Below are 55,283 nucleotides of genomic sequence, written 5' to 3'. Positions count from 1 at the left end.
GTGTTGATCAGGTGTTGAAGAACAACGGGTTCTGATCTGAAATCCGGGTATTCCCATCGCGAGCAGGTTCGCTCCTGCGAGTCCTGCGCGCGATGCGTTGTTTTAAGGGTGAGTTAAGTTGCAGTGGATAATCTGAACCCACTTCAACAGAACACGCACTTAAACAAGCAAGGAACGAACTCATGAAAACTTTGACTGCCCTGTTTACCGCCGCTGCCCTGACCCTCACCGCTGGCCTGGCCCAGGCTGATGTCCGCGTCGACCAGATCCCGCAACTGGTCAAGGAAGGCAAGATCAAGTCGCTGGAATCGATGAACGCCGAAGCGCTGAAACTGTACCCGGGTGCGACCATCACTGACACCGACCTGGATAACCACTTCAACGGTTATGAGTACGAAGTTGAACTGAAGACCGCTGACGGTAAAGAGTTCGATGTGGACTTTGATGCAACTACCGGCAAAGTGCTGAGCAACAAGCAAGACACTTGATTGAACGCACCGCCAAGAGCCGCACGATTGAAAGATCGTGCGGCTTTTTTGCGTTCGGCTTTTTTGATTTGGTGTCAGTGAGATTTTCTCCCCCTCACCCCAGCCCTCTCCCCCAATGGGGGCGAGGGGAAAGGGAGCCGATCGGGGGCTATTCAAGACCTGAGTTCGACTCGCAATCTTGATGCCGACAAGGAAACACCAAGGACCTGAGTGCGCCTCGAAATCTCAGGTCGGCGTAGCTCGAATAGTCCCCGCGGTCAGTCCCCTCTCCCTCCGGGAGAGGGCTAGGGTGAGGGGAAAAGGCATCACACCGAGGTGCTGACCAACGAACCCGAAGTGCTCGAGTCGGAATCTTGCAACGCCTGCAACAGCGAGGCCGTTGCAGTTGACAGGGAGGCCGAGGTGGCAGTGATCTGCGCCTGTGCGGCGCCTACTTCGACAGCCTTGGCATCCGAACTTTCCTGCTTCGCCTGCGCCGCTTGCAGCGCTTGCTGCTCCTCCTGCAATTGCTTCTGCAACTCGGCAATCTGCTTGCGCAGTTCTTTTACCGAATCCGACTCTTCACTGCTGCTGGAGCTGCTGTCACCCGCCGGAGCGGCCCCACCACCGGCGCCGACTTTACCGGTATCGGCCGTCGCGCCCGTGCTGGCGGTTGCTGAGGTAGATGTGTCGTCACCAACGTCACTGATCGACGTTTTGCTGGTGGGTGTGCTAACGGTCTGATTGATCGAAACAGACGTGATGCTGACCATGGAAGTACTCCAATAACGGTTATGGATAACCGGTCATCGACCACAGCCGCCTCAATTTGAGATCGACTGTGTACCGACTCGGTATCCGAACCGGTACACGGTCAATGCCGTCAGGCGCTCAGGCGAGCAGTGACTTCGTTCAGTTGCCCCGACAGAGCATGCAGGTTCTGGCTGGCGCTTTCGGTGCGCTGCACATTGTCGAGGTTGGTGCTGGCGATCGAGGTGATCTCGGTAAGGTTGCGCGAGATGTCCTCGGCCACTGAGGTCTGCTCTTCGGCAGCGGTGGCGATCTGACGGTTCATGTCGCGGATCGCTTCCACCGCGTGGGTGATGCGCTCCAGCATCGCGCCGGCCTGGGTCACCTGCTCGACGCTTTCATCACTGCGCGTCTGGCCGCTGTCGATGGCTTGCGCCGCGTCCACCGCGCCGGTCTGCACGCTCTGGATGATCTGGTTGATCTCGATGATCGACTCGGCAGTGCGTTGTGCGAGGTTGCGCACTTCATCGGCGACCACGGCAAAACCACGCCCGGCCTCACCGGCACGCGCCGCTTCGATTGCCGCGTTCAAGGCCAGCAGATTGGTCTGCTCAGCGATACCGCGAATCACTTCCAGCACTTTGCCGATGCGGCCGCTGTCGGCTTCTAGACGACGGATCACCGTGGCGGTATTGGCGATTTCGCCGCGCATCTGAGTGATCGAGTGAATGGTGCTCTGCATGACCTTTTCACCCTGCTGGGCGGACTGATCCGCATCGTCGGCGGCCCGTGCGGCGTCGGCGGCGTGACGCGCCACTTCCTGGGCGGTGGCGGACATTTCGTTCATCGCCGTGGCCACTTGATCTGTGCGATTGAACTGCTCGTTGGTGCCGCCGGCCATGGTCGTGGCGATGGCGTTCAACTCACCGCTGGCGCTGTCCAGATCGCTGGCGCTGCGCTGCAAACGGGTGAAGGTTTCGGCGAGGAAATCGCGCAGGATGTTGGCGGCGGCGCCGAGATTGCCCAGTTCATCCTGGCGGTCGCTGACCACGCGCTCGGCGAGTTTGCCGCGGCTCAACTGAGTGACGTAATCGATCAGTTTGCGAATCGGTTCGACCAGGTTGCGGTTGACCAGCCACAGGCTCAGCAGGCCGATCATCAGGCTCGATGCGAGCATCACCAACAGCCCCAGCCACACGGTGCGATCGGCCTCGGCACTGATCAGCGCCGATTGTTCGGTGCCCTGTTTGCGCAACTCGGCCACCAGTTCGCTCATCTGATCGCTGGCGGCACGGTCGACACCTTTGACCGCGCTGTCGCCCGCCGTCGGATCGCCACCGGCTGCTACATAGGCATCGCGGCCCTTCTGGTAGGCAGCACCGAGCAAGCGATGTTCTTCACGCAGACGTTCGATACGGGTTTTCAGCGCCGGTTCGATGCCTTTCTGGCTGGCCAGTTCACCGAGGATGTTCTGCACAGCGCGCTGACGGTCTTCGAACTGGCCCCAGTACTTGGCCAGATCCGCCGGTTGCTTGCCGCGCAGCAGGACGTTTTTCCATTCCTGGACCTGCACCTTGAATTGCAGGTTGGCCTCGTCGATCAATTGCGAAGTGTGCAAGGGACCGGCGATCAACTGGCTGTAACTCTGCACGCCGTTGGACAGGAAATGAAAACAGGCCAGGGCAATCAACAGCACCGCCAGCAGGCTGCCGCTCAGCAGGGCGAGAATTTGCGCTCTCAGGGATTTTTGCAGCATCGAAAGATACTCAGGACAAGGATGAGGCACGCCCGGTAAGGCGTGAAATTTTGCCGGACATCCCTGTCGGCGAGCCTTGGCTCATGGCCAATGGCGCGCAACCTAACGCACCTGTGATCGGCGCACCAGAGCACTTCTTGAAGAAAATCAGACCGCCGGTAAGTCGCTGAATTGACGTCACTTTGCTGTCACATAAACGTCATGTGACATTGCGATGATGCGGCTCAGTGAACCTGCCATTTGCGCGACCGACGCACCCTCCTCGCAGCGAGCCTTCATGAACCACAGCCTCGATATCAGCCATCGCGATCCCGATCTGTTTGGCCTGCTCTATGGTTATCGCTTCCTGCCCGGTGAACGTGGCCGCGAAGTCGACTCGGCCACGGCATTGCGCTGTTTGCAGGCCGACAGCGACAGCGGTGAATTCCTTTGGCTGCACCTCAATCTGGCGCATGCGGCGTGCGAGCGCTGGATGAAAAGTCATCTGCAATTGCCCGAGGAGTTTTTCGAGGCATTGCATGAAGGCTCGCGGTCGACGCGCATCGAGCATGTCGACTCGGCGTTGCTGGCGGTGGTCAACGATGTGGTGTTCAACCTCAGCAGCATGGTCTCCTCGGACGTGTCGACGCTGTGGGTCTGTGTGCGCAGCAAACTGATCGTCAGTGCGCGTCTGCAACCGCTGCACTCGGTGGACAAACTGCGCTCGTCGGTGAAGGCCGGCGAGCGCTTTCGTTCACCCTCGGAGTTGCTTGTGCATCTGCTCCGTGATCAAGGCGAAGTGCTGACGCAGATCGTGCGCAAGACCAGCATGAGCGTCGACCAGGTCGAGGATGAATTGCTCTCCTCGCGGCTGTCGACCAACCGTGCCGAACTCGGTGCCAATCGCCGGGTGCTAGTGCGCCTGCAACGGCTGCTGGCGCTGGAGCCGGGTTCACTGCTGCGTCTGCTCAACCGGCCACCGCCCTGGTTGCAGAAGGAGGACGTCAAGGAACTGCGCAAATCCACCGAGGAGTTTGCGCTGATCATCAACGACCTCACCGCCCTCGGCGAGCGGATCAAACTGTTGCAGGAAGAGATCGCCGCCAACCTCAACGAACAGAGCAACCGCACGCTGTTCACCCTGACCGTGGTCACGGTGCTGGCGCTGCCGATCAACATCATTGCCGGTTTCTTCGGGATGAATGTGGGTGGGGTGCCGTTGGCGCAGGATCCGGAAGGGTTCTGGATTCTGGTTGCGCTGGTGGCGACGTTTACCGTGATTGCCGGGCGTTGGGCGTTTCGCAAGCGCGGGGATTACTAAGAGCAAAGATCGCAGCCTTCGGCAGCTCCTACCTTGGAATAAGTTCCCCCTGTAGGAGCTGCCGAAGGCTGCGATCTTTTGATTTTGCCTCCAGATCAATGGTCAGGTTAATCAGCCAAACACTGACATGGCGCAGTCTCTCTGTAACATTCTGCAACGATCATGGGCGACATTCCTTCCCTCGCTCAGGATTGTCCTGCCATGGCTACTCCCTCCCTGACCGGCAGCCCTGCGTCCGCCGCCAGCGGCAGGCCGGCTCTTGATAAAAAAACCGGCCCGTTCACCTACGTGATCTTTTTCGCGGTGCTGGCCATGGGGATGCTGTTCACCGCCTACAGCCTGATGCACGACATGCACGAACTCGGCACGGTGGTCACCACATGGACGCCGTTCCTGCTGCTCGGGGTGGCGCTGCTGATTGCCCTGGGTTTTGAGTTCGTCAACGGTTTCCACGACACCGCCAACGCCGTCGCGACGGTGATCTACACCCACTCGCTGCCGCCGAATGTGGCGGTGGTCTGGTCGGGTTTCTTCAACTTCCTCGGCGTGTTGCTTTCGAGCGGCGCGGTGGCGTTCGGCATCATCGCGCTGCTGCCGGTGGAGTTGATTCTGCAGGTTGGTTCGTCTGCCGGTTTCTCGATGATTTTCGCCCTGCTGATCGCGGCGATCCTGTGGAACCTCGGCACTTGGTGGCTGGGTTTGCCAGCGTCGTCTTCGCACACCTTGATCGGTTCGATCATCGGCGTCGGCGTGGCCAATGCCTTGATGCACGGCCGTGACGGCACCAGCGGTGTCGATTGGGCGCAGGCGACCAAGATCGGTTACGCCTTGCTGCTGTCGCCGCTGGTGGGTTTCGGTTGTGCGGCGCTGTTGCTGCTGGCGTTGCGCGCCTTCGTGAAGAATCGTTCGCTGTATAAAGCGCCGAAAGGCAACACACCGCCGCCGTGGTGGATTCGCGGTTTGCTGATTCTGACCTGCACCGGCGTGTCCTTCGCCCACGGCTCCAATGACGGCCAGAAAGGCATGGGCCTGATCATGCTGATTCTGGTCGGCACGCTGCCGATGGCCTACGCCTTGAACCGCACCATGCCGGAAGAACAATCGCTGCAGTTCGCCGCCGTGGCGCAAGTCACCCAGCAGGCGTTGGTGAAAAGCGCCCCGCTGCCGACGCCGGCCGACGCGCGTGCGGTGCTCTCCGATTACGTGCGCAGCAAGGACGCCACGCCGCAGCTGATCCCGGCGCTCGCCGCCCTCACCGGGCACATCGGCGAAGAGGTAAAAGGCTACGGTTCGCTGGCGAAAGTCCCGGCCGAAGCCATGGGCAACGTGCGTAACGACATGTACCTGGCCAGCGAAAGCATTCGCCTGATGGACAAGAACAAGGTCGGCAATTTCGACGCCGATACCAGCGGCAAGCTGCAACTGTTCAAGCAGCAGATCGACAACGCCACACGGTTTATTCCGCTGTGGGTGAAGATCGCCGTGGCCATCGCGCTGGGGCTGGGCACCATGGTCGGCTGGAAGCGGATTGTGGTGACGGTCGGCGAGAAGATCGGCAAGACCCACCTGACTTATGCCCAGGGTGCCTCGGCGGAAACCGTGGCGATGCTGACCATCGGCGCGGCAGACATGTTTGGTTTGCCGGTGTCGACGACGCACGTGTTGTCGTCCGGTGTGGCCGGGACGATGGTCGCCAACGGTGGCGGGTTGCAGATGAAGACCATCCGTAATTTGCTGATGGCGTGGGTGCTGACACTCCCCGCTGCCATTCTGCTGTCAGGCAGCCTCTATTGGCTGTTCACCCAAATTTTCTGACGCTCCACAAATCCCCTACATTTGGATGTGTGGTGTTGGTTAGAGCGCAGAGCGAATCAGATCGCCGAGCCAGTCCATAAACACCCGCACCCGCAGCGGCAAATGCCGCTGCCGCGCATAGAGCAATGAAATGCCCATCGCCGGCGCGGTGAATTGCGGCAGCACGGTGACCAGTTCGCCGTTTTCCAGATGCGGTTGCATACCGGTGCGCGGCACCTGGGTCAGACCGAACCCGCCCAGGCATGCCGACTCGTAAGCATCGGTACTGTTGACCGTGATACTGCCGGCCATCGGCAAGCGTTTAACCTGACCGCCCTCCTCGTACACAAACCCTTCCGAACGCGAACCGAGCACGCCGACGTAGTGCACCAGTCGGTGCTGCGCCAGGTCCTCCAGTGTCTGCGGCACACCGTAGCGCTCGAGGTAGGCGGGGCTGGCGCAGTTGACCATGGGGAAGTCGCCGAGGTGCCGCGCCACCACCGACTGATCCGGCTGCGCGCCGATGCGCACCACGCAATCGAAGCCTTCGCTGAGCAAGTCGACGCGGCGATCGGTGCTGCTGATTTCCAGTTCGAGGTTCGGGTGACGCTCCATGAATTGCGGCAGGCGCGGCATGATCAGGCGCCGCGCGAGAATGTTCGGCATGTCGACCCGAATGCGTCCGGTCAGCGAAGCCTCGTCCTGGCGGAACAGTCCTTCGATTTCGTCCATGTGCGAGAGCAGATCCTTGCTGCGTTCATACAACACCAGGCCGTCCTGCGTCGCCTGCACCTTGCGCGTGGTGCGTTGCAGCAGGCGTGTACCTAGCAGGGCTTCCAGCGCTTGCACATGTTCCGACACGGTCGAGCGCGGCAAGCCAAGGTTTTCGCCGGCGAGGGTAAAACTCGACAATTCGCTGACCCGGACGAAGGTGCGCAGCAATTCCAGTTTGTTCATGGGCCACTCGTTGATTGTTCGGCTGAGCCGATCAGTGATTCCGGATTCACTCTGTTTATCACCTCAGGGCGGATAAATAAACTGAGTCCCATCACCACTCACTGCAATCGAGGACGTCCCATGAACCGCAAAATCGCATTGATCACCGGCGCCAGTCGAGGCCTCGGTAAAAACGCCGCCCTGCACCTCGCCGCTCAGGGCATCGACATCATCGGTACCTACAACAGCCGCGCCGATGAAGCCCACGCATTGGTAACCGAACTGCAGGCACTCGGCGCGAAAGCCGTAATGCTGCAACTGGACGTTGGCCGCAGCGAAAGCTTTGCCGATTTCGGTACACGTGTTGAGCAGGCATTGCAGCAGACGTTCGACCGTCAGCGCTTTGATTTCCTGATCAACAATGCCGGGATCGGCGTGCATGCGCTGTTTGCCGAGACCACGCCGGAGCAGTTCGATCTGCTGATGAATATTCAGTTGAAAGGGCCGTTCTTCCTGACTCAACAATTGCTCGCGCTGATCAACGACGGCGGGCGGATTATCAATATTTCCAGCGGCCTGACCCGTTTCAGCCTGCCGGGCTACGGCGCCTATGCGGCGATGAAAGGGGCGATGGAAGTGTTGACCCGTTATCAGGCGAAAGAGCTGGGTGCACGGCAGATCGGTGTGAACATTCTCGCGCCGGGCGCCATCGAGACTGATTTCGGTGGTGGCGCCGTACGCGACAATTCGGCGGTGAATGCGATGGTCGCCAGCAACACCGCATTGGGCCGGGCCGGGCAGCCGGATGATATTGGCGGGGCATTGGCGTTGTTGCTGTCGCCGGGTGCGCAGTGGATCAATGGTCAGCGGGTTGAAGCCTCCGGTGGCATGTTCCTCTAACCAACGCTGAAAACACTTGCCCCCTGTAGGAGCTGCCGAAGGCTGCGATCTTTTGATCTTGTCTTTAAAAACAAAATCAAAAGATCGCAGCCTTCGGCAGCTCCTACAGGGGGATCGAAGTTAGTTCTGGCAAGCGTTACGGGTCATGAAGCGCTCACGCACCACGTCGTAGCCCCAGTGATAAACGTAGGTGTACGGCAGGAAAAACAGCAGCACGCCGATGTCGAGCAAAAACGCCTGCCACAGGCTGACCGACAGCCACCAGGCAATCAACGGCACACCCATCACGATCAAACCACCTTCGAACAGCAGCGCGTGCACCACACGCACCCAAGCGCTGTGCGCAACGTTCAGGCGCGCCAGCATAAGGTCGAAGAAACGGTTGAACACCACGTTCCAGGCCAGCGCCAGCAGTGCGATCAACACGGTCACCGCGCCCATTTCAAGCATCGGTTTTTGCATGATCCACGCCAGCAACGGGGTGCAGATCAGGATGGCCAGCAGTTCGAAACCAACGGCCTGGAAAATACGTTCAGTGATGGACTTATGAGCAGTCATGGCCTGACTCCTTGAGTGAAGATGGTTGCCATGGTCCATGCTCGCATCGATACTTCATAATCAATAACCATCGATCAAGGCGATAGTTGATGATCTCGCACGAAGTGCTGCTGGCGTTTGTCCAGGCGGCGACCCAAGGTTCGTTTTCGGCAGCGGCGCGCAAACTCGGGCGCAGTCAGTCGACCATCAGCGCAGCGGTGGCCAGCCTCGAGATCGATCTGGATCTGGTGTTGTTCGATCGCAGCAGCCGCAAACCGACCCTGACCCCGGCCGGGCATGTGATGCTGCAACGCGCCGAGGCGATTCTGGCGGCCAGCAGTCGCCTGGAAATGACCGCACGGCAGTTGTCCCAAGGCGTCGAACCGAAGCTGACCGTGGCGATTTCCGACACTTATCAGTCGTACCGTTTTGAAGCGGCGTTGGTCGGGTTTGAGCAGCGTTATCCAGATCTGGAACTCGAATGCCTGATCGCCGAATGCGATGACCTGATCGAACTGGTGCAGCGCGGTCGCGCGCATCTGGCCTTCGCCGAAATGCAAGAGCACTACCCGCCGGATCTGGCGACGTCGACGGTGGCCGAGCGCACGGAAATCGCCTTGTTCGTCAATCGTGATCACGCGCTGGCCAAGCTTGATCATGTTGATCAGCACATCCTGGAACAGCACCGCGAATTGCGTCTGGCGACCATCGTCAATCCCTATGACAGTCGCGGCAAAGGTCGGGTGTGGTCGGCGCCGAGTTATCTGATGTTGCTGGAAATGGCCGAAAAAGGCTTTGGCTGGGCACCGTTGCCGCGTTGGCTGGCGCAGCGTTTTGGCAATGATTTACTGGTGGAATTGAACGTGCGCGGCTGGCCGAAACCGGTGTTTGTCGATGCCTTGTGGTCGCGGCTGTATCCGCCGGGGCCGGCGGGGAGCTGGTTGTTGAGCAAGATGCTGGAATAGCGGTTGAAGATCGAGCCACCCTCACCCCAGCCCTCTCCCGGAGGGAGAGGGGGCCGACCGAGGTGTCTTGCGTGATACATCGACCTGAAAAATCGAGTCGATTATGGATTCATTGGATATGAGCTCAAAAGCCCCTCACCCCGGCCCTCTCCCGGAGGGAGAGGGGGTCGACCGAGGTGTCTTGCGTCAGACATCGACCTGAAAGACCGAGTCGATTATGGATTGATTGCTGCGGTATATAGGGTCGTGAAATTTGGTTCGATCATGGATTCCCAACTGAGCTGTCAAGTCGGTGAACCTCTCCAATATCCCCCGATCAGTCCCCTCTCCCTCTGGGAGAGGGCTAGGGTGAGGGCCATTCCAGCGCCATGAGCCGCCCTTCAATAAACCGCCGCTCCGGCTCTTGTCGGGTCAACTCCAAAGCGCGCACATACGCCGCTCTCGCCTCCTCCACCCTGCCCAACTGCCGACAAAACTCCGCCCGCGCCGAGTGCGCCAAGTGGTAATCCTGCAACTCGCCGCGCGCCAAAATCCCCTCAATCAGATTCAATCCGTTCAGTGCCCCGTCGCGCTTGGCAACCGCCACCGCGCGGTTCAACTCAATCACCGGGGAAGGTACCGCGCGCAACAGCACGTCATACAAACCGACGATCTGCGCCCAATCCGTCTCCCCCGCCGTCGGCGCCTCGGCATGCACCGCGGCAATCGCCGCTTGCAAACAATACGGCCCGAAGCGCCGCGTGGTCAGCGCACGCTCAACCAGCGCGCAACCTTCGGCTATCAACTCGCTATCCCAGAGTGATCGATCCTGATCATCCAGCAGCACCAGTTCACCGTCCGGCGATGTCCGCGCCGGACGTCGCGATTCGTGCAACAGCATCATCGCCAGCAGCCCCATCACCTCCGGCTCCGGCATCAACTCCATCAACAGCCGCCCCAGCCGTATCGCCTCGCGGGTCAGCTCCTCCCGAGTCAACTCGGCCCCGCCCGACGCCGAATACCCTTCGTTGAACACCAGATAAATCACCCGCAACACGCTGTCGAGGCGCTCGGGCAATTCGCTCAGGCTCGGTACTTGATAGGGGATTTTCGCGTCACGGATCTTGGCTTTCGCCCGCACGATGCGCTGGGCAATCGCCGCCGGCGCGCAGAGAAAGGCGCGGGCGATTTCCTCGGTGGTCAGGTCGCAGACTTCGCGCAAGGTCAGCGGCACTTGCGCATCCGCCGCCAGCGCCGGGTGGCAACAGGTGAAGATCAGCCGCAGACGATCGTCTTCCACGTCTTCGCCACTCCAGTCGGCCTGCTCCAGTTCTTCCAGTTGCGCCAGCAACAGCGGCTGCGAGGCCTTGAACCGCGCACGACGGCGCAACACGTCAATCGCCTTGAAACGCCCGGTGGACACCAGCCAGGTGCGCGGGTTGTCCGGCACGCCGTCGCGCTGCCAGCGCTCGACCGCGACGAAGAACGCCTCGTGCAAGGCCTCTTCGGCGAGGTCGAAATCACCCAGTAAGCGAATCAGCGTCGCCAGGATCCGCCGCGACTCTTCGCGGTAGACCTGCTCGACCCGCGCCTTGACCTCAGACATTCAATTGCCGCACCGGTCGTACTTCCACGCTGCCCACCCGCGCAGCCGGAATATTGCCGGCAACCTGAATCGCTTCGTTGAGATCCTTGGCGTCAATCAGGTAGAAACCGGCCAATTGCTCCTTGGTTTCGGCGAACGGGCCATCGGTGATCGACAGTTTGCCGTTGCGCATCCGTACGGTGGTGGCGGTCTGCACCGACTCCAGCGCTTCGGCGGCAACCATCCGCCCGCTGCCCTGAATCGACTCGGCGTAGGCCCAGCACTCGGCGTCTTCCGGGCTGTCGGGTGATGAATGCAGGAGGCGTTCATCGCTGTAGACCAGGCATAAATACTTCATGGCGTTCTCCTGAAGCGGACGGATCAACTATGGCTGAAGATCAGGGCTGCACATCGAACAGGGTCGCGCCGCTCATCGGATCGAACGGCGCCGACCAGTGTTCGTGGACGATTTTCCACGCCCCGCCAACCTGCCGATAGCAGGCGGTGACGCGCATCCAGCAGCTCTGGGTTTCGCCCTTGTCATTGGTGCCGCCGCAGTTGGCCACCCAGTGGGCGAAGGCGATGTTGTCGGCGCTTTCGATGGCGATTTCATGGAACTCGAAAATGTGCGGGCCGGGGCACATTTCCATGCACTCGACCCAGTGTGCGCGGTAGGCCGTTTTGCCTTTGAATTGCAGGGCCTTGATCGCGTCGAAAGAGACGATGTCGTCGGCGTACAACGCCATGACTTTCTCGACGTTCTTGGTCATGACGGCTTCGCGGTAAGTGTTGATCAGGGTCTGGATCTCGGTTTGTGCGCTCATGGTGTTCTCCGTGTTTTTTGTTGTGAAGACACCCTTAGTCGTCCGGCAAGCGGGCGGATCGACAGACGAAACAAAAAATTTCTGCAGAAGACAAAATCGCTAGAATCCGAGGCTCATCTTTGTAGGAAAAAGGAAATTCCCGTGTCAGCCCAACTCGTGCCGTACGACAGCCTTAACGCCTTGCAGCGTCAGCAAGTCGAGGCGATTGAAATCCATGCCGAGCAGATCAAGTTCTCCGGCGATATCCATGGCGCCTTGCACACGCTGCTGTCGAAGCCCGGCCCCGGCGTGAAAGGTTTTGCGCTGCTGGCAGATCAAGTACCGGTGGCGTTTCTGTTGCTCAAGCGCCCGCCGGTGTTGCCGGCCTGGGCCGATGAACACAGCGCCACCCTGCATGCGTTGCAGGTCGATCGCCGCGCCCAGGGCAAGGGTTACGGCAAGGCTTGTCTGCAAGCACTCCCCGAAGTTGCACGTCAGGCGTGGCCTGAGATCAAGGGGCTGGAATTGTCGGTGGATGCCGACAATGACGCTGCAATTGCGCTTTACGCCAAGCACGGCTACGTCGACAGCGGCGAGGCGTACAAGGGCCGGATCGGTTACGAACGGCGCATGGGCCTGTTTTTCTAAGTCATCGAGGGATGCAACGATGATCGATTCAATCGAAGCGCTGGAAGCGATTTACGGACTGCCGCACGAGCGGGCCGTGCGTAAGCAGATCGGTTTTCTCAACGAGGATTATCAGGCGATGGTGCGCCTGTCGCCGCTGGTGATCGTCAGCTCGGTGGGCGCCGATGGCCTGGATAATTCGCCGCGCGGTGACAAAGCCGGGTTTGTGCGGATCATTGACGAACGTACGCTGGCCCTTCCCGATCGCCCGGGCAACAACCGCATCGATACCCTGCGCAATGTGCTGCAGGATTCGCGGGTGTCGCTGCTGTTCATCATTCCGGGGATTGGTGAGACGTTGCGGGTCAATGGCACGGCAGTGATTAGTGCTGAGCCTGAGCTGTTGGAAAGCTTTGCGGTGAATGGCAAACCGGCGAAAACGGTGTTGCTGGTGACGGTGGAAGCGGCGTTCTTTCACTGCTCGAAAGCGTTTGTGCGTTCCGATGCCTGGAACCCGGAAACCCACCTGCCGCGCTCGGCCCTGCCCTCTGCCGGCGCCTTCCACAAACGTTTGAACGACGGTCAGTTCGACGCCGAGGCCTACGACCGGGAAGCGCCGAAGCGGGTGCGTGAAAGCCTCTACTGAAAAGATCTCATGTTCTCTTACAGGACTAAGCAATCATCCTGTAAGAGTTATCCCACGAGCAAATCCCAAATCATTTAAAACCGATAAAACCCTGTAAGTAAATTCTGATTTTCATCCTAGATATTGACGACTTACTGTCAACCACTCTAGGTTTAGCCATGAGCAATTTTATTAATTACTCAACAGCTTATATATATTTGAACATCAGGCTATGACATAGAGACGAATACTTAAAGCTCTGCATCACTCGACTTTAACGAAGAGAGCAATATGATAGACACTCTAATAAAGACCTCAAAGTCAAAAATCACGCACAATGAAATAATCATACTGGATGGAAAAATCTCAATCCCGAAAAGCTATCTCCGAGAGAAAGCATCTTTAGAACCGACAAGCATCCTGATTGTTTCCGGCTCTTTAATCGAGGGCATCGGAACAATTCACTCCGACATCGACTGCATTATACTCTGCGACGAACGCCCCAAAGCTTGCAGCATTAAAGACATCGAACATGCTTTTGTCACAGACGAAGATTATCGCCATATTACAAAAAGCGAAAAAGTTCACAACACGACCGACTTCTACGGCGATACGAGCATCCACATCGATGCCGACTACATCACCTTCTCAGAAATTGAAGATATATATAAAAAAATCAACAAAGCATTTGACGAAGTGATTTCTGACCAGCGCTTTCTATATAACCCTGTACTCACAAATACAGAGAACAACATCGTTCACCGCTCTATTATTGGACATGCAATTACCAACGAAGAAAAATTTAATTCAATAAGATCACAAATCCCTCTAAAAAAACATATATACATTGCACATCGCGAAAAGCTTCCAGTCTTTTACGCATTTCAGGATATTCAAGGCTGTTGGCAGTCAGGAAATCTATGGATGGGCTGCGAGATAGCCAGGGACATGATGCTAAAAACATCCATGAGTTTCACCTACCTCACTGGCACGTCGAACAAGCATTATAAGTGGGTATACTCCAATATGTATCGAATTGAAGGATTCGACGCCATCAAAAATAAGTTTTTCGATTTGGCCAGGCAAGGAGCAACTACAGAAACAGAATGCAGATCCTACATCCAAGAGATTTTGGACTACATGGACTTGGTATTCCTGGCAATTGAAGGCCTTCTAAAAACAATAGATATCTATCCAACGACAAAAACCTCCCTTGCCGCACTTGACAAAGAATTCAATGAACGAAAACAAACCAAACATAAAACATCTGTGTGCGAGTACTACTTTAGGAAAAAATACTTTGCTGCTTCCCAGACTCCTCCGCTAACGACATTACTTAAAGAATGGGACTAACTCCTCCCGCAACGCCACAAACGACCCATGTTATGGAAGTACTTAAATTATCTGTACCGCTGATGCTTTCCAGATTGGGAGATATGATAGGGTCACTGATTTTCTTCTCCTTTATAGGCCATTACATTGTCGACTCTCTGAGTACAGCATCATTCGCTTTGGCTTCAACATCTTTTCTGACAGTTGTCGGCATCGGATTCTTTTCAAAAACATTAGTAATCGTTGCAGGTGCTAACAACTTAAGTACCAGCAACATAAAGTCCGAAATAACCACATCATTTAATCTTGCAATTTTTTATGGACTATTAATCCCAGTCACGATATTTCTAGCGGGTAAAATATTTTTAGAACTGGATACCAAACCCAGCAACCTGGAAGACTTCAAAGTACTTTTAACACTTTCGATTTCGTTGCCTGCCGTATTTCTACAGATCACTATTTTCAACATCTATAACGGCATGAGAAAAACGCAATACGAACTCACTTACACATGGCTAATGAATAGCGCACTCGCATTGACATGCATCGCACTCACAAACATAGAGCCAAGTATAAATTTATCCGACTTCATCATCACATACGTTTGCCTGCGCTACGTATTCTCGTGCGCAGCGCTGGTCTTTTTCAGAACCACAATGAACAGACACTTTAAAAACTCTCTACCCCACAAGATCTCAGGAAGTGATTATATAAAGTACACGATTAACGGTTTCCCTATGGCACTGTGCTTTGGCAGCGAAAGCCTCCTTTTCTTTTTACTTCCCCTGATATCGAAACATATAAATGACATTAGCCTTTCTGCATACCAAGCTTCTATCCATGCAGCCAGCATCATATATATGATTTCTATAGGAATAGGAAATGCCGCAGGCATAATCACAGCACGCCATTACGCCACAAAGGATATCCAAGCAATTTCAGAAACTTTCCTACTGTCTATCGGGCTTGGATTACTCGTACTGACACCCATCCTAGCTTCGTTTTTTTTGTTTAATGAAAATATCGCTCTAATCTACACATCCGACACAGCGACGAGGATCCTCATAGAAAACAACATCATTATCTCAATACCATTTTTAATATTTGAGTTCATTTTCGTTATCTCCAGATTGACTTTGAGAAGCATGAATGACTTTTGGATACCCACAATAATGACAATACTGACACTAAACATTTTTGGTGTGCTTTTGTCAGCAACCCTATTATTGCTGTACGAGCACACCGTACACTCAATATTCCTGGCATTAGTACTATGTTCATTTACTTTAATGCTGCTTTTACTCTGGAGATTAAGGCGCATATTAGAATACGCATCAAAAAATCTCTGCAATGAAGAAAACCTATGCCGACCAAAACAGAGCTGACCTTTCCAATTTAGTTTTGCGAGGATCGACCAATGAGACAGACCTCCTCATTTATCAACACAAAAAATCAGCAGTCAACTTTGACAACGATAATTAGCGAGCATCATGCCTGGCGAACATTGAGTGGATTACAAACGACCGACTATTACGCATACCGCAACGCATTACTTAATGGGTGTCATCTTCAACGTGCTTTATTCGAACTACGCCACCCCGAGCTAATGATTTGTGACTTGAGCAATCTTGAGCCGGTTTTTAATTACATGTCTGATCTACAAATAGTGAAAACCTGGCATCAAATAAATTCAGCAATTAATCAATCAAAATTTGAAGGCATGCGCAAAATATTAGGCGATGGCCTATCACCAGAAATAGCTATTTCTGGGCCAAGCAAGCAAAATCTCCTCGATTTTAAAAATGAGTTAATTGAAAAAATCTTACCGAAATTGGCGGATCAAAAAAAGCCCTCACACAACCAATCAACGAAGCGTGGTATATCGAAAAACAGATTACTCACAGACACCAATGATGACACCATCAACTTCCACAATCGCTTCTGCGCATTTTACAGTGCTTACATATCACATGAGCACTGGGACAGTTGCATTACGTTGAACACCCGATATATTTACGAAGACCATCCAATTTGGCATAAAATCAAAACACTATCCAAGAACAAACTTTTTTTATTATCAGCCGGACTACCTATTGCTCTAGGTTACCTCGCGGCAACAGGAGATAAAAAGATATTCTTTTCAGAAATCCATCGGCAAAACGATGCAAATTTACTGACGCGTGATAGTGAGTTTTTGGATGTTTTCCCTCACAAAGAAATAACAAATGAGCCCTGGCTGATTATAGACAAGTCATATACAGGCGGTAGCCTTAGGCAAGCTGGAAATATGATTAGAAAAAGAATCGGATATGAAGCCGAGGTAAAAACTCTCGCATTGTTCCCGAAAACTTTTAGCGCATTCATGAGTTCGGATTACGCCGTTTACGGAGGGAAACTATTTGAAGTGAGACTCTACGCATCACGTCTAAACAGAGAAACCTGGCACACACAACTCATATCTGAGCAACCAACATGAGAGCTTTATTCAGAGATAAACACGTTTCTGAACTAGAAGAATGCCTCTACAAGGCCAGGAAGCAACTACGCCGCTATTGGGCTGGAACGCTCGTATGCTTACCTGACTACGACATACCACAAGACAAGTGGATAAACGCCCAAACACAATCAGACTTAGATTGCCAATCTATATTATTTGAATGCATTTCAAATATCAGTTTCAAGATCACAATATATTCGGAAGAAACTGACAACTTCAGCACCTCAGATAAAAGCGAAGAGTTCTCACTTCTTATTGACCCATTAGACGCTACGCACAACGCAGTGCTTGGTTTCCCTGGTTACACATCAAGCGTGGCACTTTATCACGAAGGCGCATATATATTTGGATGGGTGTATGACATATCAAGAGATTTGGTGTACACGGCAGCATTAAACGAGGGAGCGTATCTGCAGTCCTCGATAATTGTTAAAAGACTTAAAACACGCACCACCCACTCTCTAACAGATATGAGAATTTCTTTACATCGCCCCAAAGACGTTCAGGAGAGATCCAGAATTGAAAAAATAATATGGTCCGCAGCGAAGGTTCGAATTTATTCCTGTTCCTCGTTGGAAATCTGTCTTATTGCCGCCGGGGTTCTTGATGCTTTTATTGACGTAGGCGCACCCGGACACGAACGGAGTTGTGATATTGCCGCAGCAGAGTTGATACTCAGAGAGGCGGGTGGTGCATTATTTGACGACAAAGGTGGTATCAGAAACAGTCTCCCTCCTTCAAAAACATCGCTATCGGACAACGGAACGTTAATAGCCCTATCCACGAAAGAACTTATACGATTACTTTTATAACTCGCTGAACTGGAGACGAATTATGCTATTCGAAACAGTCGCCCTAAAGCTCAAACTATTGTCTAACGGTGTTAATTTCTCTAAAGAATTTCTAGATTACCTTCAGAACCAATCGACTCACATTGAAAAAAGACGAGCATATGGTACAGGGGACAGTGTAATACTTGAGTCAAACACCCATACACCGCAGGAAATAATTCTCGAAGAAAAAATTATCACAGCCGCAAACTACAATCCTAATTCAGCGTTCCAAGTCGTCCTAGCACAAGGATATCCTGCATTAAGGTATGGAAACAAAACTATAAAAATCACCTTCCCCGCTAGACCTGTGGCTTATGGAAAACATTTAAGCAACGGTGAGTTATTTGAAAAACATTTGACCGTCTATGGAAACTCCACCCTTGGAGTATTCTCGCCTGGTCACTGCTATTACTTCAATAATAACCGTGAGTGCAAATTCTGCTCTCTTGACGCTGCCAGAGAAAACCTTTCCGATCACAAAATGCGCATCAAAGGTGATTTGGCAGGAGAAGCAGTAGAGATAGCTACCGAGGTCGAGAGTGGGCGTTACAAGAGGGTACTGTTTAATGGCGGCACGATCCGAAACTATGACAAAGGCTACTCAATGCATCTAGACTTAATGGAGCGAGTCAAAGAGAGAAACACCGCAAGCAAACTCGAATACCACTTAATTTCGATGCCACCCAAAGATTTCCGGCTATTCGAGCGATTCAAAGGACTGGGCAATAATTTGTCCATGAGCTTAGAAGTGTTCAATGCAGATTTGTTTTCTGAAGTTTGCCCTGGAAAATCACAGGATTACACAAGAGAACGCTTCCTCTCTGCGTTTGAAGCCGCTGTCGATGTTCTTGGTCGCGGAAACGTATACGCAGGCTTTGTGGCGGGCATGGAACCTTTAGAGTCAATCATTGAAGGCATCGAATACTTCGGAAATATGGGAGTGGTGCCTGCGGTTGCAGTATTCCACCCTGACGCCGGTTCACACTACTCTACAAAAGCACGGCCTTCCGTTGACTTCCTGAATATACTCGGTAAAAAGATGTCAGAAATTTATCAAAGAGAAGGCTTTAAACCGCTAATAGAAGGAAGTGGACGAAACTCTTTAGACACTGAAGCATACTTAGGAGGTTTTGCATGAGTTACTCTTTGGACAAGGGACTATTTATTGCATTCGAAGGTACCGATGGTGCAGGAAAATCAACGGTTGCGCGAGCGACATATGACAGAATTCTTGAGTCCCATTCTGCATTGCACTATATAGACAAAAATCGTCCTCCAGTGCCTACAGGCTATACAGAGTTTCATATGTCTCGGCTACGCGAAGTCTTATGGGATTATCCGGACAACGCTCCCCTGGAACAATTAGGTGACAAACACTGGATGAGCCTCATAACTGCGTGGTTTCAGGCCACAGATCATGCAGCTATAACGCCTATAATCAATTCTGGCAAAAGTTGCATCGCCGATGGTTGGCATTATAAATACCTGGCGCGTTTTTTGCTCAAGAGCACTGATTTGGCTGAGGATGCGTTGACAATGTTCTCAACAATTAGAAAACCTGACTTCGTAATTTTCTTAGATGTTGATCCGGCACTGGCAGCACAGAGAAAAGGATCATTTCGCCTTAGCGAGAGTGGAGCCTATGACGGCGCCAATGCAGACCCCCAGAAGGGCTTCATTGACTATCAGAATCGAGTTAGATCCAGTTATGAGCGCTGCGGTCTGGTGAACTGGATAAGAATCGATACAACCGACCTAAGTGAGGAAGCCGTTCTCGATAAGGCGGTGACTGCAGTTCAGAGCATTCTTTGTAGGGAGTAGAAACCAACGAACGTTTCTAACCACGGGCTGATCGACGCCGACAACTACGACCGAGAAGCGCCAAAATGTGTAAGCGACAGCCTCTACTGACAGAACACAATCCCCTGTAGGAGCTGCCGAAGGCTGCGATCTTTTGACCTTGCTGTTAAAAAATCAAGATCAAAAGATCGCAGCCTTCGGCAGCTCCTACAGTGGAGATCGGGTTGGCCTCAGAGCGTAAGGATCATTTCGTGCCACGCCATGCCGCCGTGATCCGACTCCGACGGTTTGATGTAGGCAAAACCAAACCCGGCATACAACGGAATGTGCTGTTCCTTGCACATCAAATGAATCGTCGCTTTGTCCATCCCGCGCATACGCTCGATGAACTCACCCATCAAGCGCTTGGCCAGACCTTGCCCCTGATAATCCGGGTGCACCACCACCGACATGATCACCACGTTCGGTCCTTGCGGGTCGTGGCCGATCAGTTCCTTGAACGCCTCGTCCGACATCTGCACATCAAACGCCGCGCCAGAATTGACGAAACCTGCCACCACGCCATCCACCTCAGCGACGATAAAACCCTCGGGCCAGGTGGCAATACGCGTGGCGATCTTCTCGCGGGTGGCCGCTTCGTCGCCTTCGTAGGCAACGGTTTCGATGGCGTAGCAGCGGTCCAGGTCGGCGGCGGTGACGTTGCGGATGAGGGTGTTCATGGCGGCTCGGAAATCAGCAGAAGAAAGTGCCGAAAGCATAAAGGAATAAGGTCTGCATATCGATGTGCAGGGGCGGCGTAAAGCCTGCGTATAAGCGCTTTTCTTCGGGCGCTTGTCGGGCTATTTCTGCGGTGTGTCTCTGATCACCCTTGGGGGAAACCGCTTATGAGCAGCGTTGAAATCGGCCTGTTGATGGTGTTGGGCATCAGTACGTTCGGCTTTATCACTCTGGGCATCGACCTGTTGCGGGCGCGACGTAAACAGCGTTGAAAGCATGAGGCGGATCAGTGAACCGCCTCATGCATCGGGTTCAGGCCTTGGAATCGACCGGCACGCAGATTTCCAGTTTGCCGGTATGCAGTCGCGGATTGAAATCGGCGCTGTAACGCTCCAGTTCCGGGGCGTTGAGTTCCACGTAGTGCGAGGTCGGCAGCCAGGTCTTGTAGATGTATTGCAGGGTTTGCGGCAGTTGTTCGAGCGGTCCCTTGTGCTCGAACACTGCGTATTGCCGAGGCAGCACTTCGACCCACTGGTAGACCTTCTGGTCGAGGTCATCGAGCTTGTCGATTTCCACCCCGGCGATGTAATCGAAGCCGCCCTTGCCGTCGAAATTGCTGCAGACTCCGTAAGTCACTTCGTTCTTTTGCCCTGGGATCTTTCCCAACTGCGGCAAGAACTTTTCCCACAGCGCCGGGATGTCTTTGGCGGTGTCTTGGGTAAATCGACCGCGAAAGCCTGCAATCAGCAGGAAATGTCCATGTTCGAAGCGAGGTTCAGCCACTTCGACGCGTTTTTGCTCATCCATGACTCGACTCCTGGAACAAAAAAGGGGGTTCGGCTGGGAGTATAGAAAGCCCGATCCAATTCGCACGGTTACAGCGCGTGCAACTGCTCGACGGCGCCCGAACCAACAAATTCGTTGTAGCCAGATACGATCACGTAAACCGCGAAATAGCAGAAGATCGCTGCAGATGCCAGGTAGGAATAGCGCAACAGCTTGTCACCGAGGAGTTTGCCGCCATGGCTCGCGGCGAAGCACAAACCGGCCGACCACAGCAGTCCGGCGCAGAGAAAACCACCGAGGAACAGCGCCGAACTGAGCGGGCCACCGCCACCGGAACGTGCAATCAAGGTGCCGCCCACCGCCGCGAACCAGAGAATCGCGCTCGGCGACGACATGGCGAGAAAAATCCCCCGGAAGAACTCTTTGCGATGGGAGTTCTGCCCCACTTCCGCCGTCGCCGCCAACTGCGCCTCGTGGTGAATCGCCGAATAGATCATCTTCGCCGCAAAGTAGATCAGCAGCGCCGAACCGCCGATCCACAGCACCCAGCGTACAGTTTCGTATTGCAGCAAAACGGTCATGCCGGCCAGCGCCAGCACCGCGTAAATCAGGTCACCGACGCAGGTACCGAGGCCCAGCGCGAAGCCCTGAAAGTAACCGCGCTGCATCGCCAGGGTGATCATGGCGATGTTGGCCACGCCGATATCCAGGCACAGCGAAAGGCTCAGCAAGAAGCCGCTGGTGAATTCCATTAACCATTTTCCTTCGGAAAAAAATGTTTACAAACGGGCTGGACAGTATGCCATCAGCGCCCTTATCTTCCGCCACAGGTCACCGCAGTGACCAGCGTCGCTCGGACGGTTCCGGGCGCTTACGTTATCCGAGGCAACAATGGCCGAACAAGGTTCGCCGCGCCGCTTTGCGCGCATAGATCGACTCCCCCCTTACGTTTTCAACATCACCGCCGAGCTGAAGATGGCCGCCAGGCGTCGTGGTGAAGACATCATCGACTTGAGCATGGGCAACCCCGATGGCGCCACGCCGCCGCACATTGTCGAAAAACTCGTACAAGTCGCCCAACGCGAAGACACCCACGGTTACTCGACGTCCAAGGGCATTCCGCGCCTGCGCCGGGCGATTTCCAACTGGTACAAGGATCGCTACGCGGTCGATATCGACCCGGAAAGCGAAGCCATTGTCACTATCGGTTCCAAGGAAGGCCTGGCGCATTTGATGCTGGCCACCCTGGACCAGGGCGACACCGTGCTGGTGCCGAACCCGAGCTATCCGATTCACATCTACGGCGCGGTGATTGCCGGTGCCCAAGTGCGTTCGGTGCCGCTGGTGCCGGGCGTGGACTTCTTCGACGAACTGGAACGGGCCATCCGCGGTTCGATCCCGAAGCCGAAGATGATGATCCTCGGCTTTCCGTCCAACCCGACCGCGCAGTGCGTGGAACTGGATTTCTTCGAACGAGTGATCGCCCTCGCCAAGCAGTACGACGTATTGGTGATTCACGACCTGGCGTACGCTGACATTGTCTACGACGGCTGGAAAGCCCCGTCGATCATGCAGGTGCCGGGGGCCAAGGACATCGCGGTGGAGTTTTTCACCCTGTCCAAGAGCTACAACATGGCCGGCTGGCGCATCGGTTTCATGGTCGGTAACCCGGAACTGGTCAACGCGCTGGCGCGGATCAAGAGTTACCACGACTACGGCACCTTCACCCCGCTGCAAGTGGCGGCGATTGCCGCGCTGGAAGGCGATCAGCAGTGCGTGCGCGACATCGCCGAGCAGTACCGCCAGCGTCGTAATGTGTTGGTGAAAGGCCTGCATGAGCTGGGCTGGATGGTCGAGAATCCGAAGGCGTCGATGTATGTCTGGGCGAAGATTCCCGAGGCGTATGCACATCTGGGCTCGCTGGAATTCGCCAAGAAACTGCTGGCCGAGGCCAAGGTGTGCGTCTCGCCGGGGGTTGGCTTTGGTGAGTATGGCGACGACCATGTGCGCTTTGCGCTGATTGAAAACCAGGACCGGATTCGTCAGGCAGTGCGCGGAATTCGCGGGATGTTCCGGGCGGATGGCTTAGTTACGAAGTAACTGACACACCTCTGATCGTTCCCACGCAGAGCGTGGGAACGATCACCCACAAAAAAACCGCATCGCTGCGGTTTTTTTGTGTCTGCAAGAAGCCGCTTAAACGAACAGCGACAACAGCAGGATAAAGCCCAGCGCGACGATGGAGAGGATGGTTTCCATCGCCGTCCAGGTCTTGAACGTCTCGGCCACGGTCATGTTGAAGTACTGCTTCACCAGCCAGAAACCGGCGTCGTTCACGTGGGACAGAATCAACGAACCGGCACCGGTGGCCAACACCAACAGCTCACGGTTGACGCCCGGGATCATCCCCACCACTGGCACGACAATGCCCGCGCCAGTGATGGTCGCCACAGTCGCCGAACCGGTCGCAATCCGAATCACCGCCGCCACCAGCCACGCCAGCAGGATCGGCGAGATCTGTGCGCTGACCGCCATGTGGCCGATCACGTCGCCCACACCGCTGGTCACCAGCATCTGCTTGAAGCCACCACCGGCGCCGATGATCAGAATGATCGCGGCGGTTGGCGCCAGGCTCGCGTCGAGCCACTTGAGCATTTGCTGGGAACCGATGCCCTGCTTGTGCCCGAAGGTGTACAGCGACAACAGCAAGGCCAGCAGCAGTGCCGAGATCGGGTGGCCGATCATGTCCATCCAGGTGCGGAAGAAGTGACCGTCCGGCAGCGCCACGTCAGCGAAGGTTTTCAGCAGCATCAGGAACACCGGCAACAGCACGGTGATCAGGGTGATGGTGAAGCTCGGCAGCTTCGCCGAGTCGTCGTTTTCGCGGGCCAGTTGATCGACCAGTTCCTGATTCGGGTGACCCGGAATGTGCTTGGCGATGAACGTACCGAAGATCGGACCGGCAATGATTGCGGTCGGCAGCGCAACGATCAGACCGTAAAGGATGGTCTTGCCGATGTCAGCACCGAACACGCCGATCGCCAGCAGCGGGCCCGGGTGCGGTGGCACCAGACCGTGCACGGCGGACAGACCGGCGAGCAGCGGGATACCGATCTTGATGATCGACACGCCGGTGCGACGGGCAACGATGAACACCAACGGAATCAGCAGGACAAAGCCAATTTCGAAGAACAGCGGGATGCCGACAAGGAACGCGGCGAACATCATTGCCCACTGGACTTTGTCTTTACCGAACGCACGAATCAGGGTCTGGGCGATCTGATCGGCGCCGCCGGATTCGGCCATCATTTTGCCGAGCATGGTGCCCAACGCGAGGATGATGCCGACAAAACCGAGCACGCCACCGAAGCCGTCCTGGAACGCTTTGATGATGGTGCCGATCGGCATGCCCGACGTCAGGCCGAGGAACGCGGCGGCGATGGTCAGGGAAATGAACGGGTGAATCTTGAATTTGGTGATCAGGATAATCAGGCCGATTACCGTGACCACTGCATCGAGCAGCAGGTAGGCGTCGTGGGACATGCCAAACATTGGGGGTGTCTCCTGGATTGTTGTTGTTATTAAAACGGGTTAAACAGAAGTCGGGAGGACAGCGCTATCTCTTTCAACACACTCATACCGCCTGTTTCAGACCATGGGCCTGCCACCAGACGTGAGCCTGGGACGCCAGTTCTTCAACGCTGTGGATCGAAGCATTCAACGCCAACGTCAGCGGCTCGCCCTTCGGCGATTCGAGGGTGGCGAACTGGCTTTCGATCAACGTCGCCGGCATGAAGTGGCCCGGACGATGGGACACACGCTCAGCGGCGACTTCAGGGGTCAATTCAAGAAACACGAAGCCCAGGCCCGGCAAGGCGCTGCGCAACACTTCGCGATAACTGTGTTTAAGGGCCGAGCAGGTCAGCACCGGGCGTTCGCCCAGCGCGTCGACGCGACGCAGTTCATCGCACAGGCTGTCGAGCCAGCCGGCACGGTCGTCGTCGTTCAGGGGGATCCCCGCGCTCATCTTTTCGATGTTCGCGGCCGGATGGAAAGTATCGCCTTCAATGGCAGTGGCGCCGCTCAATTGGCACAGGGCCTCGCTGACGCACGTCTTGCCGCAACCGGCAACGCCCATGATGACCAGGGCGGTGATGGGATGACTCATATAACACCTCAGCGCGCAGACAGCGCTACCTTTGCTAGCTATGACTCTAGTGCACAGGCAGAAGTTGCCGACGCCTTCTTGTCGTTTTTTTGGGTTGCAGCAGGTTTGTTCCCAACGCCAAAAAGCGAAGATCAGGCAGGACCTCGCTTACGCATTTACAGCTGCATCAGGACAGCGCTACCTTAGTGCCTTGATTTTTGTTTGGCAAGCCGCCCGATGACCTCCCCTAAAAACGATAAAAACACGCGCACCACCGGCCGTCCCACCCTCAATGAAGTTGCCCGCCTGGCCGGTGTCAGCCCGATTACCGCCTCCCGCGCCTTGCGCGGTGTCAGCACCGTGGCCACTGACCTTGTGGAGAAAGTGCAGAAAGCCGCGCTCGAACTCAACTACGTGGTCAACCCTGCCGCCCGTGCATTGGCCTCGGCGCAGAGCCATTCGGTGGTGGTATTGGTGCCTTCGCTGTCCAACCTTCTGTTTATCGATACGCTGGAAGCCATTCATCGGGTGCTCACACCCAAAGGCTTCGAAGTGCTGATCGGCAACTTCCACTATTCGCGCGATGAAGAAGAAAACCTGCTGCGCAACTACATGGCCTATCAGCCGCGCGGTTTCTTGTTGACCGGGTTTGACCGCACGGAAAGTTCGCGGCGGATGATCGAGGCGAGCAACATTCCCTGCGTGTACATGATGGAACTGGACAGCGCCGCCGGGGTGAATTGCGTGGGATTCTCGCAACTCAGTGCCGGCGAAACAGCGGCCGAGCATTTGCTCTCTCGCGGGCGCAAGCGCCTGGCTTATATTGGCGCGCAGCTCGATCAGCGAACCTTGTTGCGCGGTGAAGGCTTTCGCAAAGCGTTGCAAAAGGCTGGGCGTTACGACCCGGATCTGGAAGTACTGACGCCTCGTTCTTCATCGGTGGGCTTGGGCGGGGAGTTGTTTTTGCAATTGCTCGCGGCGCATCCGGACGTTGATGCGATCTTCTTTGGTAACGACGATTTGGCGCAGGGTGCGTTGCTGGAGGCGCTGCGCAACGGCATCAAGATTCCTGAGCAGGTAGCGATTCTGGGTTTCAACGACTTGCCGATGTCCGAGCACATGGTGCCGCGCCTGAGCAGCATCAACACCCCGCGCGAAGCGATTGGCCGGCGCGCGGCGGAGCAGATGCTGACGTTGATGGCGGGTAACAGCGTGGCGCGTCCGGTTGAAGACATGGGCTTTGAACTGAAGATCCGCGAAAGCACCTGAAACTGTCGCGATCCCCTGTAGGAGCTGCCGAAGGCTGCGATCTTTTGATTTTGCTCTTAAAAACAAGATCAAAAGATCGCAGCCTTCGGCAGCTCCTACAGTTTTATGTGGTGCTTACAAATGCTGAGTTGAAACACAACCCTTGTAGGAGTGAGCCTGCTCGCGATAGCGGTGTGTCAGGCGACGCATGTGTTGAATGACACACCGCTATCGCGAGCAGGCTCACTCCTACAGGGGTTTTGTGTTGGGCTCAATGGCTGAGCAGGTCAACGAGGGCATGCGCGCCTTTCTGCAGTGGCTGGCTCTTGAGCCACACCGCGTGCACCGGCATCACCAGACCGTTTTCGATGTTGCGAAAATTCAGGCGTTTCAGCCGTCCGCTGTCCAGTCGCGGCTGCACCACCGACAGCGGAAAGTTACCCCAACCCAATCCCGCCTCGACCATTTCCATCGCCGTCTCAAGGCTGTCGGTGCGCCAGTACGACTCCGCCACCAACGGCCGCGTTTCACTGATCGGCAAGTCGCGACTGGCGACGATGATCTGCCGCACATGCACCAGATCCTCGAGAAACACATCCTGCCCCTGCAACAGCGGACTGTCCGCCGCCAGCGTGGCGATCATCCGTTCGCTGCCGACAAACTGAAAACGCTCCAGTACATTCATGCTCAGCCCAGCGAACGCCAGGCATACGCTGACCCGGCCACTGTGCAGCATCGCCAACACGTCATCCTGTGGCGCGGTCAGCACTTCGATATCGAGCAGCGGATGGCGCTCGGCGATCACCTTGATCGCCGCCAGCAAACGCCGCCGGTCGATGTCGGCGACCACGCCGATCGACAACTTGCTCTCCAGCCCCAGCGATAACTCCACCGCGTGCACTTGCAGTTGCTTGAGTTGCTCGGCGATCAGCCGCGCGTGTGGCACCAGCGACAGCGCCATTGCCGTGGGCTGCGGTTCACGGTGGCTGCGGTCGAACAGCAAATAACCGAGTTCGGCCTCAAGGTTGCCAATACTCATGCTGACAGCGGAAGGCACTCGACCCAACGCCCGCGCCGCCGCCGAAAACGAGCCGCGTTCAATCACGGCAAGAAACAGCTCGATGCTGTCGCTGTTGAAATTCACTTCAAACACCTATCAATAGAACTGAAAGTAGCTGACTTTTTCTGTCAGCCCTATTGAAGCTATCTTTCGCCGCCTTCGCCAGTCCCGCTGGCCAACAAACGGCAAGAAAGAGGCAAATCCCCATGCAAGGCGTCAAACGCAAACTGGTCTATGTGTCGCTCTACGAAGTGATCGGCATGACCTTCTCCGCCCTCGGTCTGGCACTGCTGTCCGGCACGTCGCCAGGCAGCACCGGGCCATTGGCGGTGATCATCACCACCATCGCCGTGACCTGGAACTTCATTTACACCTCGTTGTTCGAGCACTGGGAAAGTCGGCAGGTGTCGCGCACGCGCACGGTGAAACGACGCATCGCCCACGCCGTCGGCTTTCAACTGACGCTGATCGTGTTTCTGATTCCGTTGATTGCGTGGTGGATGAACATCAGTCTGGTGCAGGCGTTTCTACTGGATCTGGCGCTGATCATTTTCATCCCGTGCTACACGTTCGCCTTCAACTGGTTGTTCGACCGGATCTTCGGCTTGCCAGCCTCAGCACTTCCCGATTCGGCGGCTGCGGCATAAATCGTTAATTGGTAAGCAGATATTGCAAGAAAACAGCGGTTTATCCGGTCAAACCGCCGATATTCACAATCCGCCAACTCCGATAGCAGGCTAAGCTTTTCCATCAATAAAAAATGGATCCGCCCATGACTGCACACGCCCCCGCCGCCGCGCACAGCGACGGCATCGACCCGATACGCGCCGCTCAGGTGTCCGCCCGCATCGATCGCCTTCCCGCAGTTGCGACGATCTGGCGGCTGGTGGCGCTGTTGTCGATTGGTGGATTTTTCGAACTCTATGACCTGTTCCAGACTGCTTACATCAGCCCCGGGCTGATCCGCGACGGCCTCTTTGCCACCGGCAATCAGGGTGTGTTCGGTTTCTCCGATCAAGCGGCGTTCGCCTCGGCAACCTTCCTCGGCCTGTTCCTCGGCGCCAGCCTGCTCAGCCCGTTGGCCGATCGTTTCGGCCGCCGCGCGATCTTCACTTTCGCACTGGTCTGGTACACGGTGGCGACGGTGTTGATGGGGGTTCAGAGTTCGGCGCTGGGCATCATCTGCATGCGCTTTCTGGTGGGCATCGGCCTCGGTATCGAGCTGGTCACCATTGACGCCTACCTCTCGGAACTGGTGCCCAAACGCATGCGCAGCTCGGCGTTTGCCTTCGCGTTTTTCGTGCAGTTCCTCTCCGTGCCGGCGGTGGCATTGATGTCGTGGTGGCTGGTGCCGCAAGCGCCGCTCGGCGTGTCCGGCTGGCGCTGGGTGGTGTTGGCCAGCGCGGTGTTTGCGCTGTTTATCTGGTGGCTGCGCAAGCGTCTGCCGGAGTCGCCGCGCTGGCTCGCGCAGCATGGCCGCTTTGATGAAGCCAACCAGATTCTCGACACTATCGAGGCCCGTTGTGAGAAGGATCACGGTAGACCACTGGACGCCCCGGAAGCCGTTCCGGTCGATGTCGAAGGCAAGGGCCGTTTCGCTGATATCTGGCAGCCACCGTATCGCCGTCGCGCATTGATGCTGATCGTCTTTCACATTTTCCAGGCGATCGGGTTCTTCGGCTTTGGCAACTGGTTGCCGGCGCTGCTGTCCGGTCAAGGCGTCAGCGTCACCCACAGTTTGATGTACGCCTTCATCATCACCCTCGCCTACCCGCTCGGGCCGCTGCTGTTCGTGAAGTTCGCCAATCGATTTGAAAACAAATGGCAGATCGTCGGCTCGGCCCTCGGCGCCATGACCTTCGGCACCTTGTTCGCCCTGCAGACCAGCGCATTCGGGCTGATCTTCTGCGGGGTGATGATCACCTTCTGCAACGCCTGGCTGAGCTTCAGTTATCACTCGTACCAGAGCGAACTGTTCCCGACCAATATCCGCGCCCGCGCCGTGGGTTTCTGCTATTCGTTCAGCCGCTTGTCGACGGTGTTCAGCAGCCTGCTGATCGGCCTGTTTCTCGACAATTTCGGTACGCCGGGGGTATTGGCGTTTATCGTCAGCAGCATGCTGATCGTGATGTTGACCATCGGCTGGTTCGGTCCGCGCACACGCAATCTGGCGCTGGAGAACATTGCCCATCGCTGACGGGGACACGGTCATCCTCTGCCGCTTATCGGCAAGGGATGACCGCTCGCCCCGTCCACGAAGAATGCCAACCAACTGATATAAAAGGATTTTTTACACAGGCACGGTAATTGCTGAGAGACCCGAGTCTGCAATTACCTACAGGTCCATTCATCATGTTGGTCAGTGCCAAACACCAGCCAATCATTCACCTGCCCAAAGCGCTGAATGACGATGCCACCACCACGGCTGCCGCCGGTCTGCAAGGTGGCCTGCACGGCGCCATGCTGCAAACCCTGCAAAACCAGACCCAGGCGCAAACCGCCGAAGCCACTGCCAAAGTGCAGGACTCGGCCACGCAGATCGCCACCCAGCAAGTCAGCGAAGCCACGCGCATCAGCGACAATGTCGACGAAGCCTTCGCCAAGACCCGCGTCAACCTGCAAGCCACTGATGCCACCACGGCTTCGGCAAAATCTGCCACCGACGACTTCAAGGATTACATGAGCAAGACGCCGGAGCAGCGTCTGCGCGACAGTATCCTGCAGTCCATGGGGCTGACCGAGGACGACATCAAAGCCATGCCGCCGGAGAAACAACTGGCAATCGGCAAGGAGATCGCCGAGCGCTTGCAAGACAAGATTAAGTTGGCGCAGGCGGAAAAAGACAACGATGTGAAGGACAGCGACAAACAGGCGGGCAAGTTTCTCGCTGCGCTCTGAGACCACGGACTCCTAGCTACCGCACGGTATCCCTGTAGGAGCTGCCGAAGGCTGCGATCTTTTGATCTTGCTTCCAACAACGAATCAAAAGATCGCAGCCTCGTTCCACTCGACAGCTCCTACAGGCCACTTTGTGGAATCAGTTCAGTTGCAGGGTTTCATTGAACTGGCTGATCGCATCCACCACATGCCGCGATCCCTGCTGAATCTCCAGAATCACCTCCCCCGCCTCATTCGCCAGCTCAACCCCGAGCCCGGTACGGCTCAGGCTCGACTGCATGCTCGACACCGCACTCAGCGACAGGTCATGGTTCTTGCGCACTACTTCGACAATCTCTAGCGTCGCCTGACTGGTCCGCGCCGCGAGGCTGCGCACTTCATCCGCTACCACGGCAAAACCGCGCCCATGTTCACCGGCCCGCGCCGCTTCGATGGCGGCATTGAGCGCCAGCAGGTTGGTCTGATCGGCAATGCCGCGAATGGTCTGGACGATGGTGCCGATGATGTCCGACTGTTTGCTCACGGCATCGATGCTGGCGGCGGCTTCGTTGAGGTCGCGGGAAATGTCCTGGATGATCTGCACGGTCTGCTGCACGACCTGTGAGCCTTTTTGCGCGCAGGCGTCGTTTTGTACCGAGGTGCTGTGGGCCGATTCGGCAGCGTTCTGCAGCGTGGTCATCTGATGGGTGATGTCGCTGGCGAACTTGACCACTTTGTACAAGCGGCCCTTGGCGTCGAACAACGGGTTGTACGAGGCTTCGAGGTAAACCATCTGCCCCGACTTGTTCTTGCGCTCGAAACGATGGGAGTGATATTCGCCGCGGTTGAGCGAGGCCCAGAATGCCTTGTATTGCGCGGACTCGGCTTCGGCACGATGGCAGAACAGGCTGTGGTGATGGCCGACGATTTCGTTGAGCGAGTACTGCATGGTCTTGAGGAAGTTGTCGTTGGCGGCGATGACATTGCCTTGCGGGGTGAACTCGATCACCGCCATCGAGCGACTGATGGCCGCCAGCATGCTTTCCTCTTCGTTTTCCTTATTGACCCGAGCGGTGATGTCGGCTGCAACTTTGATCACACTCTGGACTTGCTTGTCCGGGCCATACACCGGCATGTAACTGGCTTCTAGCCAGACTTCACTGCCCGCCTTGTTCAAGCGCAGAAAAGTGCCGCTGATCGGCTCACCGCGAGCCAGATCACGCCACAGTTTTGCGTACTCTTCGCTGCGATAAAAAACCTCTTCACAAAACACCCGATGGTGTTTGCCGCGCACTTCATCGGCGCTGTAACCCATGGTCTTGCAGAAGTTTTCATTGGCATCCAGAACGATGCCTTCAGGGGTGAACTCGATCATTGCCATTGAACGGCTGATCGCGGCCAACTTTGCATTCGCTTCGGTCAGAGCGCAGCTGAAACGCTCGATTTCCTGCAGGTCAGCCTTGTGATGTAGGTTGAACATGGTTGTATCACCTTCCGCGCGGACTTTTGATTTGATGAAAGTTCAGTTCTTTCAAGATCCACCACTACGTTCCACAGAACAGGCACACGCATTCCTCCACGGGAGGAAGTTGTCAGGTGATAAATGATGATCAATCGGAGCGTCCATGCAGCAACGCTCTAATCAAGACATCCTTCTCTTGATAGCCCGCACGCGGGCCAGCCCTAACGCGTAGAAGAACTTCCATGTAAGCGACGCTCCTTGTTGGTTCAGTGTCGGTGCCTTGGGTTGCGCACTCTGGCAGCATGAATTCACGGACCAACGATGTGTGTCCGGCATGTTTTGACATGACGGTCGACATAGTTAGTTAGAAGAAGCATAGCCAGCGCGAAGCCTTGCGCAAGGCCACTAGTCGGCCAGTATCTGGCACTTTTTGCACAAAAATCGGTTCAGCGCGGGGAGAAATGTTGTCGGAGCGGACGCTTTCGCGAGCAAGCTCGCTCCCACAGGGGAGCGGGTGTGTTTGGCAAGTCCTACCACGCAAGCCAGGGCAAGTCGTGGTGCTAAAGATGAAAATTCAGGCTCAGCAACAGCCAGGTCGGCCACTCTTCTGTGCAACGACGCGGTGCAATCTTGCAGATTATTTTCAGGTACAGGCAGGAGCCCGAGAACCGGGCTCCGGAAAGGCGTGATCAATGACCGAAGATGTCGACTTTCTTGGCTTTCTTCTCCGCGCGCTTTTCAATCGCGGTCTTGGCCGGTTTCTTCTTCGCGGCTTTCTTTGAATCCATACCTTTGGACATGATGCGTACTCCACTCACAGGGGATGTGAAGTCAGGTATACACCTATCCAGAGCCATCCGTTCTTTTATAATCGCCGCTTTGCACGCCGACAGTCCGATCCCATGCCCGATACCCAATACACCTTGCTCGAAGCGTCATTATGGCCGTTGATGAACAAGTTTTACCGCAGCCACCAATCCTCGATGAAAGCGGTTCGCGATGCGCAACTTTGGGTCGCACGGCGGGGCGAGATTGTTGGCGCGTTGTGCTTGCGGCCGGTGTCTGGCGGGCAATGGTTGACCGGGCTGTTTGTCGATCCGGGGTGTCGTGAGCAGGGGGTTGCCGCGCAGTTGATCGCGGCGGCGGTGCAGGATGTGAGCGAGCCGGTGTGGCTGTTCTGTCATCCGGATTTGCGCGGTTTTTATGAGCGACGCGGATTCACTTTCGACCCGGCCCTGCCGCAGGCGATGGCAGAGCGCTTGAGCCGGTATGCGCGGAGCAAGCCGATGATTGCGATGGAAAGGGTTCCCGCTCAATCCTGAAGGACATGCAAAAACCAATGTGGGAGCGAGCCTGCTCGCGAAAGCGGTGTGTCAGTCACAGAATCTGTCACTGATATTGCGCATTCGCGAGCAGGCTCGCTCCCACAGGGATATGTGCTGGGCACTGGATCAATCGTCGGCGGTTGGATCAAGATCCGGGAACATCACTTCGGTAAAACCGAACTTAGTGAAGTCGGTGATGCGCGACGGGTACAGCCGGCCGATCAGGTGATCGCATTCGTGCTGCACAACGCGGGCGTGGAAGCCCGAAGCAATACGCACAATCGGCTCGCCCTTCGGATCAAACCCTTCATAGCGAATCTGCTGATAACGCTCCACCGCGCCACGCAAACCCGGCACCGACAGACAGCCTTCAAAGCCCTCCTCCATCAACGGACTCAGCGGTGTGATCAGCGGATTGATCAGGATTGTCTGCGGCACCGCTTCAGCGTCCGGGTAACGTTCGCTGTGTTCGAAACCAAAGATCACCAGTTGCAGATCGACACCGATCTGCGGCGCGGCCAGGCCAACGCCACCGACGCTTTCCATGGTCTGGAACATGTCGTCGATCAGTTGCCACAGCTCAGGGCTGTCGAACATCTCGGCCGGCACTGGCGGGGCGATGCGCAGCAGGCGCTCGTCGCCCATTTTCAGAATTTCACGGATCATGATCAGACTTCGTCAGTGTCCGGCTTGAGCGAATGATCGCGACCCAGGCCCGAGACGTGTTGTTTGGGATGTTCATCGAGTTCGCCGGGGACTTTCTCACCCGAGTCCTTGCCCTCGCTGGACATGTGTTCGATCACCGCATTCATCTCGGCGCCGAGCAACAGCACCGCCGCGGAAATGTAGAAGTACAGCAACAGCACGATGATCGCCCCGATGCTGCCATACATCGCGTTGTAGTTGGCGAAGGTTTTCACGTAAAAGGCGAAGCCCAACGAGGCGATGATCCATACCACCACAGCCAGTACCGAGCCGGGTGTGATGAAACGGAATTCCTGTTTGACGTCCGGCATGACGTAGTAGATCAGTGCCACGGCGACCATCATCAGAATCACGATCACTGGCCAGCGCGCGATGGTCCACACGGTGACGATGAAGTCTTCCAGCCCCACCTGCGCGGCGATCCAGCCCATCACCTGCGGCCCGAGCACCATCAGCGCGGCGGCCACCAGCAGCATGCCGGCAATGCCGACGGTGTAGACAATCGACAGCGGAAAACGCTTCCAGATCGGCCGGCCTTCGACCACGTCATACGCGGCGTTCATCGCGCTCATCATCAAGCGTACGCCCGCGGAGGCGGTGTACAGGGCGATAACGATACCGACGGAAAGCAGGCCACCCTTGGACTGCTGTAACTGGTCGATCACCGGGTTGACCTGCTCCAGCGCCTGCGGTGGCAGGACCAGTTCCGATTGCAGGCGCAGCCAGGAGAAGAAGTCCGGCAGGTGCAGGAAACCGATCAGGGCGATCAGGAACAGGATGAACGGGAACAGCGAGAACAGCATCTGGTAGGCCAGTGCCGAGGCGTAGGTCGACATCTCGTCGTCGACGAATTCAGTGACCGTGCGCACCATCACCCGGTGCAGGGGCAGACCTTTCATGTCCGGAAAAATCATTCGCGTCTCCTTTCGCCGCAATACAGGTTGAAGTCGTGGCGACTCAGGGGCCGTTTTTTACATCACGGTAGCCTGTTTGGCGAACCCCGTCGGGTCGCTGCAGGCTTTTGACACAAAAACGGCCATCCTTGGATGGCCGTTCGTGTCTTTCGTTCAAGGCTGAATTACGCCTTGTCGACGCCTTTTTTGATAGCGTCCTTGGCTTTACCGACCGCTTGCTGGGCCTCGCCTTTTTTCTCTTGGATCTTGCCTTCGGCTTGCAGCTTGCTGTTGTCGGTGGCTTTACCGACGCCTTGCTTGACGTTGCCGACCGCTTCGTTGGCCATGCCTTTTACTTTATCGCCAGTGCTACTCATGGTGTTTCTCCTTGATGCATTAAAGGGGAAAAGTCAGTACGTAATGATTGACTGGCCGGGTTTGCGCCAAGTTTCATTTATTTTCGGCGGCTCATTTCGTCGCGCCGTGCAGGTTGGGCTTTATGTTTGCGTGCGTTGCCCGGAGAATGCGCACCTATGGGCGTTGTGCGCCAATGAACCGATCCTCGCAGGAATGTTATGAAACTCGATAAAAAGCTCGCCATCGCCCGCAGAAACCAGGAACTGGGCGGCGCCGTGCTCGGCACCAACAACTGCCACTTCGCCGAACTGAACCGCAACCGCAACATCTGGTGGTTCGACCTGCCGGTGTCGCGTCTGGCCGTGGGTCAGTACGAGTGGATTCACTTGCTGATGCACACGCCGGCCACCGACGAACTGCTGCACCTGAAAGTGCCGACGGTGTTCCTGCGTGAAAAGCTTGAAGGTCTGGTGATTCGCAACGAAGGCAAGCGTAAAGCGGCATTGAGCCTGGAATTGAGTGCGGACAAGGATTCGTATCTGCAGGACATGCGCCCGGCGGGCACTAACGTGAATTTCGCGCCGTTCCGTCAATAGCCCTCACCCTAACCCTCTCCCAGAGGGAGAGGGGACTGACCGAGGTGTTTGGGCAAGGTACACCGACCTGAAATATCGAGTCGAACTCAGGTTCTGAACAGCATGAAGATCTGCTCCCTTTCCCCCTCTCCCATTGGGAGAGGGCTGGGGTGAGGGGCTGGTTTAACCGAACAACAGATATCTCAAACCCTGCGGCCCCAACAAAAAGCCCCGCATCTGCGGGGCTTCGTGTTTAGGCGGCGGACTTGGCCTTGATCTTCTTCAGCTCTTCATCCCGCAACTCGCGGCGCAGGATCTTGCCGACGTTGGTGGTCGGCAGCGCATCGCGGAACTCCACCGAACGCGGCACCTTGTAGCCAGTGACGTTGGCGCGCATATGCTCCATCACCTGCTCTTTGGTCAGGGTCACGCCCGGTTTGGCGACGATGAAAATCTTGATCGCCTCACCCGATTTCTCGTCCGGCACGCCGATGGCCGCGCACTGCAACACACCCGGCAGGGTCGCCAGCACGTCTTCCAGTTCGTTCGGGTAGACGTTGAAACCGGAGACCAGAATCATGTCTTTCTTGCGATCGACAATACGCATGTAACCGTCCGGCTGGATCAGCGCGATGTCACCGGTTTTCAGCCAGCCTTCGCTGTCGAGCATTTCATCGGTGGCTTCCTGACGCTGCCAGTAGCCCTTCATCACTTGCGGGCCCTTGACGCACAGCTCGCCGATTTCACCCAGCGGCTGCTCGACACCAGCATCGTCGATGACTTTGCACAGGGTCGAAGGCACTGGAATACCGATGGTGCCGATCTGGATGTTCTGGATCGGGTTGACCGTGGCCACCGGGCTGGTTTCGGTCATGCCGTAACCTTCACAGATGGCGCAACCGGTGACCGCTTTCCAGCGCTCGGCAGCAGCCAGTTGCAGGGCCATGCCGCCGGACAAGGTGACTTTCAGCGCAGAGAAGTCCAGCTTGCGGAAACCTTCGTTGTTGCACAGCGCGACGAACAGCGTGTTGAGGCCGACGAAACCGCTGAACTTCCACTTCGACAGTTCCTTGACCATCGCCGGCAGGTCGCGCGGGTTGCTGATCAGGATGTTGTGGTTGCCGATCAGCATCATCGCCATGCAATGAAAGGTGAACGCGTAGATGTGGTACAGCGGCAGCGGCGTGATCAGGATCTCGCAACCTTCATTGAGGTTGGAACCCATCAGCGCTTTGCACTGCAGCATGTTGGCGACGAGGTTACGATGGGTGAGCATCGCGCCCTTGGCCACGCCCGTGGTGCCGCCGGTGTATTGCAGCACCGCGACATCGCCGCTGTCCGGATTGGCTTCGGCCACCGGTTGGCCCTGGCCCTTGCTCAACACGTCGTTGAACTTGACGGCTTTGGGCAGGTGATAAGCCGGCACCATCTTCTTCACGTACTTGATGACGCTGTTGATCAGCAGGCGCTTGATCGGCGGCAGCAGGTCGGCAACTTCAGTGACGATTACGTGTTTGACGCCGGTTTTCGGCACCACGGCTTCGGCCAGATGCGCCATGTTGGCCAGGCAAACAAGGGCTTTGGCGCCGGAGTCGTTGAATTGGTGTTCCATTTCCCGCGCGGTGTACAGCGGGTTGGTGTTGACCACGATCAGCCCGGCGCGAATCGCACCGAAGACGGCCACCGGGTACTGCAGGACGTTGGGCAGTTGCACGGCGATTCGATCGCCAGGCTGCAAATCGGTATGCTGTTGCAGATACGCGGCAAACGCACCGGACAATTCGTACAACTCACCGTAGGTGATTGTCTTGCCCAGGTTGCTGAAAGCCGGTTTGTTGGCGAAGCGTTGGCAGGATTGCTTCAACACTGCCTGAATGTTCGGATACTCGTCCGGATTGATGTCGGCAGCAATTCCAGCCGGGTATTTATCCTTCCAAAAGTCTTCGATCATGGAAGCCCACTCCTCAGCAACGCGAATTCTTCACCGCATTTGATGCGATTATTATTGGTGTGTGTTTGGTATTGGTGAATCTGGCTTTTACAGAGGCCGAGAAGTCACAAAGCGCGCCGAGAGTAGCAGCTTTGCCAAGGGTCGACTAGAGCCAAAAGCGGCCCCTACAGTCATTATCATGACTCAAGACTAGCTAGCAGTCATTTTAGAGCAAAAATCCTAGAACAGCTTGAAAGCCCCGGTTTTCGGGGACTCAAAGCAAAAGATCGCAGCCTTCAGCAGCTTCTACTGGAAATGCATTCCAAGGTAGGCGCTGCCGAAGGCTGCGATCTTTGTGTTTTTGACCTTTAAGCGATATCGCGCAACTCGCGCCGCAGAATTTTCCCGACAGGCGTCATCGGCAATGACTCACGCAAGACGATGTGTTTCGGCACTTTGTACGCGGTGAAATTCTCTTTGCAGTAGGCCTTGAGTTCTTCGAGGCTGACCCCGCTTTCCCGCGCCACCACAAACAGCTTCACCGCCTCCCCCGAACGCTCGTCTGGCACGCCGATGACCGCGCAGTTGGCGACTTTCGGATGCGCCATCACCACGTCTTCGATTTCATTCGGGTACACGTTGAAACCGGAGACGATAATCATGTCTTTCTTGCGATCGACGATGCGCACAAACCCGTCCGGATCAATCACCGCAATGTCACCGGACTTGAACCAGCCCTCGGCATCCAGCACTTCGGCAGTGGCTTCGGGTTTGTGCCAGTAGCCCTTCATGATCTGCGGGCCTTTGATGCACAACTCGCCGCGCTCGCCCATCGGCTGCTCGACACCGTCATCGTTGATGACTTTGAGCAATGTACCCGGCACCGGCAAACCGACCGTACCCAGCCGCGACTGGTCGCCGTACGGGTTGGTGCAGGCCACCGGTGAGGTTTCGGTGAGGCCGTAACCCTCGGTGATGCGGCAACCGGTGATCTGCTCCCAACGCTCGGCGGTGGCTTTGACCAGCGCAGTGCCGCCGGAGTTGGTGAGCTTCAGGCTGGAGAAATCGAGGGTCTTGAAATCCGGGTGATCCATCAGCGCCACGAACAAGGTGTTCAGGCCCAACAGCGCGGAGAAGCGCCAGTTCTTCAGCTCTTTGATGAAACCGGCAATGTCGCGGGGATTGGTGATCAGCACGTTGTGGTTGCCGGAAACCATCATGCACATGCAATTCGCGGTGAAAGCATAGATGTGATAAAGCGGCAGCGGCGCGATCATCACTTCCTGACCTTCGCGCAACAGCGGCTGGCCGTCCGGGCCGAGCTGCGCCAGGCAGGCGCGTACTTGCTGCATGTTCGCCACCAGATTGCCGTGGGTCAGCATCGCGCCTTTCGCCAGCCCGGTGGTGCCACCGGTGTATTGCAGCACGGCGATGTCGTCGAGGCTGACCTTCAGCGGCTTGATCCCCAGGCCACGGCCCATGCGCAGCGCACTCTTGAAGGAGATCGCCTGCGGCAACGAATACGCCGGGACCATTTTCTTCACTTTGCTGACTACGGTGTTGACCAGCCAGCCTTTGGCGGTGGGCATCAAGTCGCCCATCTTCGCTTCGATCAGGTATTGGATGTCGGTGTCAGCCAGCACTTCCTGGACCTTCTGGCCGAACATGTTCAGGTACACCAGTGCTCGTGCGCCGGAATCCTTGAATTGATGGCGCATCTCCCGCGCGGTGTACAGCGGGTTGGTATTGACCACGATCAGCCCGGCACGCAGTGCACCGAACACGGCAATCGGGTAATGCAGGACGTTGGGCATCTGCACGGCGATACGATCCCCCGGAACCAGATCGGTATGCGCCTGCAGGTAACCGGCGAAGGCGGCGCTCTGGCGCTCGAGTTCGGCGTAGGTCAGGGTGATGCCCATATTGCTGAACGCCGGGCGATCAGCGAACTTCTTGCAGGAACGCTCGAACACCTCGATCACCGACTTGAACTCACCCATGTCGATGTCCAGCGGTACGCCGGCCGGGCGTTTGTCGTTCCAGAAATCAGGTTGCATTGTTCTTGTCCTCTTTACCTGAGCTGATCCGGGGCCGCTTTCTGTCATTTCTGAAAAAGCGGAGCTTCACGGACACTAGCAGCTATGGCCATTGAGGCAAATATGGACAAAGCCGTCATTGACCGTGTGAATCTTCCTGCCGTGGCGTGGGCTGATCAGACGCGCTATACAATGATCCGACTCTGAGCAAAGGAATCGCCATGATCCACGACACCTTATGGCTGGACGCGAGTGACCGCAGCCGCCTGTTCGTCAATCAATGGCTGCCGGCGGCGCCGTTGAAAGCGGTGATCCTGCTGGCCCATGGCATGGCGGAACACAGCGGCCGCTATGCGCGACTGGCCGACACGTTTTGCGACAAAGGATATGGCGTGTACGCGCCGGATTTACGCGGACATGGCAAAACCGCCAATCACGGCACCCTCGGCCACTTCGCCGATGACGACGGCTGGTGCAAAGTACTCGGCGATCTGGCCAGCCTCAATCAGCACATCGGTCAGCAGCACCCCGGCGTGCCGATCATCCTGCTGGGGCACAGCATGGGCAGCTACATCGCCCAGGGTTATCTGCTGCATCACAGCGCCAGCCTACACGGGGCGATTCTCAGTGGTTCCAACTTTCAGCCCGTTGCGCTGTACCGCGCTGCGCGGCAGATCGCTCGCCTGGAAAAACTGCGTCAGGGCGGCAAGGGTCGCAGTGCGTTGATCGAATGGCTGTCGTTTGGCTCGTTCAACAAAAAATTCAAACCGGCGCGCACGCCGTTCGACTGGCTGAGCCGCGATCCGGTGGAGGTCGACAAGTACGCGGCCGATCCGCTGTGCGGCTTTCGCTGCACCAATCAATTGTGGATCGACCTGCTCGGCGGCTTGCAGCAGATCAGCAAAGCGTCCAATCTCGCGCAGATCGATCCGGGCCTGCCGCTGCTGGTAATCGGCGGCGAATGTGATCCGGTGAGTGAAGGCAAGCGTCTGACAGATCTGGCCAATGCCTTGCGCACGGCCGGCAGCCAGCACCTGCAACTGAAGATCTACCCGCAGGCGCGGCACGAATTGTTCAACGAAACCAATCGCGACGAAGTGATCGCTGATGTGCTGGCCTGGATCGATCAGGCTTTGAGCCATCCGCGCCCTCAGCGCAGCGAATAATTTTTTTGTGGATTCACTGAATCCGTCACAGGAATCGAGACCGATGACCCAGGTTACCAACATCCCTTACGAAGCCCTCGAAGTCGGCCAGACTGCCAGCTACAGCAAAACCGTCGAAGAGCGCGACATTCAGCTGTTCGCCGCGATGTCGGGCGACCACAACCCGGTGCACCTGGACGCGGAGTTTGCCGCTGCGAGCATGTTCAAGGAGCGTATCGCTCACGGTATGTTCAGTGGCGCGCTGATCAGTGCCGCTGTGGCCTGCGAGCTGCCTGGGCCGGGCACTATTTATATCGGTCAGCAGATGAGCTTTCAGAAGCCAGTGAAGATCGGTGACACGTTGACCGTGCGCCTGGAAATTCTCGAGAAGCTGCCGAAGTTTCGTGTGCGCATTGCCACGCGCGTGTTCAACCAGCGTGATGAGTTGGTGGTGGATGGCGAGGCGGAGATTCTGGCGCCGCGCAAGCAACAAACGGTGACGTTGCCGACACTGCCGGCGATTAGCATTGGCTGATTGATTGGTAGTGTGTCAGTGAGAGCTTTCCCCCTCACCCCAGCCCTCTCCCCCAGGGGCGAGGGGGAAAGGGAGCCGATCTCCGCTGTTTTCAGATTTTGAGTTCGACTGGATATTTTAGGTCGATGTAGCTCGAAAGAACACCTCGGTCAGTCCCCTCTCCCTCCGGGAGAGGGCTAGGGTGAGGGGCTCTTGCTCTTGCTTTTCCCAGTCCCATAAAAAAACGCCAGACTAGCTGGCGTTTTTTATAACCGGCAACCGCTTACGAACGGGCGCGAGCCTGGTTACGCAGGGCTTTCACTTGGTCGTGGTTGCGTTGCACACCGTGGTACTGGCGTTCAACCAGATCACGAATGCCGACCAGATTGTGCTTGTTGATCTTCTCGATGGCTTCACGATAAGCCTTCAGTGCGTGGTCTTCACCGCGCTCGGCTTCGTTCAGCACAGCCTCTTCGTCTTTGCCGGTGAACATGGCTTTGACGTCGACCCAGCGACGGTGCAGGTCACCGCTGACGCTGGTGGAGGTTTCCGGATCGCCGCCCAGCTTGCGAACTTCGGCTTGCAGTTCTGCTGCAGCGGTTGCGCAATCAGCGGAGCGAGTCACGAACAGGGTTTTCAGTTCTGGATGCTTGATGTCCTCAGCGCAAGTCTTGAACCCTTCCTGACCATCCTTGCTGGTTTCAATCAGGTCATTGAGTACAGAGATGGCTTCTTTATTCATGTCGGTCATTTTTCAATTCCTTGCGATTGGTTGAAGATGCAAGGGATATTGCAGCGTGCGTGCCAGCTTTTTTATTTTTAAAAAGTCGTTTTAAATCAGATATTTAAAGATAAATGAACTATCTGTATCACGGTTATTTGCATGATCTGTCATTTGGCCTGCATGCAGAATGCCTGTATTTTCCAAGCTGATTTGAAGCCAGACGATCCCATTGATGAATCCCGAAAAACTCGAACTGCTGATCACCCGCGAAATGCCCTTCGGCAAATACAAGGGCCGGATCATCGCCGACCTGCCGGGGCCGTACCTGAACTGGTTCGCCCGCGAAGGTTTCCCGCACGGCGAGCTCGGTGGCTTGCTCGCGCTGATGCAGGAGATCGACCATAACGGCCTCTCGGACCTGCTCGAACCGCTGCGTGCCAAACACGGCAAACCTGCTCCGCGCCATTGAAGCGCTCTCCTCTCTTTGAGTCAGCCAACCATGCCCGATAACACCCGCCGCGCCCGTGACGAAGCCTTCTGGCAAACGTTCGCTGATCGTTACGACATTCAATCCGGGCCCGTAAACCTGGAGAACGGTTATTTCGGGCGCATGTCGCGCACGGTGATCGAGGAGTACCAGCGCAATATCGAGCTGATCAACAACAGTAACTCGGTGTACGTGCGCCAACGTTTCGAACAGCACGACAACCTCGATATCCGCGCGCAACTGGCCGAGCTGATTGGCGTACGCGCGCAGAGCGTGGCGTTTACCCGCAACGCCACCGAAGGCCTGCAATCGCTGATTCGCAACTACAAGCGCTTACAGCCGGGCGATCAGGTGCTGATCAGCGATCTGGAATACGACACGGTCAAAGGCGCCATGCGCTGGCTCGCCAGGCAGCGCGGCGCCGAGGTGATCGAGATTGCCCACGCGCACCCGGCAAGCTACGACAGCTTGGTGAAGACTTACCGCGAAGCCTTCGTCGGTCATCCAAAAATCAAGCTGATGGCCCTGACTCACGTCACTCACCGCACCGGTCTGGTGATGCCGGTGCAAGCCATCGCAGCGCTCGCCAAAGAACATGGCGTCGACGTCATCCTCGACGGCGCCCATGCACTCGGTCAGATCGAGTTCGACCTTGATGCCCTCGGCATCGCGTTCGCCGGGTACAACCTGCACAAATGGATCGGTGCACCGCTCACCCTCGGCTTCCTCTATATCGCGCCGCAACGCCTGGCCGACATTGATCCGGACATGGGTGAAATGCATTACCCGGCCAATGACATCCGCGCGCGAACTTCGTACAGCACGCCCAACATTCCGGCGCTGATGACCTTGCCGCTGGTGTTCGAGGAGCACCGCTCCCTCGGCGGCGCACCGGCCAAAGGTGCTCGCCTCAATTATCTGCGCAACCTGTGGGTCAGCGCGGTGCGGCACTTGCCGGGCATCGAGGTGATGACGCCAGACGATCCACGGCTGTATTGCGGCATCACCTCCATGCGCTTCACCCGGCATGACGATCAACAGGCGATGGCCGAGCGCTTGCTCAATGACTACAACCTGTTCACCGTAGTGCGCCACGGCGCAGCCAGCGGGCCGAGCATCCGCATTACACCGGGGCTGACCACCACCGCTGCCGAGATGCAACTACTGGTGCGCGCACTGAACGAGCTGCGCTAAAACACCGCGCCCGTGGGTTTTTCGTAGCCGGCAAGGCCGATCTGCGACGACACCGCAAAGGTGTCGACGCCGATCGTCTGGCAACCGAAGTAGCCATCCTCCACACCCGCTCCGGCAAGCGGTCGCAACTCCAGCCGCGAGGCGTCATTCCCGACGGTCTCACAGCGACAGGCACAGGACAGGTGCAGCCGTCCGTTCCAGGCTTCGTGATGTGTTTGCGAACCTTGATCGTCGCTGGCGATGCACACGCTCATGGCGATGCACGAAGCGCCGCCAGGGTATTGGTCCGGGTAAATACTGGTAAACCGCACGAGGCCCTGGCTGTCGGTCGACTGAGTACCGCACAGGATGTCGGCGCCAAGGTGCTGTTCGATCCGGACCCGGGCGCCGACGACCGGTTCACCGGTCATGGCGTCGACCAGGGCCAGACGCAAAACCAGCGGCAGGCCTTCGATGCCGCCACTGATGTTGCGCACCTTGCCTTCGGTTTTGCGCCAATCGAAGCTGTCAGGGATATGAGTTTGCCGTTGCCGCAGAGGATGGGACAAGGCTACTGATTGATGGTCGTCCATGGGGCGTTCTCTCTTCCGTAAGATGAACGCAGATTAGCGCCACGCAAACGCGGCTGTGCGGTAACTATGTATCGCGTCGTAACGGTGTCGATGTAGGAGCTGCCGAAGGCTGCGATCTTTTGATGTTGGCGCTCAAGAGCAAGGTCAAAAGATCGCAGCCTCGTTACACTCGACAGCTCCTACATAGCCTCTACATAGCAATTTTCAGGCAAAAAAAAACGGTGCACCGACCAAGCGCACCGTAAAGCCGTAGAACACACAACGAAGTGTCTGGTAACAATCAGTCCAGCAGCGCCAGTGCCTCAGCGGTGCATTCCTGAATACGGGCCCAGTCGCCGTTCTTGATCCACTCCGGATCAAGCATCCAGCTACCGCCCACGCACATGACGTTTTTCAGCGCCATGTAGCTCTTGATGTTGGCCGGGCCGACGCCGCCAGTCGGGCAGAATTTCACTTCGCCGAACGGGCCGCCGAGGGCTTTGATTGCCGCCACGCCACCGCTGACTTCAGCCGGGAACAGCTTGAAGCGGCGATAACCCAGACCGTAGCCTTCCATGATGCCGGAGGCGTTGCTGATGCCCGGCAACAGCGGAATTGGGCTGTCGACACTGGCTTCGAGCAGGTCACGGGTGATGCCCGGGGTGACGATGAATTGCGAGCCAGCGGCTTCGGCTGCCGCGAGCATGTTGCGATCGAGCACGGTGCCGGCACCGGTCATCAGTTCCGGACGCTGGTCGCGCAGGATCTGGATGGCCTTGAGGCCGAACTGCGAACGCAGGGTCACTTCGAGCGCGGTGAGACCACCGGCAGCCAGTGCGTCGGCCAGTGGCAGCACGTCCTGTTCGCGAGCGATGGTGATCACCGGCAGGATCCGCGCCTTGGCGCAGAGGCTGTCGATCAGGGCAACTTTGTCCGCCATGGAAACGGTCGGGGATGGGGTTGTCATAGCGGCTGTTCCTTGGCTCATGGGCACCAGTAAATCTCTAACGTAGGTTGCAGAAACGCGCGCACCGGCATGGCGGCGACGTCGTCGGATGCCAGTGCGGCATTCAGGGTGGTCAGTTTCGATTGACCGGAAATCGACAGAATCTTGTGTTTCGCCGAAGCCAGCAGCGCACGGCTCATGGTCAGGCGCTGACGCGGCACGCTCGGCGCCAGCATCGGCCAGCAACGGCGCGTGCCATCAGCCTGCAAGGCTTCAGCGAGGTTCGGGCTGTCGGGGAACAGCGACGCGGTGTGGCCGTCATCGCCCATGCCCAGCACCAGCACGTCAATCGGCGGCAATTCGGCGAGCAAGCGGTCAGCCTGCTCGGCAGCCTGCTCGACGTTGGCCGCCGCGCTGTAAAGGCTGAGGAACTGCGCCTTGGCCGCCGGGCCTTTGAGCAAGTATTGCTTGAGCAAACCGGCATTGCTGTCGGCATGCTCGACCGGCACCCAGCGTTCGTCGGCGAGGGTCACGACGACCTTCGACCAGTCCAGCTCCTGCTTGGCCAGGTGCTGGAAAAACGCCACCGGACTGCGACCACCAGACACCACCAGCACCGCGTTGCCGCGTGCCGCAATGGCTTCGCTCAATTGCTTGGCGACGTTCAGTGCCAGACCTTCGGCCAACAGCACCGGGCTCTTGTATTCGTGGGCATTCACGCCCGCCGGCAGTTGCACATCAGATATCGCCATACCACGACCTCCCGTCCCGCGTGATCAATGCAATGGAGCTCATCGGCCCCCACGACCCGGCCGCATACGGCTTGGGCGCGTCACCGGATTTTTTCCACCCGGCGATCAGTTGGTCACACCACTTCCACGCGGCTTCGATTTCATCTTTACGGACAAACAGGTTCTGATTGCCGTTCATCACTTCCAGCAACAACCGCTCGTAGGCATCGGGGATCCGCGCGCTACGCCAGGTGTCGGAGAAATTCAGTTGCAGCGGGCCGCTGCGCAGTTGCATGCCTTTGTCCAGGCCCTGCTCCTTGGTCATCACGCGCAGGGAAATGCCTTCGTCCGGTTGCAGACGGATGATCAGTTTGTTGCTGATCTGCAGGCGTTGTTCCGGCGCGAAAATATAGTGCGACGGTTCCTTGAAGTGGATGACGATCTGCGACAGTTTCTGCGGCATGCGCTTGCCGGTCCGCAGGTAGAACGGCACGCCGGCCCAGCGCCAGTTGCGGATGTCGGCACGCAGAGCGACGAAAGTTTCGGTGTCGCTCTGGGTATTGGAATTCGGCTCTTCGAGGTAACCCGGCACGGATTTGCCTTCGCTGTGGCCGGCGATGTACTGGCCGCGCACCACCTGAGTGGTCAGGCCTTCCGGGCTGATCGGCGCCAGGGCCTTGAGCACTTTTACTTTCTCGTCACGGATGCTGTCGGCGGACAGGTCAGCCGGCGGGTCCATGGCGATCAGGCAGAGCAGCTGCAACAGGTGATTCTGAATCATGTCGCGCAGTTGGCCGGCCTTGTCGAAATAGCCCCAACGGCCTTCGATGCCCACCTTCTCGGCCACGGTGATTTCCACGTGGGAGATGTAATTCTGGTTCCACTGGGTTTCGAACAGGCTGTTGGCGAAACGCAGGGCGATCAGGTTCTGAACGGTTTCTTTGCCCAGGTAGTGGTCGATGCGGTAGGTGCGATTCTCCGGGAAGAACTGCGCTACGGCGTCGTTAACCTTGCGCGAGGATTCGAGGTCGGAGCCGATCGGTTTTTCCAGGACCACGCGGGTGTTTTCTGCCAGTCCGACTTTCGCCAGGTTCTCGCAGATCGCGCCGTACACTGCTGCCGGCGTGGCGAAGTAGGCAATCATGCGTTGCGTGCTGCCGGCCAGTTCAGCCAGCGCTACATAATCTTCAGCTTTGAGGAAGTCGACGTGCAGGTAAGTCAGGCGCGCGAGAAAACGCTCAGCGACCGCCTCGTCCAGCTCTTTACCCACGTAACGGCGCAATTCGGCGGCGATGAACGCCAGGTGTTGCTGCTCGCTGCCAGCTTCACGGGCCAACGCGATGATGCGCGTGTCCTCGTGCAGCAGGTCGGCGCCATCGAGGTGATAAAGGGCAGGAAACAGCTTGCGCAGGGCCAGATCGCCAAGCGCGCCGAACAAGGCAAAGGTGCACGGTTCAACCGTAATCGAAGGCATGATGTTTGTTCTTTTATCAAGTTAAGCTACAAATACCTTTTTTCAAGGCATCACTCAAGGGAAAATGTAGTAATAACGACAACATTTTCGCAAAATACAGATTCCGAGTGGTGGTCGGTCGGAGCCATCAGTAGGATAGGCCACCGTTACGGGCCATATCAAAGGCCCAATTTGCATAGCCCGGCGCACCTTTGCGTCGGTGAATCAGGAATTCCATATGGACCGCGTGCGAAATTTACTGGAACAGATCCAGAGTCGCCTTGAAGAGCTGAACAAGGCCGAACGTAAGGTCGCCGAGGTGATCCTGCTCAACCCGCAGCAGGCCACCCGCTTCAGCATCGCCGCCCTCGCCCAGGCGGCTTCGGTGAGCGAACCGACGGTCAACCGTTTCTGCCGCTCGTTCGGTGTCAGCGGCTATCCCGAACTCAAGCTGCAACTGGCCCAGAGCCTGGCCAGTGGCGCGGCGTATGTCAGCCGGGCGGTCGAGGCTGACGACAATCCCGAGGCGTACACGCAGAAGATTTTCGGCAGCGCCATCGCCTCGCTGGACAGTGCGTGTCAGGCGCTCGATCCGAACCTGATCAGCCGCGCCGTCGACCTGTTGATTCAGGCGCGGCAGATCCACTTCTTCGGCCTCGGCGCTTCGGCACCGGTGGCGCTGGATGCGCAGCACAAGTTCTTTCGCTTCAACCTCGCCGTCACCGCGCACGCCGATGTGCTGATGCAGCGGATGATTGCGTCGGTGGCGCACACCGGTGAGCTGTTCGTGATCATTTCCTACACCGGTCGCACCCGTGAGCTGGTCGAGGTGGCGCGCATTGCTCGCGAGAACGGCGCTTCGGTATTGGGTCTGACGGCGGAGAACTCGCCGCTGGCCAAGGCGAGTACCTTGAGCCTGAACATTCCGCTGCCGGAAGACACCGACATTTATATGCCGATGACTTCGCGGATCATTCAGTTGACCGTGCTGGATGTGTTGGCGACCGGGATGACCTTGCGTCGCGGGGTGGATTTCCAGCCGCATCTGCGCAAGATCAAAGAGAGCTTGAATGCCAGCCGGTATCCGGTTGGGGATGAATTCAACTAAAGATCAGAAGCCCCTCACCCCAGCCCTCTCCCCGAGGGAGAGGGGGCAGACCGAGTTGTCTTGCGCTATACATCGACCTGAAACACCGAGTCGATTATGGATTCAACGTCATTCGTTCAGGTCGGCGAATCTCTCGCCCCCCCCATTCGGTCCCCTCTCCCCCGGGAGAGGGCTAGGGTGAGGGGCTACGATGTGACTGACACACTCAAGCCGCCGCCCACGCCTGCAAACTCAAATGCGCCTTTTCCCCTGGCGCCAAGTGCAGGCTGTCGGTGCCACCCGCCGCCGCTTCCACGCAGACAAACTCCGAAATCTCATCCCAGCTCACGCCCAACAACGGCCGCGCTCCGGGATGCCAGACCACCGTGTCCGCACTGTCACCGGTATCGATGCACAACTCGCGCTGCCAGGCGTGATCTTTCAACTGCAATTCGCCGTCGTGCTGGAACACTCGCTGACAGCCGCCATCGACCCGCAATTCGCCTTCCTGCTGGCAGATCTGCCGATTCAACTGGTCATAACCCTGCGCCCCTTCAAGCCCAGACAGCGCTATCTCACCGACATCGCCAATACGCCAGTACGCATGCAAAGCCTGGCTCAACTGGCACGGCATGTCGTCCTGATGCTCGGTGCTCAGGCGCAATTCCATGCGTTCGCCCAAATGGGCATGCAGGTCAACCTGCCAGTCACACAGCTGCAACTGCCAGTGCAGGCGCACGCCATCGTCAGCGGTGCTGCTGTCGAGCAACTTCCAGTCAAGCAGTCGCGCCCAACCATGCGATGGCCAGGCGTTTTCGCTCGGATGACGGCCATACCACGGCCAGCACACCGGCACGCCACCACGGATGGCCCCCACGTGCGGCCACTTCGCCGCACACCACAACCACGGTTTTTGCCCACGCGGCTGAAAGTGCAGCAACTGTGCGCCCTGACGACTGAACACCGCCTGACACAGCGGATGATCAATCACCAACACGTCGCGCATCTGATAGCGCTCCCAGGCGAACACCGGTTGTTCACGCAGGGATTTGAAGAAGCGTTGTAGCGGATGCTCATGCATTTGCCACGGTTCCGAATTCATCTGTTACGGGCTGCGCCAGCCCCCAAAAAAAAGCGGACAGCCTTGGCTGTCCGCAAATATGCGCACATAGAGAGGAGCTTATCGCAGACGCGTTAGAACGTAGACTGAATTTTCAGGCCAGCGACCAATGCGTTGTCCACTTCATCCACACCACCCGGGTGAGTGATGTACTGCAGGTTAGGACGTACGGTCAGCCAGTTGGTGACGTGGAAGCCGTAGTTGATCTCGTAGTTGTATTCGGTTTCACGAATTGGCGAGAACACCGGGTTGTCGTAATCCGAAACACCGTTGGAAGCGTTCAGCAGTTCGGCGTTTTTCTTCACGTCATCGTTGACGTGGATACGCGCCGCGCCGATACCGACGTCATCCTTCGGACGCGCGTCGAACGGGCCTTTGTAGACAAACATCACCGACTGGTAGTTGTCGATGAAGTTGGTGTCTTTGTCGTGGAACGTGGCGTTGGCGGCGATATTCAGACCGCGCGAGGCATCACCGTTATGGCTGGTGAGTTGCTGTTGCGCCACGAACCAGTAGCCGCTTTTGCTGCTGTGGGTTTTGTACGCGTCGCCGGTGGTTGCCGCGTCAAAACCGTTGACGTCTTCACGAACGTCGTCGGCATCGGCCGTGCTCTTGTAGTAACCGACGCGGTATTCGCCCGGCAGGCTGTTGACCTTCGGCGACCAGACCAGCTCGACCGGAAGAACGGTACCTTTGGTGCCGCTGCCGCTGAGTTTGAAACCGTTGCCGTGTTCCAGCTGCGACGGGTTCTGGTTGTACGCGCCGATCTGCGCGTAGAGCTCGTCGTTGATGTTGTACTTCACACGGATCGCGGCCTGGCTGACTGGCCAGTTGTACCAGATGTTGGTCGCCCAGTTACCCACTTGCGAACCGCAGAACGCGAGGTTCTGGAAGTCGCACGGGAAGGTGTTGAAGTCTTCGCCTTCACCGAAGTAACCGGCCTTGACGTCGAGTTTGTTGTCGAAGAACTGGTGCTGAATCCACAACTGGGTCAGACGCACCATGTGGCCACGGCCATAAACTTCTTGCGACGAACTCAAGGTGCCGGCACGCGGATCGCCAACGCGGTCGTTGGAGATGTTGTAGCCGTTACGGTTGGTCAGCTGGATCTTCGCCTGAGTGTTATCCCAGCCCCAGAGCTTTTGCAGATCGAGTGCCACGCCCAGACCGAACTGGTCAGCGTAACGCGCGGTCTTGTCGTCGTTGTAGCCACCGTTCAGGTTGCCACCGACTTCCCCAACGTAGTCAGCCTTGATGTCGATACCCTGCTCGATCAGCTTGGTACGCTCGCCACCCCAGTCACCGGTCATCCATTTCGAGTCGGAGCTGAAGGCATCCGCCGCCATGGCGTTACCGGCCAGCACCAAGGCCGCCGCAGCCGACACTTGGCAGATCAACCGGGCATTGACGTGTTTCTTTTTCATCCCTACATCCTCGTCTTTATTGTTATTAACTGTTTTTATCTAACGCGGTTTACATAAAGTGCGATGGATTACAGGCAATCCACCGCGTGCTCCTTTTGGAATCCAATCCCTGTGGGAGCTGGCTTGCCAGCGATGGCGGTGCTTCAGGCGACATCCATGTTGGATGTGCCGGCCTCATCGCTGGCAAGCCAGCTCCCACATGACCGCATTCCAGCATTGATCTTCAGCGGCCTTTGAATTGCGCCACGTTCGCAGACCGCGCATCGGTCTGCGGTTGGCCGGCAGTGCCGAGGCGCTCACCGGTATTGGCATCAAACAACAACACTTTTGACGGATCGAACTGCAGCGTCAGGTTTTCGCCCACCTGCGGTGCCACGTCTGGCGCCAGTCGGCAGCAGACCTTGGTGTCATTCAAATTGACGAACACCAGGGTGTCCGGACCGGTCGGTTCGGTGACCTGCACTTCGGCGCGGATGCTTGGCAAGCCGTTGCCCTCGCCGTTCGCCAGTACGATCTGCTCCGGGCGCAGGCCGAGGATCACTTCGCGATCTTCGAGGCCGGCGTCCTGCATGCTCATCGGCAGTTCACAACGCGCCTGGCCGCTGTCGAGCAGCGCCAGCAGTCGGCCGTCCTTGCGCTGCAGGCGCAGCGGGATGAAGTTCATCGGCGGCGAACCGATGAAGCTCGCCACGAACAGGTTGGCCGGGTCGTTGTAGATGTCTTTCGGCGTGCCGAACTGCTGGATGATGCCGTCCTTCATCACCGCCACCTTGTCGCCCAGGGTCATCGCTTCGATCTGGTCGTGGGTCACGTAGACCGTGGTGGTTTTCAGGCGCTGGTGCATCAGTTTCATTTCGGTGCGCATCTCGACGCGCAGCTTGGCGTCGAGGTTGGACAGCGGTTCGTCGAACAGATAAATCTTCGGCCGCCGCGCCAGGGCACGGCCCATCGCCACACGCTGTTGCTGACCACCGGAGAGCTGACCCGGCTTGCGGTTCAACAGGTGTTCGATCTGCAACAGCTTGGCCACGCGCGCGACTTCTTCGTCGATCGCCGCCTGCGGCATCTTGCGGATCTTCAGACCGAATTCGATGTTTTCACGCACGCTCATGGTCGGGTACAGCGCGTAGGACTGGAACACCATGGCGATGTCACGATCCTTCGGGCTCATGCCGCTGACGTCCTGATCACCGATCATGATCGCGCCGCCGGTGATGGTTTCCAGACCGGCGATGCAGTTCATCAGGGTCGACTTGCCGCAGCCCGACGGGCCGACGAGGATCAGGAACTCACCGTCCTTGATCGACAGTTCGATGTTCTTCAAGGTGTCCGGCAGGCCGGCACCGTAGGTCTTGTTGACGTTGCGAAGTTCGAGCGTTGCCATGATTACCCCTTGACTGCGCCGGCTGTCAGCCCGCGCACGAAATACTTGCCTGCGACCACATAGACCAGCAGGGTCGGCAGGCCGGCGATCATCGCCGCTGCCATATCAACGTTGTATTCCTTGGCGCCGGTGCTGGTGTTGACCAGGTTGTTCAGCGCCACCGTGATCGGTTGCGAATCACCGCTGGAGAACACCACACCGAACAGGAAGTCGTTCCAGATCTGAGTGAACTGCCAGATCAGGCAGACCATGATGATCGGCGTCGACATCGGCAGAATGATGCGGCGGAAAATCGTGAAGAAACCCGCGCCGTCGAGACGTGCAGCTTTTACCAGCGCATCCGGAATGCTCACGTAGTAGTTACGGAAGAACAGCGTGGTGAACGCCAGACCGTAAACCACATGGATAAACACCAGACCGGTGGTGGTGCTCGCCAGGCCCATCTTGCCGAGGGTGAACGAGGCCGGCAGCAGCACGGTCTGGAACGGCAGGAAGCAGCCGAACAACAGCAGACCGAAGAACAACTGCGAACCACGGAAGCGCCAGAACGACAGTACATAACCGTTCAACGCACCGATGGCGGTGGAGATGATTACGGCCGGAACGGTGATCTTGATCGAGTTCCAGAAGTAACCGTCAACCGTGGCCCAGGCCTTGACCCAGCCGATGCCGCTGACCACGGTCGGCCAGCTCAGCAGGTTGCCGGTGCTGATGTCTTCCGGGGTCTTGAAGCTGGTCAGCAACATGACCACCAGCGGCACCAGATAAAGCAGTACGGCGATGATCAGCACCGCGTAGATCGCGATGCGACTCAGGCTGATAGCAGGTTTGGCGGCGAGACTAGTCATTGCGCTTGGTCCTCAGCTCGGAATACAGGTAAGGCACGATGATCGCGAGGATCGCGCCGAGCATCAGAATCGCACTGGCCGAGCCCATGCCCATCTGGCCGCGACTGAAGGTGAAGGAATACATGAACATCGCCGGCAGGTCGGAGGAATAACCCGGGCCACCAGCGGTCATCGCCGCGACCAGGTCGAAGCTCTTGATCGCGATGTGCGCCAGAATCATCACTGCACTGAAGAACACCGGACGCAGGCTTGGCAGCACCACTTTCCAGTAGATCGTCGGCATGCTCGCGCCATCGATCTGCGCGGCACGGATGATCGACTGATCAACGCCACGCAGGCCGGCGAGGAACATCGCCATGATGAAGCCCGAGGCTTGCCACACAGCGGCGATCACCAGGCAATAGACCACGCGATCGGGGTCGATCAGCCAGTCGAGACGGAAGCCTTCCCAGCCCCAGTCACGCAACAATTTGTCCAGGCCCATGCCCGGGTTGAGCAGCCATTTCCACGCGGTACCGGTGACGATCATCGAGAGCGCCATCGGGTACAGGTAAATGGTGCGGATAAAGCCTTCGCGACGGATACGCTGGTCGAGGAACACCGCCAGCAATACACCGATCACCAAGGTGATGCCGATGAACATGCCACCGAACACTGCGAGGTTCTTGCTCGCGACCCACCAGCGATCGTTGTCGAACAACCGCGCGTATTGCGCCAGACCGGCCCACTTGTAGTTGGGCAAGAAGGTCGAGGTGGTGAACGACAGAACGAACGTCCACAGGATGTAGCCATAGAAGCCCACCAGCACGATGAACATGCTCGGCGCCAGCACCAGTTTCGGTAGCCAGCGTTGCAATGCATCGAACGGCGAGGCCTTGCTGAACACAGCAACAGAACTCATGGGGAAATCCAGTACAGGGAATAAAAACTACAGTGAGATCCCTTGTGGGAGCGAGCCTGCTCGCGAATGCGGTGAGTCAGTCGACGGATGGAGCAACTGACACAATGCCTTCGCGAGCAGGCTCGCTCCCACAGGAGAAGCCTGTGCTACCGACGCTTATTTGGACGACTTGATCGCTGCGCCAAGTTTCTTGGCGGTGTCGGCCGGGTCGGCTTTCGGGTCGTTGATGTAGTTGGTCACAACATCAAAGAACGCGCCTTGCACCGCCAGCGTGGTCGCCATGTTGTGCGCCATGCTCGGTTGCAGGCCGCCGGACTTGGCGTCCGCCAGGAAGTCTTTGGCAGCAGTCTGGGCGCAGGAGTCGAAGCCGAGCTTGTCCATGTTGTTCAACATGTCGTTGCGAACCGGGATCGAGCCTTTGTTGATGCTGAAGACTTTCTGGAAGTTTTCACCCAGTACGACTTTGGCGATGTCCTGCTGACCGGCCGCAGTGCCTGCGTCCTTCTGCTTGAACACGGCCAGCGAGTCGATGTTGTAGGTGAACGCCTTGTCGGTGCCCGGGAAAGCTACGCACTCGTAGTCCTTGCCGGCGACTTTCTTGGCAGCGGTCCATTCGGACTTGGCCCAGTCACCCATGATCTGCATGCCGGCCTTGCCGTTGATGACCTTGGCCGCTTCCAGGTTCCAGTCCTGACCCTTGCCATCGGCGTCCATGTAGGTCGCGACTTTCTTCAGTTCGGTCAGCGCCTTGACCATTTCCGGGCCGGTCAGCGCGGCATTGTCCAGGTCAACCAGGGCTTTCTTGTAACCATCGACACCCATGACCGACAGCACCACGGCTTCGAACACGGTGCTGTCCTGCCAAGGCTGACCGCCGTGAGCCAACGGAATGAAGCCCGCCGCTTTCAGCTTGTCGCCAGCGGCATAGAATTCTTCGAGGGTGGTCGGGTTCTTGGTGATCCCGGCTTTCTTGAACACTTCCGGGTTGATCCACAGCCAGTTCACGCGGTGAATGTTCACCGGCACGGCCACGTAATCACCGTCGTACTTCACGGTATCGGAGACTTTCTTGTCGAGCAGGCTGTCCCACTTTTCGGACTTGGCGACGTCTTTCAATACGTCGGTGTCGAGCAGGCCGGTCGACGCCCATTCCTGGATGTCCGGGCCTTT

55 protein-coding genes and 2 pseudogenes (2 of these 57 cut by a window edge) are annotated in these 55,283 nt (G+C 57.0%); 26 read left to right on the top strand and 31 right to left on the bottom strand.

Features of this window, described 5'->3' with window-relative positions; all coding sequences use genetic code 11:
- Positions 1 to 35 carry the 3' portion of a glycerophosphodiester phosphodiesterase gene (locus QZR14_RS17965; protein ID WP_311997282.1) on the top strand. The gene continues 1,093 nt to the left of window position 1, outside the view, so only the last 35 of its 1,128 coding nucleotides appear in the window; its start codon lies beyond the left edge, outside the window; its stop codon occupies positions 33 to 35.
- A 147-nt stretch (positions 36 to 182) separates the two neighbouring features.
- Positions 183 to 488: a PepSY domain-containing protein gene (locus QZR14_RS17960; protein ID WP_311997281.1), complete on the top strand. Its 306-nt coding sequence runs from the start codon at positions 183 to 185 to the stop codon at positions 486 to 488.
- 305 nt (positions 489 to 793) lie between these two features.
- Here QZR14_RS17960 and QZR14_RS17955 read toward each other — a convergent pair whose 3' ends face one another.
- Entirely contained in the window at positions 794 to 1,240 is a 447-nt protein-coding gene (locus QZR14_RS17955; protein ID WP_311997280.1) for a hypothetical protein, read from the bottom strand.
- A gap of 110 nt (positions 1,241 to 1,350) precedes the next feature.
- On the bottom strand, positions 1,351 to 2,973 hold the full coding sequence (locus QZR14_RS17950) for a methyl-accepting chemotaxis protein (protein ID WP_311997279.1): 1,623 nt from the start codon (positions 2,971 to 2,973) through the stop codon (positions 1,351 to 1,353).
- 277 nt (positions 2,974 to 3,250) lie between these two features.
- Here QZR14_RS17950 and QZR14_RS17945 point away from each other — a divergent pair, with 277 nt between their 5' ends.
- Together QZR14_RS17945 and QZR14_RS17940 are read left to right on the top strand one after the other, a co-directional pair.
- Positions 3,251 to 4,273 carry a transporter gene (locus QZR14_RS17945; RefSeq protein ID WP_311997278.1) on the top strand — a complete coding sequence of 341 codons (1,023 nt, stop codon included), beginning with the start codon at positions 3,251 to 3,253 and terminating at the stop codon, positions 4,271 to 4,273.
- A gap of 201 nt (positions 4,274 to 4,474) precedes the next feature.
- Entirely contained in the window at positions 4,475 to 6,088 is a 1,614-nt protein-coding gene (locus tag QZR14_RS17940) for an inorganic phosphate transporter (protein WP_311997277.1), read from the top strand.
- A 39-nt stretch (positions 6,089 to 6,127) separates the two neighbouring features.
- On the opposite strand, the gene QZR14_RS17935 is transcribed toward QZR14_RS17940, so the two are convergent.
- Positions 6,128 to 7,024, bottom strand: a complete 897-nt coding sequence (locus tag QZR14_RS17935; RefSeq protein WP_250607969.1) for a LysR family transcriptional regulator — start codon at positions 7,022 to 7,024, stop codon at positions 6,128 to 6,130.
- Between the two features lie 120 nt (positions 7,025 to 7,144).
- Between QZR14_RS17935 and QZR14_RS17930 the strand changes: the two genes are divergently transcribed.
- The gene (locus QZR14_RS17930) at positions 7,145 to 7,903 is read left to right on the top strand and encodes an SDR family NAD(P)-dependent oxidoreductase (RefSeq protein ID WP_311997276.1); all 759 of its coding nucleotides are present in this window, start codon (positions 7,145 to 7,147) and stop codon (positions 7,901 to 7,903) included.
- Positions 7,904 to 8,023: 120 nt separating this feature from the next.
- Here the strand turns inward: QZR14_RS17930 and QZR14_RS17925 are convergent, their stop codons facing one another.
- Positions 8,024 to 8,461 carry a multidrug/biocide efflux PACE transporter gene (locus QZR14_RS17925; protein ID WP_311997275.1) on the bottom strand — a complete coding sequence of 146 codons (438 nt, stop codon included), beginning with the start codon at positions 8,459 to 8,461 and terminating at the stop codon, positions 8,024 to 8,026.
- Positions 8,462 to 8,550: 89 nt separating this feature from the next.
- Here QZR14_RS17925 and QZR14_RS17920 point away from each other — a divergent pair, with 89 nt between their 5' ends.
- Positions 8,551 to 9,405 carry a LysR family transcriptional regulator gene (locus QZR14_RS17920; protein ID WP_311997274.1) on the top strand — a complete coding sequence of 285 codons (855 nt, stop codon included), beginning with the start codon at positions 8,551 to 8,553 and terminating at the stop codon, positions 9,403 to 9,405.
- A gap of 343 nt (positions 9,406 to 9,748) precedes the next feature.
- Here QZR14_RS17920 and QZR14_RS17915 read toward each other — a convergent pair whose 3' ends face one another.
- From QZR14_RS17915 to QZR14_RS17905, 3 genes are read right to left on the bottom strand one after another with little or no spacing between them, the layout of a single operon-like run.
- Positions 9,749 to 10,990 carry an RNA polymerase sigma factor gene (locus QZR14_RS17915; protein WP_311997273.1) on the bottom strand — a complete coding sequence of 414 codons (1,242 nt, stop codon included), beginning with the start codon at positions 10,988 to 10,990 and terminating at the stop codon, positions 9,749 to 9,751.
- Entirely contained in the window at positions 10,983 to 11,327 is a 345-nt protein-coding gene (locus QZR14_RS17910) for a YciI family protein (protein WP_008081988.1), read from the bottom strand. The genes QZR14_RS17915 and QZR14_RS17910 overlap by 8 nt, the downstream gene beginning before the upstream one ends.
- A gap of 40 nt (positions 11,328 to 11,367) precedes the next feature.
- Complete coding sequence (locus QZR14_RS17905) at positions 11,368 to 11,793, bottom strand: YybH family protein (RefSeq protein WP_250608200.1); 426 nt, start codon at positions 11,791 to 11,793, stop codon at positions 11,368 to 11,370.
- A gap of 141 nt (positions 11,794 to 11,934) precedes the next feature.
- On the opposite strand from QZR14_RS17905, the gene QZR14_RS17900 reads away from it, so the two are divergent.
- The 8 genes from QZR14_RS17900 to QZR14_RS17865 all read left to right on the top strand — a co-directional run bounded on the left by QZR14_RS17900 (position 11,935) and on the right by QZR14_RS17865 (position 19,507).
- On the top strand, positions 11,935 to 12,420 hold the full coding sequence (locus QZR14_RS17900; RefSeq protein WP_123453508.1) for a GNAT family N-acetyltransferase: 486 nt from the start codon (positions 11,935 to 11,937) through the stop codon (positions 12,418 to 12,420).
- A 19-nt stretch (positions 12,421 to 12,439) separates the two neighbouring features.
- Positions 12,440 to 13,045: a pyridoxamine 5'-phosphate oxidase family protein gene (locus tag QZR14_RS17895; RefSeq protein WP_311997272.1), complete on the top strand. Its 606-nt coding sequence runs from the start codon at positions 12,440 to 12,442 to the stop codon at positions 13,043 to 13,045.
- A 270-nt stretch (positions 13,046 to 13,315) separates the two neighbouring features.
- Entirely contained in the window at positions 13,316 to 14,377 is a 1,062-nt protein-coding gene (locus QZR14_RS17890) for a hypothetical protein (RefSeq protein ID WP_311997271.1), read from the top strand.
- Between the two features lie 32 nt (positions 14,378 to 14,409).
- Positions 14,410 to 15,741, top strand: coding sequence for an MATE family efflux transporter (locus QZR14_RS17885; RefSeq protein ID WP_311997270.1), 1,332 nt, complete (start codon positions 14,410 to 14,412; stop codon positions 15,739 to 15,741).
- A 32-nt stretch (positions 15,742 to 15,773) separates the two neighbouring features.
- Positions 15,774 to 16,832, top strand: coding sequence for a hypothetical protein (locus tag QZR14_RS17880; RefSeq protein WP_311997269.1), 1,059 nt, complete (start codon positions 15,774 to 15,776; stop codon positions 16,830 to 16,832).
- Entirely contained in the window at positions 16,829 to 17,665 is an 837-nt protein-coding gene (locus tag QZR14_RS17875) for an inositol monophosphatase family protein (RefSeq protein ID WP_311997268.1), read from the top strand. Before QZR14_RS17880 ends, QZR14_RS17875 begins: the two co-directional genes overlap by 4 nt.
- A gap of 22 nt (positions 17,666 to 17,687) precedes the next feature.
- Positions 17,688 to 18,824, top strand: a complete 1,137-nt coding sequence (locus QZR14_RS17870) for a radical SAM protein (RefSeq protein ID WP_311997267.1) — start codon at positions 17,688 to 17,690, stop codon at positions 18,822 to 18,824.
- Positions 18,821 to 19,507 (top strand): dTMP kinase, encoded by a 687-nt coding sequence (locus QZR14_RS17865; RefSeq protein ID WP_311997266.1) that lies wholly within the window; start codon positions 18,821 to 18,823, stop codon positions 19,505 to 19,507. Before QZR14_RS17870 ends, QZR14_RS17865 begins: the two co-directional genes overlap by 4 nt.
- Before the next feature lie 209 nt (positions 19,508 to 19,716).
- Here QZR14_RS17865 and QZR14_RS17860 read toward each other — a convergent pair whose 3' ends face one another.
- The 3 genes from QZR14_RS17860 to QZR14_RS17850 form a co-directional block, all read right to left on the bottom strand.
- Positions 19,717 to 20,205 carry a GNAT family N-acetyltransferase gene (locus QZR14_RS17860; protein ID WP_311997265.1) on the bottom strand — a complete coding sequence of 163 codons (489 nt, stop codon included), beginning with the start codon at positions 20,203 to 20,205 and terminating at the stop codon, positions 19,717 to 19,719.
- Positions 20,206 to 20,515: 310 nt separating this feature from the next.
- Positions 20,516 to 21,010: a GyrI-like domain-containing protein gene (locus tag QZR14_RS17855; RefSeq protein ID WP_311997264.1), complete on the bottom strand. Its 495-nt coding sequence runs from the start codon at positions 21,008 to 21,010 to the stop codon at positions 20,516 to 20,518.
- Positions 21,011 to 21,078: 68 nt separating this feature from the next.
- Positions 21,079 to 21,741 (bottom strand): LysE family translocator, encoded by a 663-nt coding sequence (locus QZR14_RS17850; RefSeq protein ID WP_093430442.1) that lies wholly within the window; start codon positions 21,739 to 21,741, stop codon positions 21,079 to 21,081.
- A gap of 139 nt (positions 21,742 to 21,880) precedes the next feature.
- On the opposite strand from QZR14_RS17850, the gene alaC reads away from it, so the two are divergent.
- Complete coding sequence (alaC, locus tag QZR14_RS17845; RefSeq protein ID WP_250608207.1) at positions 21,881 to 23,089, top strand: alanine transaminase; 1,209 nt, start codon at positions 21,881 to 21,883, stop codon at positions 23,087 to 23,089.
- Between the two features lie 96 nt (positions 23,090 to 23,185).
- Here alaC and QZR14_RS17840 read toward each other — a convergent pair whose 3' ends face one another.
- Positions 23,186 to 24,541 carry a GntP family permease gene (locus QZR14_RS17840; protein WP_099756982.1) on the bottom strand — a complete coding sequence of 452 codons (1,356 nt, stop codon included), beginning with the start codon at positions 24,539 to 24,541 and terminating at the stop codon, positions 23,186 to 23,188.
- 82 nt (positions 24,542 to 24,623) lie between these two features.
- Positions 24,624 to 25,157 carry a gluconokinase gene (locus QZR14_RS17835; protein ID WP_250608208.1) on the bottom strand — a complete coding sequence of 178 codons (534 nt, stop codon included), beginning with the start codon at positions 25,155 to 25,157 and terminating at the stop codon, positions 24,624 to 24,626.
- 216 nt (positions 25,158 to 25,373) lie between these two features.
- Here QZR14_RS17835 and QZR14_RS17830 point away from each other — a divergent pair, with 216 nt between their 5' ends.
- Positions 25,374 to 26,405 (top strand): LacI family DNA-binding transcriptional regulator, encoded by a 1,032-nt coding sequence (locus tag QZR14_RS17830; RefSeq protein ID WP_093430446.1) that lies wholly within the window; start codon positions 25,374 to 25,376, stop codon positions 26,403 to 26,405.
- A gap of 250 nt (positions 26,406 to 26,655) precedes the next feature.
- On the opposite strand, the gene QZR14_RS17825 is transcribed toward QZR14_RS17830, so the two are convergent.
- Positions 26,656 to 27,528, bottom strand: a complete 873-nt coding sequence (locus QZR14_RS17825; RefSeq protein ID WP_311997263.1) for a LysR family transcriptional regulator — start codon at positions 27,526 to 27,528, stop codon at positions 26,656 to 26,658.
- 122 nt (positions 27,529 to 27,650) lie between these two features.
- On the opposite strand from QZR14_RS17825, the gene QZR14_RS17820 reads away from it, so the two are divergent.
- From QZR14_RS17820 to QZR14_RS17810, 3 genes are all read left to right on the top strand, one after another.
- Positions 27,651 to 28,091 carry a PACE efflux transporter gene (locus QZR14_RS17820; protein WP_150707502.1) on the top strand — a complete coding sequence of 147 codons (441 nt, stop codon included), beginning with the start codon at positions 27,651 to 27,653 and terminating at the stop codon, positions 28,089 to 28,091.
- Between the two features lie 125 nt (positions 28,092 to 28,216).
- The gene (locus tag QZR14_RS17815) at positions 28,217 to 29,641 is read left to right on the top strand and encodes an MFS transporter (RefSeq protein WP_311997262.1); all 1,425 of its coding nucleotides are present in this window, start codon (positions 28,217 to 28,219) and stop codon (positions 29,639 to 29,641) included.
- Between the two features lie 155 nt (positions 29,642 to 29,796).
- Positions 29,797 to 30,342 carry a hypothetical protein gene (locus tag QZR14_RS17810; protein WP_250608214.1) on the top strand — a complete coding sequence of 182 codons (546 nt, stop codon included), beginning with the start codon at positions 29,797 to 29,799 and terminating at the stop codon, positions 30,340 to 30,342.
- Positions 30,343 to 30,481: 139 nt separating this feature from the next.
- Here QZR14_RS17810 and QZR14_RS28125 read toward each other — a convergent pair.
- A pseudogene (locus QZR14_RS28125) lies at positions 30,482 to 30,907 on the bottom strand (methyl-accepting chemotaxis protein); the annotation flags it as partial.
- Positions 30,908 to 31,024: 117 nt separating this feature from the next.
- A pseudogene (locus QZR14_RS28120) lies at positions 31,025 to 31,801 on the bottom strand (PAS domain-containing protein); the annotation flags it as partial.
- Between the two features lie 884 nt (positions 31,802 to 32,685).
- Between QZR14_RS28120 and QZR14_RS17800 the strand changes: the two are divergent.
- Positions 32,686 to 33,105 carry a GNAT family N-acetyltransferase gene (locus QZR14_RS17800; RefSeq protein ID WP_311997260.1) on the top strand — a complete coding sequence of 140 codons (420 nt, stop codon included), beginning with the start codon at positions 32,686 to 32,688 and terminating at the stop codon, positions 33,103 to 33,105.
- A gap of 129 nt (positions 33,106 to 33,234) precedes the next feature.
- Here QZR14_RS17800 and def read toward each other — a convergent pair whose 3' ends face one another.
- From def to QZR14_RS17785, 3 genes are all read right to left on the bottom strand, one after another.
- Positions 33,235 to 33,774: a peptide deformylase gene (def, locus tag QZR14_RS17795; RefSeq protein ID WP_311997259.1), complete on the bottom strand. Its 540-nt coding sequence runs from the start codon at positions 33,772 to 33,774 to the stop codon at positions 33,235 to 33,237.
- 2 nt (positions 33,775 to 33,776) lie between these two features.
- Positions 33,777 to 34,727, bottom strand: coding sequence for a YihY/virulence factor BrkB family protein (locus QZR14_RS17790; RefSeq protein WP_250608220.1), 951 nt, complete (start codon positions 34,725 to 34,727; stop codon positions 33,777 to 33,779).
- A 164-nt stretch (positions 34,728 to 34,891) separates the two neighbouring features.
- Entirely contained in the window at positions 34,892 to 35,083 is a 192-nt protein-coding gene (locus QZR14_RS17785; protein WP_250608222.1) for a CsbD family protein, read from the bottom strand.
- 198 nt (positions 35,084 to 35,281) lie between these two features.
- Here QZR14_RS17785 and QZR14_RS17780 point away from each other — a divergent pair, with 198 nt between their 5' ends.
- Positions 35,282 to 35,659: a hypothetical protein gene (locus QZR14_RS17780; protein ID WP_123453540.1), complete on the top strand. Its 378-nt coding sequence runs from the start codon at positions 35,282 to 35,284 to the stop codon at positions 35,657 to 35,659.
- Positions 35,660 to 35,891: 232 nt separating this feature from the next.
- Here the strand turns inward: QZR14_RS17780 and fadD1 are convergent, their stop codons facing one another.
- Complete coding sequence (fadD1, locus tag QZR14_RS17775) at positions 35,892 to 37,589, bottom strand: long-chain-fatty-acid--CoA ligase FadD1 (RefSeq protein WP_250608226.1); 1,698 nt, start codon at positions 37,587 to 37,589, stop codon at positions 35,892 to 35,894.
- A 347-nt stretch (positions 37,590 to 37,936) separates the two neighbouring features.
- Entirely contained in the window at positions 37,937 to 39,625 is a 1,689-nt protein-coding gene (gene fadD2, locus QZR14_RS17770; RefSeq protein WP_311997258.1) for a long-chain-fatty-acid--CoA ligase FadD2, read from the bottom strand.
- 200 nt (positions 39,626 to 39,825) lie between these two features.
- Here fadD2 and QZR14_RS17765 point away from each other — a divergent pair, with 200 nt between their 5' ends.
- Positions 39,826 to 40,770, top strand: coding sequence for an alpha/beta hydrolase (locus QZR14_RS17765; RefSeq protein WP_311997257.1), 945 nt, complete (start codon positions 39,826 to 39,828; stop codon positions 40,768 to 40,770).
- Between the two features lie 43 nt (positions 40,771 to 40,813).
- Positions 40,814 to 41,284: a MaoC family dehydratase gene (locus QZR14_RS17760; RefSeq protein ID WP_003227420.1), complete on the top strand. Its 471-nt coding sequence runs from the start codon at positions 40,814 to 40,816 to the stop codon at positions 41,282 to 41,284.
- A gap of 262 nt (positions 41,285 to 41,546) precedes the next feature.
- Here QZR14_RS17760 and QZR14_RS17755 read toward each other — a convergent pair whose 3' ends face one another.
- Entirely contained in the window at positions 41,547 to 42,014 is a 468-nt protein-coding gene (locus tag QZR14_RS17755; protein WP_034153383.1) for a ferritin-like domain-containing protein, read from the bottom strand.
- Positions 42,015 to 42,219: 205 nt separating this feature from the next.
- On the opposite strand from QZR14_RS17755, the gene QZR14_RS17750 reads away from it, so the two are divergent.
- Entirely contained in the window at positions 42,220 to 42,456 is a 237-nt protein-coding gene (locus QZR14_RS17750; protein ID WP_003227425.1) for a DUF3820 family protein, read from the top strand.
- Positions 42,457 to 42,486: 30 nt separating this feature from the next.
- Entirely contained in the window at positions 42,487 to 43,668 is a 1,182-nt protein-coding gene (locus tag QZR14_RS17745) for an aminotransferase class V-fold PLP-dependent enzyme (protein WP_311997256.1), read from the top strand.
- Here the strand turns inward: QZR14_RS17745 and QZR14_RS17740 are convergent.
- From QZR14_RS17740 to zwf, 4 genes are all read right to left on the bottom strand, one after another.
- Positions 43,665 to 44,240 (bottom strand): hypothetical protein, encoded by a 576-nt coding sequence (locus QZR14_RS17740; protein ID WP_311997255.1) that lies wholly within the window; start codon positions 44,238 to 44,240, stop codon positions 43,665 to 43,667. The genes QZR14_RS17745 and QZR14_RS17740 overlap by 4 nt on opposite strands.
- Before the next feature lie 280 nt (positions 44,241 to 44,520).
- Positions 44,521 to 45,186: a bifunctional 4-hydroxy-2-oxoglutarate aldolase/2-dehydro-3-deoxy-phosphogluconate aldolase gene (locus QZR14_RS17735; RefSeq protein WP_008082815.1), complete on the bottom strand. Its 666-nt coding sequence runs from the start codon at positions 45,184 to 45,186 to the stop codon at positions 44,521 to 44,523.
- Between the two features lie 17 nt (positions 45,187 to 45,203).
- On the bottom strand, positions 45,204 to 45,917 hold the full coding sequence (pgl, locus tag QZR14_RS17730; protein WP_250607470.1) for a 6-phosphogluconolactonase: 714 nt from the start codon (positions 45,915 to 45,917) through the stop codon (positions 45,204 to 45,206).
- Positions 45,904 to 47,370: a glucose-6-phosphate dehydrogenase gene (gene zwf / locus QZR14_RS17725; RefSeq protein ID WP_250607472.1), complete on the bottom strand. Its 1,467-nt coding sequence runs from the start codon at positions 47,368 to 47,370 to the stop codon at positions 45,904 to 45,906. The genes pgl and zwf overlap by 14 nt, the downstream gene beginning before the upstream one ends.
- A 226-nt stretch (positions 47,371 to 47,596) precedes the next feature.
- Here zwf and QZR14_RS17720 point away from each other — a divergent pair, with 226 nt between their 5' ends.
- Positions 47,597 to 48,457 carry a MurR/RpiR family transcriptional regulator gene (locus QZR14_RS17720; RefSeq protein WP_169842436.1) on the top strand — a complete coding sequence of 287 codons (861 nt, stop codon included), beginning with the start codon at positions 47,597 to 47,599 and terminating at the stop codon, positions 48,455 to 48,457.
- A 205-nt stretch (positions 48,458 to 48,662) separates the two neighbouring features.
- On the opposite strand, the gene QZR14_RS17715 is transcribed toward QZR14_RS17720, so the two are convergent.
- From QZR14_RS17715 to QZR14_RS17690, 6 genes are all read right to left on the bottom strand, one after another.
- Positions 48,663 to 49,517 carry a D-hexose-6-phosphate mutarotase gene (locus QZR14_RS17715; protein WP_311997299.1) on the bottom strand — a complete coding sequence of 285 codons (855 nt, stop codon included), beginning with the start codon at positions 49,515 to 49,517 and terminating at the stop codon, positions 48,663 to 48,665.
- Between the two features lie 113 nt (positions 49,518 to 49,630).
- The gene (locus QZR14_RS17710; RefSeq protein ID WP_007917870.1) at positions 49,631 to 50,980 is read right to left on the bottom strand and encodes a carbohydrate porin; all 1,350 of its coding nucleotides are present in this window, start codon (positions 50,978 to 50,980) and stop codon (positions 49,631 to 49,633) included.
- 223 nt (positions 50,981 to 51,203) lie between these two features.
- Positions 51,204 to 52,364, bottom strand: coding sequence for an ABC transporter ATP-binding protein (locus tag QZR14_RS17705; RefSeq protein WP_250607476.1), 1,161 nt, complete (start codon positions 52,362 to 52,364; stop codon positions 51,204 to 51,206).
- A gap of 2 nt (positions 52,365 to 52,366) precedes the next feature.
- Complete coding sequence (locus QZR14_RS17700; protein ID WP_093430462.1) at positions 52,367 to 53,212, bottom strand: carbohydrate ABC transporter permease; 846 nt, start codon at positions 53,210 to 53,212, stop codon at positions 52,367 to 52,369.
- Positions 53,205 to 54,113: a carbohydrate ABC transporter permease gene (locus QZR14_RS17695; protein WP_007917874.1), complete on the bottom strand. Its 909-nt coding sequence runs from the start codon at positions 54,111 to 54,113 to the stop codon at positions 53,205 to 53,207. Before QZR14_RS17695 ends, QZR14_RS17700 begins: the two co-directional genes overlap by 8 nt.
- Before the next feature lie 156 nt (positions 54,114 to 54,269).
- A protein-coding gene (locus QZR14_RS17690; protein WP_016983700.1) for an ABC transporter substrate-binding protein crosses the window boundary here: on the bottom strand, positions 54,270 to 55,283 show its 3' portion. The gene runs 288 nt beyond the window's last position; the window shows 1,014 of its 1,302 coding nt (coding positions 289-1,302); its start codon lies off the right edge, out of view; the stop codon is at positions 54,270 to 54,272.

Source organism: Pseudomonas sp. rhizo66, assembly GCF_031931925.1.
GTDB lineage: Bacteria > Pseudomonadota > Gammaproteobacteria > Pseudomonadales > Pseudomonadaceae > Aquipseudomonas.
Note: the sequence above shows the minus strand (reverse complement) of the source record. Positions and strands in the feature narration are given on the sequence as shown.

What these genes read in the sequence shown, in the direction of transcription:
- QZR14_RS17960 (WP_311997281.1), top strand. Translation starts at nt 183, where the DNA reads ATGAAAACTTTGACTGCCCTGTTTACCGCCGCTGCCCTGACCCTCACC.
- QZR14_RS17955 (WP_311997280.1), bottom strand. Translation starts at nt 1,240, where the DNA reads ATGGTCAGCATCACGTCTGTTTCGATCAATCAGACCGTTAGCACACCC.
- QZR14_RS17950 (WP_311997279.1), bottom strand. Translation starts at nt 2,973, where the DNA reads ATGCTGCAAAAATCCCTGAGAGCGCAAATTCTCGCCCTGCTGAGCGGC.
- QZR14_RS17945 (WP_311997278.1), top strand. Translation starts at nt 3,251, where the DNA reads ATGAACCACAGCCTCGATATCAGCCATCGCGATCCCGATCTGTTTGGC.
- QZR14_RS17940 (WP_311997277.1), top strand. Translation starts at nt 4,475, where the DNA reads ATGGCTACTCCCTCCCTGACCGGCAGCCCTGCGTCCGCCGCCAGCGGC.
- QZR14_RS17935 (WP_250607969.1), bottom strand. Translation starts at nt 7,024, where the DNA reads ATGAACAAACTGGAATTGCTGCGCACCTTCGTCCGGGTCAGCGAATTG.
- QZR14_RS17930 (WP_311997276.1), top strand. Translation starts at nt 7,145, where the DNA reads ATGAACCGCAAAATCGCATTGATCACCGGCGCCAGTCGAGGCCTCGGT.
- QZR14_RS17925 (WP_311997275.1), bottom strand. Translation starts at nt 8,461, where the DNA reads ATGACTGCTCATAAGTCCATCACTGAACGTATTTTCCAGGCCGTTGGT.
- QZR14_RS17920 (WP_311997274.1), top strand. Translation starts at nt 8,551, where the DNA reads ATGATCTCGCACGAAGTGCTGCTGGCGTTTGTCCAGGCGGCGACCCAA.
- QZR14_RS17915 (WP_311997273.1), bottom strand. Translation starts at nt 10,990, where the DNA reads ATGTCTGAGGTCAAGGCGCGGGTCGAGCAGGTCTACCGCGAAGAGTCG.
- QZR14_RS17910 (WP_008081988.1), bottom strand. Translation starts at nt 11,327, where the DNA reads ATGAAGTATTTATGCCTGGTCTACAGCGATGAACGCCTCCTGCATTCA.
- QZR14_RS17905 (WP_250608200.1), bottom strand. Translation starts at nt 11,793, where the DNA reads ATGAGCGCACAAACCGAGATCCAGACCCTGATCAACACTTACCGCGAA.
- QZR14_RS17895 (WP_311997272.1), top strand. Translation starts at nt 12,440, where the DNA reads ATGATCGATTCAATCGAAGCGCTGGAAGCGATTTACGGACTGCCGCAC.
- QZR14_RS17890 (WP_311997271.1), top strand. Translation starts at nt 13,316, where the DNA reads ATGATAGACACTCTAATAAAGACCTCAAAGTCAAAAATCACGCACAAT.
- QZR14_RS17885 (WP_311997270.1), top strand. Translation starts at nt 14,410, where the DNA reads ATGGAAGTACTTAAATTATCTGTACCGCTGATGCTTTCCAGATTGGGA.
- QZR14_RS17880 (WP_311997269.1), top strand. Translation starts at nt 15,774, where the DNA reads ATGAGACAGACCTCCTCATTTATCAACACAAAAAATCAGCAGTCAACT.
- QZR14_RS17875 (WP_311997268.1), top strand. Translation starts at nt 16,829, where the DNA reads ATGAGAGCTTTATTCAGAGATAAACACGTTTCTGAACTAGAAGAATGC.
- QZR14_RS17870 (WP_311997267.1), top strand. Translation starts at nt 17,688, where the DNA reads ATGCTATTCGAAACAGTCGCCCTAAAGCTCAAACTATTGTCTAACGGT.
- QZR14_RS17865 (WP_311997266.1), top strand. Translation starts at nt 18,821, where the DNA reads ATGAGTTACTCTTTGGACAAGGGACTATTTATTGCATTCGAAGGTACC.
- QZR14_RS17860 (WP_311997265.1), bottom strand. Translation starts at nt 20,205, where the DNA reads ATGAACACCCTCATCCGCAACGTCACCGCCGCCGACCTGGACCGCTGC.
- QZR14_RS17855 (WP_311997264.1), bottom strand. Translation starts at nt 21,010, where the DNA reads ATGGATGAGCAAAAACGCGTCGAAGTGGCTGAACCTCGCTTCGAACAT.
- QZR14_RS17850 (WP_093430442.1), bottom strand. Translation starts at nt 21,741, where the DNA reads ATGGAATTCACCAGCGGCTTCTTGCTGAGCCTTTCGCTGTGCCTGGAT.
- alaC (WP_250608207.1), top strand. Translation starts at nt 21,881, where the DNA reads ATGGCCGAACAAGGTTCGCCGCGCCGCTTTGCGCGCATAGATCGACTC.
- QZR14_RS17840 (WP_099756982.1), bottom strand. Translation starts at nt 24,541, where the DNA reads ATGTTTGGCATGTCCCACGACGCCTACCTGCTGCTCGATGCAGTGGTC.
- QZR14_RS17835 (WP_250608208.1), bottom strand. Translation starts at nt 25,157, where the DNA reads ATGAGTCATCCCATCACCGCCCTGGTCATCATGGGCGTTGCCGGTTGC.
- QZR14_RS17830 (WP_093430446.1), top strand. Translation starts at nt 25,374, where the DNA reads ATGACCTCCCCTAAAAACGATAAAAACACGCGCACCACCGGCCGTCCC.
- QZR14_RS17820 (WP_150707502.1), top strand. Translation starts at nt 27,651, where the DNA reads ATGCAAGGCGTCAAACGCAAACTGGTCTATGTGTCGCTCTACGAAGTG.
- QZR14_RS17815 (WP_311997262.1), top strand. Translation starts at nt 28,217, where the DNA reads ATGACTGCACACGCCCCCGCCGCCGCGCACAGCGACGGCATCGACCCG.
- QZR14_RS17810 (WP_250608214.1), top strand. Translation starts at nt 29,797, where the DNA reads ATGTTGGTCAGTGCCAAACACCAGCCAATCATTCACCTGCCCAAAGCG.
- QZR14_RS17800 (WP_311997260.1), top strand. Translation starts at nt 32,686, where the DNA reads ATGCCCGATACCCAATACACCTTGCTCGAAGCGTCATTATGGCCGTTG.
- def (WP_311997259.1), bottom strand. Translation starts at nt 33,774, where the DNA reads ATGATCCGTGAAATTCTGAAAATGGGCGACGAGCGCCTGCTGCGCATC.
- QZR14_RS17790 (WP_250608220.1), bottom strand. Translation starts at nt 34,727, where the DNA reads ATGATTTTTCCGGACATGAAAGGTCTGCCCCTGCACCGGGTGATGGTG.
- QZR14_RS17785 (WP_250608222.1), bottom strand. Translation starts at nt 35,083, where the DNA reads ATGAGTAGCACTGGCGATAAAGTAAAAGGCATGGCCAACGAAGCGGTC.
- QZR14_RS17780 (WP_123453540.1), top strand. Translation starts at nt 35,282, where the DNA reads ATGAAACTCGATAAAAAGCTCGCCATCGCCCGCAGAAACCAGGAACTG.
- fadD1 (WP_250608226.1), bottom strand. Translation starts at nt 37,589, where the DNA reads ATGATCGAAGACTTTTGGAAGGATAAATACCCGGCTGGAATTGCTGCC.
- fadD2 (WP_311997258.1), bottom strand. Translation starts at nt 39,625, where the DNA reads ATGCAACCTGATTTCTGGAACGACAAACGCCCGGCCGGCGTACCGCTG.
- QZR14_RS17765 (WP_311997257.1), top strand. Translation starts at nt 39,826, where the DNA reads ATGATCCACGACACCTTATGGCTGGACGCGAGTGACCGCAGCCGCCTG.
- QZR14_RS17760 (WP_003227420.1), top strand. Translation starts at nt 40,814, where the DNA reads ATGACCCAGGTTACCAACATCCCTTACGAAGCCCTCGAAGTCGGCCAG.
- QZR14_RS17755 (WP_034153383.1), bottom strand. Translation starts at nt 42,014, where the DNA reads ATGACCGACATGAATAAAGAAGCCATCTCTGTACTCAATGACCTGATT.
- QZR14_RS17750 (WP_003227425.1), top strand. Translation starts at nt 42,220, where the DNA reads ATGAATCCCGAAAAACTCGAACTGCTGATCACCCGCGAAATGCCCTTC.
- QZR14_RS17745 (WP_311997256.1), top strand. Translation starts at nt 42,487, where the DNA reads ATGCCCGATAACACCCGCCGCGCCCGTGACGAAGCCTTCTGGCAAACG.
- QZR14_RS17740 (WP_311997255.1), bottom strand. Translation starts at nt 44,240, where the DNA reads ATGGACGACCATCAATCAGTAGCCTTGTCCCATCCTCTGCGGCAACGG.
- QZR14_RS17735 (WP_008082815.1), bottom strand. Translation starts at nt 45,186, where the DNA reads ATGACAACCCCATCCCCGACCGTTTCCATGGCGGACAAAGTTGCCCTG.
- pgl (WP_250607470.1), bottom strand. Translation starts at nt 45,917, where the DNA reads ATGGCGATATCTGATGTGCAACTGCCGGCGGGCGTGAATGCCCACGAA.
- zwf (WP_250607472.1), bottom strand. Translation starts at nt 47,370, where the DNA reads ATGCCTTCGATTACGGTTGAACCGTGCACCTTTGCCTTGTTCGGCGCG.
- QZR14_RS17715 (WP_311997299.1), bottom strand. Translation starts at nt 49,517, where the DNA reads ATGCATGAGCATCCGCTACAACGCTTCTTCAAATCCCTGCGTGAACAA.
- QZR14_RS17710 (WP_007917870.1), bottom strand. Translation starts at nt 50,980, where the DNA reads ATGAAAAAGAAACACGTCAATGCCCGGTTGATCTGCCAAGTGTCGGCT.
- QZR14_RS17705 (WP_250607476.1), bottom strand. Translation starts at nt 52,364, where the DNA reads ATGGCAACGCTCGAACTTCGCAACGTCAACAAGACCTACGGTGCCGGC.
- QZR14_RS17700 (WP_093430462.1), bottom strand. Translation starts at nt 53,212, where the DNA reads ATGACTAGTCTCGCCGCCAAACCTGCTATCAGCCTGAGTCGCATCGCG.
- QZR14_RS17695 (WP_007917874.1), bottom strand. Translation starts at nt 54,113, where the DNA reads ATGAGTTCTGTTGCTGTGTTCAGCAAGGCCTCGCCGTTCGATGCATTG.